At 56.3% G+C, this 55,266-nt stretch carries 59 protein-coding genes (1 of these 59 only partly in view); 31 read left to right on the top strand and 28 right to left on the bottom strand.

Features of this window, described 5'->3' with window-relative positions:
* From secB to AC0V6N_RS00270, 6 genes are all read left to right on the top strand, one after another.
* Positions 1–216, top strand: the final stretch of a protein-coding gene (gene secB / locus AC0V6N_RS00295) for a protein-export chaperone SecB (protein WP_486169597.1). It extends 321 nt beyond the left edge of the window; 216 of the gene's 537 nt are visible here — the last part of the coding sequence; the start codon falls outside the window, past its left edge; it ends in the stop codon at positions 214–216.
* A 28-nt stretch (positions 217–244) separates the two neighbouring features.
* Entirely contained in the window at positions 245–1,882 is a 1,638-nt protein-coding gene (gene murJ / locus AC0V6N_RS00290) for a murein biosynthesis integral membrane protein MurJ (RefSeq protein WP_486169596.1), read from the top strand.
* 6 nt (positions 1,883–1,888) lie between these two features.
* Positions 1,889–2,905, top strand: a complete 1,017-nt coding sequence (gene trpS, locus AC0V6N_RS00285) for a tryptophan--tRNA ligase (protein ID WP_486169595.1) — start codon at positions 1,889–1,891, stop codon at positions 2,903–2,905.
* Positions 2,906–3,136: 231 nt separating this feature from the next.
* Positions 3,137–3,820, top strand: coding sequence for a DUF4136 domain-containing protein (locus tag AC0V6N_RS00280; RefSeq protein ID WP_486169594.1), 684 nt, complete (start codon positions 3,137–3,139; stop codon positions 3,818–3,820).
* Between the two features lie 129 nt (positions 3,821–3,949).
* Positions 3,950–4,870: an energy transducer TonB gene (locus tag AC0V6N_RS00275; protein ID WP_486169593.1), complete on the top strand. Its 921-nt coding sequence runs from the start codon at positions 3,950–3,952 to the stop codon at positions 4,868–4,870.
* A gap of 58 nt (positions 4,871–4,928) precedes the next feature.
* A complete protein-coding gene (locus tag AC0V6N_RS00270) occupies positions 4,929–5,471 on the top strand; it encodes a hypothetical protein (RefSeq protein ID WP_486169592.1) in 543 nt (180 codons plus the stop codon).
* On the opposite strand, the gene dut is transcribed toward AC0V6N_RS00270, so the two are convergent.
* On the bottom strand, positions 5,468–5,920 hold the full coding sequence (gene dut, locus AC0V6N_RS00265; RefSeq protein WP_486169591.1) for a dUTP diphosphatase: 453 nt from the start codon (positions 5,918–5,920) through the stop codon (positions 5,468–5,470). The two genes, AC0V6N_RS00270 and dut, sit on opposite strands and share 4 nt — an antisense overlap.
* Positions 5,917–7,638, bottom strand: a complete 1,722-nt coding sequence (locus AC0V6N_RS00260; protein WP_486169590.1) for a bifunctional phosphopantothenoylcysteine decarboxylase/phosphopantothenate synthase — start codon at positions 7,636–7,638, stop codon at positions 5,917–5,919. Before AC0V6N_RS00260 ends, dut begins: the two co-directional genes overlap by 4 nt.
* Positions 7,639–7,862: 224 nt before the next feature.
* On the opposite strand from AC0V6N_RS00260, the gene AC0V6N_RS00255 reads away from it, so the two are divergent.
* On the top strand, positions 7,863–8,246 hold the full coding sequence (locus AC0V6N_RS00255) for a hypothetical protein (protein WP_486169589.1): 384 nt from the start codon (positions 7,863–7,865) through the stop codon (positions 8,244–8,246).
* On the opposite strand, the gene ubiB is transcribed toward AC0V6N_RS00255, so the two are convergent.
* Positions 8,243–9,802, bottom strand: coding sequence for a 2-polyprenylphenol 6-hydroxylase (gene ubiB / locus AC0V6N_RS00250; protein ID WP_486169588.1), 1,560 nt, complete (start codon positions 9,800–9,802; stop codon positions 8,243–8,245). The genes AC0V6N_RS00255 and ubiB overlap by 4 nt on opposite strands.
* A gap of 4 nt (positions 9,803–9,806) precedes the next feature.
* A complete protein-coding gene (locus AC0V6N_RS00245; RefSeq protein ID WP_486169587.1) occupies positions 9,807–10,562 on the bottom strand; it encodes a class I SAM-dependent methyltransferase in 756 nt (251 codons plus the stop codon).
* 56 nt (positions 10,563–10,618) lie between these two features.
* On the opposite strand from AC0V6N_RS00245, the gene mutM reads away from it, so the two are divergent.
* The 6 genes from mutM to yaaA all read left to right on the top strand — a co-directional run bounded on the left by mutM (position 10,619) and on the right by yaaA (position 15,999).
* Positions 10,619–11,434 carry a bifunctional DNA-formamidopyrimidine glycosylase/DNA-(apurinic or apyrimidinic site) lyase gene (gene mutM, locus AC0V6N_RS00240; RefSeq protein WP_486169586.1) on the top strand — a complete coding sequence of 272 codons (816 nt, stop codon included), beginning with the start codon at positions 10,619–10,621 and terminating at the stop codon, positions 11,432–11,434.
* A 161-nt stretch (positions 11,435–11,595) separates the two neighbouring features.
* Positions 11,596–11,856, top strand: a complete 261-nt coding sequence (gene rpsT / locus AC0V6N_RS00235) for a 30S ribosomal protein S20 (RefSeq protein ID WP_486169585.1) — start codon at positions 11,596–11,598, stop codon at positions 11,854–11,856.
* A gap of 462 nt (positions 11,857–12,318) precedes the next feature.
* Positions 12,319–13,779 (top strand): chromosomal replication initiator protein DnaA, encoded by a 1,461-nt coding sequence (dnaA, locus tag AC0V6N_RS00230; protein ID WP_486169584.1) that lies wholly within the window; start codon positions 12,319–12,321, stop codon positions 13,777–13,779.
* Positions 13,780–13,921: 142 nt separating this feature from the next.
* Positions 13,922–14,698, top strand: coding sequence for a HesA/MoeB/ThiF family protein (locus AC0V6N_RS00225; RefSeq protein WP_486169583.1), 777 nt, complete (start codon positions 13,922–13,924; stop codon positions 14,696–14,698).
* Between the two features lie 4 nt (positions 14,699–14,702).
* Positions 14,703–15,101: a YidH family protein gene (locus AC0V6N_RS00220; protein WP_486169582.1), complete on the top strand. Its 399-nt coding sequence runs from the start codon at positions 14,703–14,705 to the stop codon at positions 15,099–15,101.
* A gap of 109 nt (positions 15,102–15,210) precedes the next feature.
* Positions 15,211–15,999 (top strand): peroxide stress protein YaaA, encoded by a 789-nt coding sequence (gene yaaA, locus AC0V6N_RS00215; RefSeq protein ID WP_486169581.1) that lies wholly within the window; start codon positions 15,211–15,213, stop codon positions 15,997–15,999.
* Between the two features lie 18 nt (positions 16,000–16,017).
* On the opposite strand, the gene AC0V6N_RS00210 is transcribed toward yaaA, so the two are convergent.
* Complete coding sequence (locus AC0V6N_RS00210) at positions 16,018–16,719, bottom strand: NAD-dependent deacylase (protein ID WP_486172396.1); 702 nt, start codon at positions 16,717–16,719, stop codon at positions 16,018–16,020.
* A gap of 34 nt (positions 16,720–16,753) precedes the next feature.
* Between AC0V6N_RS00210 and dapB the strand changes: the two genes are divergently transcribed.
* Genes dapB through nth form a run of 3 tightly spaced genes read left to right on the top strand, consistent with a single transcriptional unit; the run spans position 16,754 to position 19,350 of the window.
* The gene (gene dapB, locus AC0V6N_RS00205; RefSeq protein ID WP_486169580.1) at positions 16,754–17,494 is read left to right on the top strand and encodes a 4-hydroxy-tetrahydrodipicolinate reductase; all 741 of its coding nucleotides are present in this window, start codon (positions 16,754–16,756) and stop codon (positions 17,492–17,494) included.
* A gap of 36 nt (positions 17,495–17,530) precedes the next feature.
* Positions 17,531–18,703: a M48 family metallopeptidase gene (locus tag AC0V6N_RS00200; RefSeq protein WP_486169579.1), complete on the top strand. Its 1,173-nt coding sequence runs from the start codon at positions 17,531–17,533 to the stop codon at positions 18,701–18,703.
* Entirely contained in the window at positions 18,700–19,350 is a 651-nt protein-coding gene (nth, locus tag AC0V6N_RS00195; RefSeq protein ID WP_486169578.1) for an endonuclease III, read from the top strand. The genes AC0V6N_RS00200 and nth overlap by 4 nt, the downstream gene beginning before the upstream one ends.
* Here the strand turns inward: nth and AC0V6N_RS00190 are convergent, their stop codons facing one another.
* The 4 genes from AC0V6N_RS00190 to AC0V6N_RS00175 are packed head-to-tail and all read right to left on the bottom strand — an operon-like array spanning position 19,351 to position 22,918.
* Positions 19,351–19,791 carry a nuclear transport factor 2 family protein gene (locus AC0V6N_RS00190; protein WP_486169577.1) on the bottom strand — a complete coding sequence of 147 codons (441 nt, stop codon included), beginning with the start codon at positions 19,789–19,791 and terminating at the stop codon, positions 19,351–19,353.
* The gene (locus tag AC0V6N_RS00185) at positions 19,781–21,061 is read right to left on the bottom strand and encodes a dicarboxylate/amino acid:cation symporter (protein WP_486169576.1); all 1,281 of its coding nucleotides are present in this window, start codon (positions 21,059–21,061) and stop codon (positions 19,781–19,783) included. The genes AC0V6N_RS00190 and AC0V6N_RS00185 overlap by 11 nt, the downstream gene beginning before the upstream one ends.
* Positions 21,062–21,068: 7 nt before the next feature.
* Positions 21,069–22,223 (bottom strand): succinyl-diaminopimelate desuccinylase, encoded by a 1,155-nt coding sequence (gene dapE, locus AC0V6N_RS00180; protein ID WP_486169575.1) that lies wholly within the window; start codon positions 22,221–22,223, stop codon positions 21,069–21,071.
* Positions 22,224–22,258: 35 nt separating this feature from the next.
* Positions 22,259–22,918, bottom strand: a complete 660-nt coding sequence (locus tag AC0V6N_RS00175; RefSeq protein ID WP_486169574.1) for a glutathione S-transferase family protein — start codon at positions 22,916–22,918, stop codon at positions 22,259–22,261.
* Positions 22,919–23,038: 120 nt separating this feature from the next.
* On the opposite strand from AC0V6N_RS00175, the gene AC0V6N_RS00170 reads away from it, so the two are divergent.
* Positions 23,039–23,458: a VOC family protein gene (locus tag AC0V6N_RS00170; RefSeq protein ID WP_486169573.1), complete on the top strand. Its 420-nt coding sequence runs from the start codon at positions 23,039–23,041 to the stop codon at positions 23,456–23,458.
* A gap of 24 nt (positions 23,459–23,482) precedes the next feature.
* Here AC0V6N_RS00170 and AC0V6N_RS00165 read toward each other — a convergent pair whose 3' ends face one another.
* The 7 genes from AC0V6N_RS00165 to AC0V6N_RS00135 form a co-directional block, all read right to left on the bottom strand.
* Positions 23,483–25,693 carry a M3 family metallopeptidase gene (locus AC0V6N_RS00165; RefSeq protein ID WP_486169572.1) on the bottom strand — a complete coding sequence of 737 codons (2,211 nt, stop codon included), beginning with the start codon at positions 25,691–25,693 and terminating at the stop codon, positions 23,483–23,485.
* A 130-nt stretch (positions 25,694–25,823) separates the two neighbouring features.
* Complete coding sequence (yihA, locus tag AC0V6N_RS00160; protein ID WP_486169571.1) at positions 25,824–26,504, bottom strand: ribosome biogenesis GTP-binding protein YihA/YsxC; 681 nt, start codon at positions 26,502–26,504, stop codon at positions 25,824–25,826.
* The gene (gene yidC / locus AC0V6N_RS00155) at positions 26,501–28,261 is read right to left on the bottom strand and encodes a membrane protein insertase YidC (RefSeq protein ID WP_486169570.1); all 1,761 of its coding nucleotides are present in this window, start codon (positions 28,259–28,261) and stop codon (positions 26,501–26,503) included. Before yidC ends, yihA begins: the two co-directional genes overlap by 4 nt.
* A 67-nt stretch (positions 28,262–28,328) precedes the next feature.
* Positions 28,329–28,538, bottom strand: coding sequence for a membrane protein insertion efficiency factor YidD (yidD, locus tag AC0V6N_RS00150; protein WP_486169569.1), 210 nt, complete (start codon positions 28,536–28,538; stop codon positions 28,329–28,331).
* Positions 28,535–28,924 carry a ribonuclease P protein component gene (gene rnpA, locus AC0V6N_RS00145; RefSeq protein WP_486169568.1) on the bottom strand — a complete coding sequence of 130 codons (390 nt, stop codon included), beginning with the start codon at positions 28,922–28,924 and terminating at the stop codon, positions 28,535–28,537. The genes yidD and rnpA overlap by 4 nt, the downstream gene beginning before the upstream one ends.
* Positions 28,925–29,049: 125 nt before the next feature.
* Entirely contained in the window at positions 29,050–29,184 is a 135-nt protein-coding gene (gene rpmH / locus AC0V6N_RS00140; RefSeq protein WP_203108478.1) for a 50S ribosomal protein L34, read from the bottom strand.
* A gap of 122 nt (positions 29,185–29,306) precedes the next feature.
* On the bottom strand, positions 29,307–30,359 hold the full coding sequence (locus AC0V6N_RS00135; RefSeq protein ID WP_486169567.1) for a hypothetical protein: 1,053 nt from the start codon (positions 30,357–30,359) through the stop codon (positions 29,307–29,309).
* Between the two features lie 158 nt (positions 30,360–30,517).
* On the opposite strand from AC0V6N_RS00135, the gene AC0V6N_RS00130 reads away from it, so the two are divergent.
* Together AC0V6N_RS00130 and AC0V6N_RS00125 are read left to right on the top strand one after the other, a co-directional pair.
* Entirely contained in the window at positions 30,518–32,014 is a 1,497-nt protein-coding gene (locus AC0V6N_RS00130) for a YifB family Mg chelatase-like AAA ATPase (protein WP_486169566.1), read from the top strand.
* A 27-nt stretch (positions 32,015–32,041) separates the two neighbouring features.
* Positions 32,042–32,764, top strand: coding sequence for a cyclic nucleotide-binding domain-containing protein (locus AC0V6N_RS00125; RefSeq protein ID WP_486169565.1), 723 nt, complete (start codon positions 32,042–32,044; stop codon positions 32,762–32,764).
* Here AC0V6N_RS00125 and recQ read toward each other — a convergent pair.
* Positions 32,761–34,539 (bottom strand): DNA helicase RecQ, encoded by a 1,779-nt coding sequence (gene recQ, locus AC0V6N_RS00120; RefSeq protein WP_486172395.1) that lies wholly within the window; start codon positions 34,537–34,539, stop codon positions 32,761–32,763. The two genes, AC0V6N_RS00125 and recQ, sit on opposite strands and share 4 nt — an antisense overlap.
* A gap of 94 nt (positions 34,540–34,633) precedes the next feature.
* On the bottom strand, positions 34,634–35,188 hold the full coding sequence (locus AC0V6N_RS00115) for a winged helix-turn-helix transcriptional regulator (protein ID WP_486169564.1): 555 nt from the start codon (positions 35,186–35,188) through the stop codon (positions 34,634–34,636).
* A gap of 210 nt (positions 35,189–35,398) precedes the next feature.
* On the opposite strand from AC0V6N_RS00115, the gene AC0V6N_RS00110 reads away from it, so the two are divergent.
* Positions 35,399–35,752 (top strand): CC_3452 family protein, encoded by a 354-nt coding sequence (locus AC0V6N_RS00110; RefSeq protein ID WP_486169563.1) that lies wholly within the window; start codon positions 35,399–35,401, stop codon positions 35,750–35,752.
* 111 nt (positions 35,753–35,863) lie between these two features.
* On the opposite strand, the gene AC0V6N_RS00105 is transcribed toward AC0V6N_RS00110, so the two are convergent.
* From AC0V6N_RS00105 to galE, 3 genes are all read right to left on the bottom strand, one after another.
* Entirely contained in the window at positions 35,864–36,469 is a 606-nt protein-coding gene (locus AC0V6N_RS00105; RefSeq protein ID WP_486169562.1) for an HAD family hydrolase, read from the bottom strand.
* A 110-nt stretch (positions 36,470–36,579) separates the two neighbouring features.
* Positions 36,580–36,705 (bottom strand): type B 50S ribosomal protein L36, encoded by a 126-nt coding sequence (gene ykgO, locus AC0V6N_RS00100; protein WP_007165381.1) that lies wholly within the window; start codon positions 36,703–36,705, stop codon positions 36,580–36,582.
* 103 nt (positions 36,706–36,808) lie between these two features.
* Complete coding sequence (gene galE / locus AC0V6N_RS00095; RefSeq protein ID WP_486169561.1) at positions 36,809–37,822, bottom strand: UDP-glucose 4-epimerase GalE; 1,014 nt, start codon at positions 37,820–37,822, stop codon at positions 36,809–36,811.
* Between the two features lie 117 nt (positions 37,823–37,939).
* On the opposite strand from galE, the gene AC0V6N_RS00090 reads away from it, so the two are divergent.
* From AC0V6N_RS00090 to AC0V6N_RS00080, 3 genes are all read left to right on the top strand, one after another.
* A complete protein-coding gene (locus AC0V6N_RS00090) occupies positions 37,940–38,572 on the top strand; it encodes a hypothetical protein (RefSeq protein ID WP_486169560.1) in 633 nt (210 codons plus the stop codon).
* A 26-nt stretch (positions 38,573–38,598) separates the two neighbouring features.
* Positions 38,599–39,738: a M14 family metallopeptidase gene (locus AC0V6N_RS00085; protein ID WP_486169559.1), complete on the top strand. Its 1,140-nt coding sequence runs from the start codon at positions 38,599–38,601 to the stop codon at positions 39,736–39,738.
* A gap of 76 nt (positions 39,739–39,814) precedes the next feature.
* Positions 39,815–40,525 carry a DUF4197 domain-containing protein gene (locus AC0V6N_RS00080; protein WP_486169558.1) on the top strand — a complete coding sequence of 237 codons (711 nt, stop codon included), beginning with the start codon at positions 39,815–39,817 and terminating at the stop codon, positions 40,523–40,525.
* On the opposite strand, the gene AC0V6N_RS00075 is transcribed toward AC0V6N_RS00080, so the two are convergent.
* Genes AC0V6N_RS00075 through AC0V6N_RS00065 form a run of 3 tightly spaced genes read right to left on the bottom strand, consistent with a single transcriptional unit; the run spans position 40,522 to position 42,177 of the window.
* On the bottom strand, positions 40,522–40,962 hold the full coding sequence (locus AC0V6N_RS00075) for a cytidine deaminase (RefSeq protein WP_486169557.1): 441 nt from the start codon (positions 40,960–40,962) through the stop codon (positions 40,522–40,524). The two genes, AC0V6N_RS00080 and AC0V6N_RS00075, sit on opposite strands and share 4 nt — an antisense overlap.
* On the bottom strand, positions 40,941–41,660 hold the full coding sequence (locus tag AC0V6N_RS00070) for a glycoside hydrolase family 25 protein (RefSeq protein ID WP_486169556.1): 720 nt from the start codon (positions 41,658–41,660) through the stop codon (positions 40,941–40,943). Before AC0V6N_RS00070 ends, AC0V6N_RS00075 begins: the two co-directional genes overlap by 22 nt.
* 10 nt (positions 41,661–41,670) lie before the next feature.
* Positions 41,671–42,177, bottom strand: a complete 507-nt coding sequence (locus AC0V6N_RS00065) for a UPF0262 family protein (protein ID WP_486169555.1) — start codon at positions 42,175–42,177, stop codon at positions 41,671–41,673.
* 149 nt (positions 42,178–42,326) lie between these two features.
* Between AC0V6N_RS00065 and AC0V6N_RS00060 the strand changes: the two genes are divergently transcribed.
* On the top strand, positions 42,327–43,847 hold the full coding sequence (locus AC0V6N_RS00060) for a replicative DNA helicase (RefSeq protein ID WP_486169554.1): 1,521 nt from the start codon (positions 42,327–42,329) through the stop codon (positions 43,845–43,847).
* Positions 43,848–43,850: 3 nt separating this feature from the next.
* Here AC0V6N_RS00060 and AC0V6N_RS00055 read toward each other — a convergent pair whose 3' ends face one another.
* Positions 43,851–45,041, bottom strand: coding sequence for a phospholipase D-like domain-containing protein (locus AC0V6N_RS00055; RefSeq protein WP_486169553.1), 1,191 nt, complete (start codon positions 45,039–45,041; stop codon positions 43,851–43,853).
* A gap of 112 nt (positions 45,042–45,153) precedes the next feature.
* On the opposite strand from AC0V6N_RS00055, the gene rpoZ reads away from it, so the two are divergent.
* From rpoZ to AC0V6N_RS00040, 3 genes are all read left to right on the top strand, one after another.
* Complete coding sequence (gene rpoZ, locus AC0V6N_RS00050; protein ID WP_486169552.1) at positions 45,154–45,498, top strand: DNA-directed RNA polymerase subunit omega; 345 nt, start codon at positions 45,154–45,156, stop codon at positions 45,496–45,498.
* Between the two features lie 129 nt (positions 45,499–45,627).
* Positions 45,628–46,359: a ParA family protein gene (locus AC0V6N_RS00045; RefSeq protein ID WP_486169551.1), complete on the top strand. Its 732-nt coding sequence runs from the start codon at positions 45,628–45,630 to the stop codon at positions 46,357–46,359.
* A gap of 88 nt (positions 46,360–46,447) precedes the next feature.
* Positions 46,448–47,734 (top strand): DUF3667 domain-containing protein, encoded by a 1,287-nt coding sequence (locus tag AC0V6N_RS00040; RefSeq protein ID WP_486169550.1) that lies wholly within the window; start codon positions 46,448–46,450, stop codon positions 47,732–47,734.
* 64 nt (positions 47,735–47,798) lie between these two features.
* On the opposite strand, the gene ftsH is transcribed toward AC0V6N_RS00040, so the two are convergent.
* Together ftsH and AC0V6N_RS00030 are read right to left on the bottom strand one after the other, a co-directional pair.
* The gene (gene ftsH / locus AC0V6N_RS00035) at positions 47,799–49,760 is read right to left on the bottom strand and encodes an ATP-dependent zinc metalloprotease FtsH (RefSeq protein WP_486169549.1); all 1,962 of its coding nucleotides are present in this window, start codon (positions 49,758–49,760) and stop codon (positions 47,799–47,801) included.
* Positions 49,761–49,891: 131 nt separating this feature from the next.
* Entirely contained in the window at positions 49,892–50,425 is a 534-nt protein-coding gene (locus AC0V6N_RS00030; RefSeq protein ID WP_486169548.1) for a TetR/AcrR family transcriptional regulator, read from the bottom strand.
* A 230-nt stretch (positions 50,426–50,655) separates the two neighbouring features.
* On the opposite strand from AC0V6N_RS00030, the gene AC0V6N_RS00025 reads away from it, so the two are divergent.
* Genes AC0V6N_RS00025 through AC0V6N_RS00010 form a run of 4 tightly spaced genes read left to right on the top strand, consistent with a single transcriptional unit; the run spans position 50,656 to position 55,028 of the window.
* Complete coding sequence (locus AC0V6N_RS00025) at positions 50,656–51,792, top strand: ABC transporter permease (RefSeq protein WP_486169547.1); 1,137 nt, start codon at positions 50,656–50,658, stop codon at positions 51,790–51,792.
* Positions 51,793–51,809: 17 nt separating this feature from the next.
* The gene (locus AC0V6N_RS00020) at positions 51,810–52,541 is read left to right on the top strand and encodes an ABC transporter ATP-binding protein (protein WP_486169546.1); all 732 of its coding nucleotides are present in this window, start codon (positions 51,810–51,812) and stop codon (positions 52,539–52,541) included.
* Positions 52,542–52,576: 35 nt separating this feature from the next.
* The gene (locus AC0V6N_RS00015) at positions 52,577–53,596 is read left to right on the top strand and encodes an efflux RND transporter periplasmic adaptor subunit (RefSeq protein WP_486169545.1); all 1,020 of its coding nucleotides are present in this window, start codon (positions 52,577–52,579) and stop codon (positions 53,594–53,596) included.
* A 4-nt stretch (positions 53,597–53,600) separates the two neighbouring features.
* A complete protein-coding gene (locus AC0V6N_RS00010; RefSeq protein WP_486169544.1) occupies positions 53,601–55,028 on the top strand; it encodes an efflux transporter outer membrane subunit in 1,428 nt (475 codons plus the stop codon).
* On the opposite strand, the gene AC0V6N_RS00005 is transcribed toward AC0V6N_RS00010, so the two are convergent.
* A partial coding sequence (locus AC0V6N_RS00005) for a HupE/UreJ family protein (protein ID WP_486169543.1) occupies positions 55,025–55,266 on the bottom strand: 242 nt, incomplete at its 5' end. The genes AC0V6N_RS00010 and AC0V6N_RS00005 overlap by 4 nt on opposite strands.

The raw sequence follows: 55,266 nt of genomic DNA, 5'->3' as shown, positions 1-55,266 counted from the left end.
GAGCAGGCGCACGCATTCCTGTTTGCCGAAGCTCCGCGTATTCTGTTCCCGTTTGCCCGCCGCGTGATCGCGGATGCGGTTCGCGATGCAGGCTTCCCACCGCTAATGGTCGATCCAATCGATTTTAACGGCCTTTATGCGCAGCAGCTTGCGAATAAGCGCGCACAAGAAGGCGCTGCTGGTGGCGACGTTGCTCCGCCTGCAGGCGACGCCTAAGCGCGGTTTGTGATGCGGGCCTGACGCAATGAGCCTGCTCAAAAACGTTGGCACTATCGGCTCACTAACGATGCTGAGCCGGATCGCCGGAATGGCGCGCGAGATGATTTTCGCGCGCGTCCTCGGCGCAAATGCTGTGACCGATGCCTGGTTTCAGGCCTTCATCATTCCCAACGTGTTCCGCAGGCTATTCGCTGAGGGTGCGTTTTCAGCAGCCTTTGTGCCGATGTTCTCCAAGCGATTGCACGGCGAAGGCGGAATAGAAGAAGCGCGAAGCTTCAGCGCCGATGTTCTAAGTGTTTTCCTGCCGGTCTTGATCGCGCTTGTGGCGGTGTTCGAGCTCGCGATGCCGGGCGTGATCTGGCTGCTTTCCGAAAAGCCGGTTGATGCTGAGACCTATCCGCTCGCGGTGGATTTCGCACGGATCATGTTTCCTTACATCATCCTTGTTAGCCTCGTGACTTTGTTCACGGGGATGCTGAACTCCGTGTCGCGGTTTGCTCCGGGAGCAAGCTTTCCGATCATCCTCAATCTGGTGCTGATCACAGCGCTGCTGACAGGCGAATGGTTTGCGAACACCACTGGCGCGAGCGTCACGCAGATCGCTTACGGCATTGCATGGGCGGTGACGGGCGCAGGAGTCATGCAGTTGGCGTGGCTCTATTACTGGGTACGTGTCGAAGGCTTCCGGCCCAAACTGCTCTGGCCGCGCATCACGCCGGAGGTGAAGCGCCTTTCGATCATCGCACTTCCGGCTGCGATTGGTGGCGGGGCCTATCAGATCAACACGCTGCTGCAGCTGTTCTTCCTCAATCAGCTAGAGGATGGTTCGGTGAGCTATATGAATTATGCCGACCGGCTGAACCAATTGCCGTTGGGCATTATAGGAATTGCGCTCGCCACGGCGATCCTTCCCAATCTCTCCAAATTTATCGGCGGAGAGGATGAGACGCGCGCATCCAGCCTGCAATCCGACGCGATTGAGCTTTCAATGTTGCTCACGATTCCTGCGGCTGTGGCTCTTGCAATTTGCGCTGAGCCGTTTGTGATCATGATCTTCCAAGGCGGGCGCTTCGATCTCGCTGACGCGGCGGTGACGGGTCAGGTGCTCGCGGCACTTGTCATTGGCCTGCCCGCATACGTGCTTGTCAAAGTGCTGGTGCCCAATTTCTACGCCCGAGCAGACACGCGCACACCGGTGATCGCGGCGTTTATCTCGCTGGGCGTGTTCGTCACGGCCTGTGTGCTCAATATCGGCATGTCTTCGAGTGGATCACTCGATCTCTGGCTGTTTGAACTGCCACTTCCAACATTCGAGCTGGTCGGGCTGGGATACGGCGTGCCCGGCATCGCCTATGCGAGCGTTATCGGCGCATGGATCAATGTCGTGTTCTTGCTGATCGTGCTGGCAGTGAGGGGTTACTACCGAATGCCCTTCGTGCTGCTGCTGCGGATCGCGCGCCAAGTGCTCGCCGCAGCCGCAATGGGCGCAGCCTTGTTCTACGCGCGCGACCTGCTAACCGACTGGTTTTCCGCTGGCCTCTTCGCCCGTCTCGGCGCCCTGCTCGTGCTAGTCGGCGCTGCTGCCATCGTCTATTTCGGCCTTGCCTTCGCGCTTCGAGCAATCGACAAAAGCCGCATCCAAGCCCTCACAAAGAAAGTATAAGCTACCATGCGTGTCGTCTCTGGCATCCAGCCTACCGGAAACCTGCATCTCGGGAATTATCTCGGCGCGATCCGCAATTGGGTGGCGATGCAGGATGCGATGGAGGATGGGTCTGAGTGCCTGTTCTTCCTTGCTGACCTTCATGCCATTTCGCTGCCGCATGATCCGGCTGCTTTGCATGCCGGCACGTTGGAGATGACAGCGGCCTTGGTTGCCTGCGGGATTGATCCCGAACGCTCCATCCTGTTCAACCAAGCGCAAATCCCCGCCCATGCAGAGCTGCAATGGTTGCTGTCAGGCACCGCGCGGATGGGCTGGCTCAACCGTATGACGCAGTGGAAGGATAAGGCGGGCAAGAACCGCGAAGGCCAATCGGTCGCACTGTTCACCTATCCCGCTCTGCAAGCCGCTGACGTGCTCCTTTATCAAGCCACCCACGTTCCTGTGGGCGAGGATCAGAAACAGCATCTCGAGCTGGCGCGCGACATTGCGCAAAAGTTCAACAATGATTTCGCAACAGAAGACGCGCCCATTTTCACGCTGCCCGAACCTATCGTTCCGCCGCAAGCTGCACGGATCATGTCCCTGCGCGATGGCTCAGCCAAAATGAGCAAATCTGACGCATCTGAGATGAGCCGGATCAATCTGGTCGATGATGCCGATACGATCATGAAGAAGGTCAAAAAGGCGAAGACCGATCCAGAGCCTTTGCCATCCGAAAAAGCGGGTCTGGAAGATCGCCCCGAAGCATTGAACCTCGTCACGATCTACTCGGCTCTCACCGGTAAAGCCATTGAAAGCGTGCTCAGCGAACATGGTGGGCAGGGCTTTGGCGCGTTCAAACCAGTTTTGGGAGAAGCGCTGGTCGAAACCCTCGCCCCCATCAACGCCCGCTTTATCGAGCTGAAACAAGACCGCGAGGCATTGGATGCCATCCTCGCACGCGGCGCGGCTCAGGCCCGTGAACGCGGCCTCCCGACGCTAGACGCAGCGTACAAAGCGCTGGGTCTGGTGCGCAGTTGAGCCAATCAACCAATCCGCGTTCAAACACGGTTCAGCCCAGAGGGCGCATGACAGACTTGCAGCGATAGGTCGCATGTATGGGTCACCGGTATGGCAATGCGCCTGAACCGGCTAATGTTGCCAAAGGTGGATATTTGGCGCGCTGCTAGGGGTAGATACGACCGATGGCTGATGGACTGTGTGAGCGTGCAAATTTTGCATGCAAACTGGCGATTTTGAGAAGGATATGCCATGACCCCCTCTAAGATGACCAAACGATCACCATCATTAGGCCGCTTTGCCCGGCTTGGTCTTGTAACCGCAATCGCTGCTGGCCTGACCGCTTGCGCGCCCAGCTTTAAGGCCGACGTGTCGCGCTTTCAGGCGCAACTGCCTGCTCCGCAAGGACAAAGTTTCGCTGTGGTCGCAGATGACCCCGCACTTGCAGGTGGTCTAGAATTCGCGCTTTACGCCGATCTGGTCGCCGCCGAGATGGCCGAATTGGGCTATGTCGAGGCTGATACGCCCGAATTGGCAAACCTCTTGGTGCGGTTTGATTACGGTGTGGACAATGGGCGTGAACGTGTGCGCAGCACCGGCATTGCCCGTGACCCATTCTTCAGCCCCTTTGGTCGATTTGGCGGATTTGGCTATCGCCGCGCCTATGCGTTTGGGTTCTACGATCCTTTCCTCGCCGGCCCAGAAGTGCGCAGCTACACCGTCTATGTCAGCGATATTGATCTGAAGATCGACAACACCGCCACCGGTGAGCGCCTATTCGAAGGCCAAGCGCAGGCCGCATCACGGTCCAACCGTTTGCAAAAACTGGTGCCGAACCTTGTCGATGCAATCTTTACCGACTTCCCGGGCAGCAATGGGGAAACCCTGCGCATCACGATCCGCGAAGACGGCAAAAGCGTGCGCGCCGTCGACTAGACCGCGCGCGCCATACACCACTTTACCCTTGGATGGGACGGAAGGGGCGGCGCAAGGGATCAGCGCCGCCCTTTTTGGTTTCACGAGACTTGAATTGCGCTCGCAAGGATCGCATTGGACATCAGCAAGATGATGAAATTTCCCTCAATCTTTAAAACTAGCATTGCGACTTTCTTGGGCACCCTATCGCTGCTGCCCGCCGGCGCGTCTGCGCAAGGCGTCGCTGGCGAAAGTGTTTATGTAGATCTGGGCCGCTGGACGATTTTGGAGCGGGGATCGCCGCGCAATTGCGTGCTGCGCAGCGCACCACAGAACGGCGCAAGCATTGCCTACTTCCAATCCGGCCGAGCGCCTGCTGTTCTCAATGTTCAGGCCGCGCGCGCATCGGTTTTTGTCGGCGATATCGTGATCGCTTTTGATGAAGCAGAATTTCCCGCGCGACTGGTTGGGCAAGCGACGTATGCGCCGCTCAGCAATTCGTCCGCCATAGAAACCGCATTCCGCCAGGCTCGCGTGATGAGCGTTCGGCACGGCGATATCACGGTCGCGCAAGCCTCTTTGCAAACCAGCTCGGCGGGCTTTCGCTTGCTCAAACAATGCGCCGAACAAGGCCGCATCGGTATGGCAAACGCACCTGCCCCGCGTGCCGCCGCTCCCCCTCCACGAAATACGGCTCCATCGGCGCCTGCACCAAATCCATCCATTGCAACGCGCAGCACGAGCGAGCGCGCCAGTGCGCCTTCACCCCAGCCCTCACTCGCACGCAATCCGCAGCCTACCAACCGAGCGCGCTGGGTACGCCAGAACGACTATAACCGTTTCAATCCGGGGACATGGAACGGAGGCGTGCTTGAGTTCACGCTGGTGGTGGATGCACGCGGGCGGCCCGGTGACTGCATCGTCAATGCCTCAAGCGGCTCGCGCGATTTCGACGCTCTCACCTGCCGCAACTTGCAACGCCGCGCCCGGTTTGACCCGGCAAGGGACGCCCGCGGCGTGGCCTCGGCGGGGCGCTACACTGGCTCGATTGCCTATGAGGCGGCGGAGTAACTGACGCTTTTCGCCCGATTTCAGGCATATTCATCTAGTGTGATTTATCGCTGCAAAGATGCGGTTCTTCATGTTGCCTCTGAGCCTGTTAGCGCTTGCCATGCCAAGTGTGGCGGAAGCCTGCCGAGGACCGGCACCTTTGTCGGAGCTTATCGACCATTGGCATTCGGAGGAGCGATTTTCATCGCTTTTGGTGGTCGAAGTAAGCGAGACGACAGGTCGGGCGCTTCCAAATCAACTGTTCTCTGGAGAAGCAAAAAGGGGGCGCGTGGTCGCAACCTTGATGGGTCAGGCTGAGTATTCAGAGTTCAACTTCGATACTAATCTCATAACGGTGGGCTGTGGTTGGCGAAACAATATCCAAACCAGACAAGGCGAGTTGCTCGCAGTTTATATTTATGAATTGCCAAACGAGCCTAGGCCGCAGCATATGGTCATACCGCTGACGAGGGCGATTGAGCTCGATCCTAGAGCAGAAAAGAGAGCCTCGCAGCTTGGCATAGAAGGGAACACCTCAGTCATAGATGAGATGGTCCGTGGTCACCGTCGTATTCAGCCGCGCTATGAGGCAGTGCCAACGCCAGATTTGTCAAATCGCTAAAGCTTAGCGTGCCCGCCGGTTGAGCCGAAACCGGCTGCGCCTCGCTCGGTTGCGTCCAGTTCTTCGACCTCTTGCCAAGCGGCTTGCACTACGGGAGCAAGCACCAGCTGCGCCACTCTATCACCGCGCGCAATCACGAAATCCTCTGCGCCGTGATTGATCAGGATCACTTTCAATTCCCCGCGGTAATCGCTGTCGATTGTGCCGGGGGTGTTGGGCACAGTGATGCCGTGTTTGAGCGCGAGGCCTGAGCGCGGGCGGACCTGAATTTCGTATCCGTGCGGGATGGCAAGCGCGAGACCGGTTGCCACAGGATAGCGAGCACCCGGCGCCAGCGTCACGTCTTCGGCGCTCACCACATCCATGCCCGCTGCGCCATCGGTGGCATAGGCAGGCAGGTTCAAGCCCTCGCCATGGGGCAGGCGTTTGACCTCAACAGGAATGCTCACTTCTCGATCTCCGCAAGTGCGGTCGCAACCCGCTCCATCAACGCCATTGCAACGGCAGCCTTGGGCATTTCATCGAGGCTTTCGACTCCATCCGCGCTGACAATATGCACGCGGTTGTCATCGCCGCCCATCACATCGCCGGACACATCATTGGCGACGATCCAGTCGCACGCTTTGCGCTTGCGTTTCTTCTTGGCGTTATCGAGCACATCGTCGGTTTCCGCAGCGAACCCGACCACCAGATCAGGGCGCTTGGCCCCGCCTGCAACATTGGTGAGGATGTCGGGGTTCTCGGTCAGCATCAAGGCTGGCGGCGCAGAGCCGCGTTTCTTGATCTTCTCTTCGCGATATTCCTTGGGCCGCCAATCCGCGACCGCTGCGACCATGACGGCGGCATCAGCTGGCAGAGCGCGTTTGACCGCGCTCGACATTTCTTCCGCGCTTTCGACATCGATGCGCTTCACGCCCGCCGGTGTTTTCAGCGCCACTGGGCCAGCGACCAACGTTACCTCTGCCCCCATCGCGGCGGCAGCAGCGGCAATAGCAAAGCCTTGTTTCCCGCTCGAACGATTGGCGATGTACCGCACCGGATCGATCGATTCCCAAGTGGGACCTGCGGTGATGAGGACATGTCTGCCTTCGAGCGATTGCTCTACGTCACCAGCATCAATCCCGGTGATCTCAGCCTCATCCGCTTCGATAACATCGACCTTGGCAGGCGCAGCCGCTTTGGCAGCCGCTTTCTTAGCAGCGGGCGCTTCAGCTTCCTCGCCATCATCATCGTTCGCCTGCTTGTGAAGGTCAGCCTCTTCGTCTTGCGGAGCCTGCCGCCGCTCATCCACTTCGTGATTGATCGCATCGGGATCAATCGGAGGCGCGGCTTTACCTGCACCTTTTGATGCCAAGGGGGATCCTTCGAGGTCAGGATTGAACTCGATATCCTCTTCTTCGATCAGCTCAGCGGCTTCGGCATCTTCTGGCAGCTCACCTTCGAGCTCTGCATCAATTTCCTCAGCGCTGCGTTTCTCGGTCGAACGCGGAATGATCTTGGAAAGAAGGCCACCAAGGCCGCCAATCGCGCTCCCGTCATCAGCGCCGTCATCTTCGGGTTCGAGCGCTTCGACTGCCGCGTCATTGGCTGGAGCAGGAGCGGGCGCTGGTTCTTCAACTTCGATCCCGAAGTGTCCAGCAATCGCAGCCCAGATCGCGCTCGGTTCTGGCAGGCGGCCATAGCCAAATTCACCGCAGGCCATCGCGCCCTCATCGGGGTGCAGGACCGTGACACCGGCTTCGTTCAACGTCTCAACATTGCGCTGAGTGCTGGCGTGCTCCCACATTTTTACATTCATTGCGGGCACCGCCATGACCGGCTTGTTGGTCGCAAGGATCAGAGTGGTCGCGAGATCATCGGCGATCCCCGCTGCCATTTTCGCCATCAGATCAGCCGTTGCCGGGCACACAACCACAAGGTCGGCCTCACGCGACAATTCGATATGGCCCATCTCGACCTCATTCTTGAGATCGAATAGCGAGGTGTACACTTGGTTTTCGCTGAGCGCAGCCAGTGACATCGGGGTCACAAATTGCTGCCCGCCTTTAGTCACGACGCAGGTGACATCACCGCCTCCTTTTCGGATCAGGCGCACCAACTCGCATGATTTGTAGGCGGCAATTCCCCCACCCACGACCAAAAGCACCTTTGGTCCGCTTGCGCTCATTCCCACTACACTCCGACTTTGCGCTTCAAGATATGCGACCTTATCGAAAGCCGTCCTAGCGACCTGCTTCGGTTGCGCCAAGCCCAGCGTTTCAGCTGTAAGTGGATGGTTTCAAAACGCTAAGGCACCGCGCTAGCTTCAGCTAATCCCCAACCATCGCAGTTTTGCCCTTGAGCGAGGCGCCTTTCCCTCTCAATAAAGCCGGCTGAGAGAGGGGATCGACAATGATTATTGCATTGCGCGCAGTGCTCGTTTTGGGCGGGCTATTGCTGGTCTACATGGGGTTCGGATTCTTGACCGACCCGGTCAGCGCCGCCGCCGATTTTGGCATCGCGGTCGAAGGGGCGCATGGCCTCACATCAATCCGCGCAGACCTGACATCGTTTTTTGCCGTCAGCGGCGGCTGTTTTATCTGGGGTGCTTTGGCGCGGCGCGGCGATCCGCTGGTGATCGGCGCTGCCCTGATGCTGGTGGTGCTGGTGGTGAGATTAGTGGCCCTTGCCCAATATGGCAGTTTTGAAGGCTATATCCCGCCAATGGTCGTGGAACTGGTGCTTGGACTAGCGGGCCTGATTGGCGCGCGGATCTTGCCTGAGAAAAGCGCCTAGATAAGACCTGCCGCACCTGCTCCCAGCACGGCGCCTGCACCGATAAGACCTGCGACTATATAGCCAAGCCAGCCGCCACCGCCGCCTTCACGCTTGTCAGTGAGCAGTTTTACCTCGGGCAAAGGTGGCTGTTCTGGCGCGCCGCCTTTGGGTGGAAAACGGTCCTCGATACGGCGAACCAGATCGGGAATGCGCAGTAAGGTCTGCGTGTCTTCCTTGATCCGCTCCGCCACAGCCGCCTCTGGTCCCAATTCATCCCGGATCCAGCTGCGCACATAGGGGGCGGCGGTGTCCCACATATTGATTTCAGGATTTAGCTGCGTCGCGATCCCCTCAACCATCACCATCGTCTTTTGCAACAGCAGCAGATGCGGTTGGGTCTGCATGTCAAAATCGCGGGTAATGGCAAACAACCCGTCTAGCATCTGCCCAACGCTGAGCTCTTTCACAGGCTTGCCACGCATCGGTTCACCCACAGCGCGCAGAGCGGTCGCAAACTCACCGACTGAATGATAGCTTGGAACATATTGCGCTTCGAAGTGAATTTCAGCCACGCGTTTGTAATTGCCTGTGGTCAGGCCGTAGAGAATTTCAGCCAACCATTGCCGAGCGCGCCGATCAATCCGGCCCATAATACCAAAGTCGATCGCGACGATCGTGCCGTCATCTTCTACGAACAGGTTCCCCTGATGCATATCGGCATGGAAGAACCCGGCGCTGATTGCCTGCGTCAGGAAACTGATCACGAGCCGATCTGAAATCGCATCCAGATCGTGGCCGCGTGCAATCAATTCATCGCGGCGGGAGATTTTGACGCCTTCGACCCACTCAATCGTCATCACCCGGCCATTGGTGCGATCCCAATCAATTTCGGGAATGCGATAGCCATCGACCCCCGACATTTCCTCGGCAAGTTCGCTGGCAGAGGCAGCTTCGCGCCTCAGGTCGAGTTCGGAATTGGACCATCGTTTGAAATTCGCGATGGTCATGCGGGGGCGCAATCGCGTGGCCTCCCCGCCCATCGCCTCTACGTGAGCTGCAGCCCATTCATAGGTCTGGATATCACGCGCAAATTTCTCGCGGATACCAGGGCGCAGCACTTTGACAGCAACTGTGCGCCCATCAGTGGTGATGGCTTTGTGAACCTGAGCGATGGAAGCAGCGCCGACGGGCTCTGGATCAACCTCAGAAAAGAGCGCGTCTAAAGGCTGGTCGAAACTTGCCTCAATCGACGCCTTGATCTTGTCAAAACTGACCGGCGGCAGATTGTCTTGCAGTTCCAGCAGATTGTTCGCCGCTTCCTCGCCCACCAGATCGGGGCGGGTGGCGAGCGACTGCCCAAGCTTGATTGCCGCCGGACCAATCGCACGGAAGGCGCCCGCATAATCGCGTTTGCCACCCTTGCTCGTAAATGTCGCCAACCGGGCAACTTGAGCAAGACGGCGAACCGGCGGCGGCGCATTGGGATCTTCCTCAATGCCGACCAGAGCGCGTCGACGCGCCAATGTAACGCCCCACCGGGCAAGGCGGAAAAGGTGAGTAACTGGGGTCGTCACTGACTTATATCTTCCACCCGGAATGGATGTTTACCGCGCCGCCAAGGATCGTTTCGACCTTGGTGTTCACAAAGCCAGCGGCTCGGATCATGCTTTCAAACTCAGCGGGTTTTGGAAAGCGGCGGATCGATTCGACGAGATAGCGATAACTGTCCGCATCACCTGCAATCACCTGACCCATGCGCGGCATGATCTGGTTTGAATACAGTTCATAGACTTCGCGAAAGCCCGCCCATTCGGTGGTCGAAAACTCCATGCAATAGAACCGGCCTCCAGGACGCAGCACGCGGTGGGCTTCGGCCAATGCCTTATCTTTGAAGGTCACATTGCGAATGCCAAAGACGATTGTGTAGGCGTCAAAGGAATTGCTGGCGAAGTCGACATCCTCTGCGTTTTGGCAGGTAAAGACGAGGCTACCGGTGTCTTCATCCTCAGCGCGCTCCATCGCGCGTTCAGCACCGACATCGAGCATTTCCTGATTGATATCGGCGACGGTCACATCAGCGCCTCGATCCGCCATGCGAAATGCGATGTCGCCAGTGCCGCCCGCCATGTCGAGGATCTTCTCGCCGGGCTGCGGCTTCACACGCTTGACGAATTTGTCCTTCCACCCGCGATGCATGCCCATCGACAGGGCGTCATTCATAATGTCGTACTTCTTAGCGACATTGGAAAAGACCTCTCCCACACGGGCGGTCTTCTCTTCAGGTGTCACATCTTCATAGCCAAAGGAGACTGTGTTTTCGCTGCTATTGCTCATGGGAAAGCGCCCTAGAGGGAATTGCCCCGCGCGCCTAGAGTGTTAGAGCGCAAGACATGCCAGAATTGCCAGAAGTTGAGACAACGGTCCGAGGACTTGCTCGGTTCCTCGATGGAAAACGGATTGAGCGGGTGACCCTCAATCGCCCCAATCTGCGCCGCCCTTTCCCGCCCGAATTGGTGCAGGTGATGACGGGGGCGAAAGTCACGGGACTATCGCGCAGGGCGAAGTATGGGCTGATCCATCTCGACCGCGAACAGAGCATGATTTTTCACCTTGGTATGAGCGGGCGCTGGCGGATCGATCCTGAAGAGCCGGACAAGCACGATCATCTGGTGATGGAAACTGCCGAACATAGCTTTGCTCTGTGTGATCCACGCCGATTTGGATCTGTTGATTTGGAGCTGACTGAAACACTCGACCAATGGCCTCAATTTGCCTCGCTCGGTCCAGAGCCCTTGGGGCCGGGGCTATCGGCTGCTCACCTTAAGGCCACGCTCAAAGGCAAGACGCAATCGATAAAGCTGTGCCTGCTCGACCAACGGATCGTCGCAGGACTTGGCAATATATATGTATGCGAGGCTTTGTGGCGCGCCGGCATTCACCCCAAAAAGGCAGGGGGTAAAGTGACGCGGCCACAGCTGGAACGGTTGGTCCCGGCGATTGTCGATGTGCTGGAGACCTCGATCGAAGACGGAGGCTCTAGCCTACGTGACTATGCAGCGCCCGACGGGGAACTGGGATATTTTGCGACGCGCTTTGATGTCTATGGCCGCACGGGCGAGGCATGCCGCCGCGATGATGGCGGCGTCATTCGCCGCATTGCACAAGGTGGTCGCAGCACATGGTACTGTGCCAGGTGTCAGAAGTAGTATGGTTAGGCAGGTCATCGTCACTCTAAACAATCATTGACGATTCGCCCCTACCGACCTATGTGGCGCGCTTTCCGGTGGTGAATCACCGATTTTCGAACAGACCAAGTTTATCCGGTCGCTAACCTGCGGCCAGCACAGAACGCGAGACAGACAGACCTATGGCCAACACGCCACAAGCCCGCAAACGTATCCGCCGCAATGATCGCCGCGCCGAAATCAATGGCGCGCGCATGAGCCGCATCCGCAGCCACGTCAAAAAGGTCGAGGCAGCATGTGAAGCAGGCGATAAGGATGGCGCTGCTGCTGCCCTTAAGGCCGCTCAGCCAGAACTGGCACGCGGTGTCGCACGCGGCGTGATGCACAAAAATACAGTCGCTCGGAAGATGTCGCGCCTCACCAAACGAGTCGCAGCGCTCTGATTCGGGCGATCTCGCGGCGAATCGCGAGGTCATTTCTTGCCAATCGGTAAGGAATTAACCCTAAGCAACTTGGATAAGGGCTTGGCCGTATGGCCGGGCCCTTTTCTTTTGCCGCTCGCTGCACTGCGGTAACAAATTGTAAACCTCAGGAAACTCCACGATTCGCGCGCCGAAAAAGACGAGTTTTCATTAAAAACAATGACTTAAACGCACGCCTGCGGGGTTGCGCCGAGTCAACACAAATATTTAAGATTTATTGCAATTCCTCGCTTGCGCTGAGAGCCAAACACTCGTTTAGTCCTCTCACAGCCGGGGCGGGACAGCCCGGATGTCTAACAGTCGAATCGATAGTGGTCGCCCACAGAGAAGTGATTCTGGGGCATGGACGGCCTTCGCCTATCGAAATCAGAACACGGCCCTTCGGAATGATGATTCCGGGGACAGGGGAGTAGTGGGGAAGCAATGGTGCACAAAGGCAATAAGGCGCGGACAACGCGCCGCGGTGCGGACGAAGATTTGATGGAAGACGCAGAAGCAGTAAATCTTGCCGCCGATTGGGCTGACATCAGCCAAGGCTTGAGGAAAGATCTCGGACATCAATTGCACAGCCAATGGATCAAACCGATCCAGGTTGGCGGCATTAACAAGGAAACGGGCACGCTTGACCTTTTCCTTCCGACCGAGTTTTCCGCCAATTGGGTGAAGGACCGCTTTCATGAGCGTCTTCAGCTTGCTTGGAAGATTGTGCGCGGTGACGTGCGCAATGTGAACATTCAGGTTCACCCTGGCCGTCGGCAACTTCCCGAACTGCGCCTTGATGATGGCCGTCGCCCAGCCAATGACGGTGCGAGCGCGATTGCCGTTGCCGCTGGCACGATCGGCGATGCCGGCTTCACTTCGAGTGTCGGTCTGGACCCATCGCTCACATTCGCAGCCTTTGTTACAGGCGAAGCCAATGTGTTGGCCTGCAATGCAGCGCAGCGCATGGCGGCGACCGAGCAACCGCAATTCTCACCGCTATATCTGAAGGCTGCCACCGGTCAGGGCAAAACCCACCTGTTGCACGCAATCGGTCATGGCTTCCTGCAAGCCCATCCGCGTGCACGCATTTTCTACTGTTCAGCTGAACGCTTCATGGTCGAATTCGTCCAAGCGCTTAAAGCTAACCAGATGATCGAGTTCAAGGCGCGCCTGCGCTCCTTCGATCTCCTGCTGGTGGACGACATCCAGTTCATCATCGGTAAGGCATCCGCTCAGGAAGAACTGCTTTACACGATTGATGCGCTGCTGGCTGAAGGTAAGCGTTTGGTGTTTGCCGCCGACCGCGCCCCGCAGGCATTGGACGGCGTTGAACCGCGCCTGCTCTCACGCCTGTCGATGGGTTTGGTGGCTGACATTCAGGCCGCTGATATTGAACTGCGCAAGAATATCCTCGAATCGAAACTGTCGCGCTTTGCGCCGCTTTCGGTGCCAGAAGATGTGATCGACTTCCTCGCTCGCACGATCACGCGCAATGTGCGTGAGTTGGTGGGCGGCCTCAACAAACTGATCGCTTATGCGCAGTTGACTGGACAGGAAGTGTCGTTGCAACTCGCTGAGGAACAGCTGACCGATATTCTGTCAGCCAATCGTCGCCGGATCACGATTGATGAGATTCAGCGCACGGTTTGTCAGTTCTACCGGATTGACCGCAGCGAAATGTCATCCAAGCGCCGCGCTCGCGCGGTCGTGCGTCCGCGTCAGGTCGCGATGTATCTGTCAAAAGTGCTCACGCCGCGCTCTTATCCAGAGATTGGACGCAAATTTGGCGGACGCGACCATTCCACGGTTATCCACGCCGTGCGCCTGATCGAAGATCTGCGCACCCGTGACGCGGATATGGACGGCGATGTTCGCAGTCTTTTGCGCCAGCTTGAGAGCTAATTCGCACTCAAATTAGACAGGCTGTGCTCTGCTTTGCCCACGGGCGGCGTGCACAGCCTTTCCAACCGTTACCCACGCACAATCGACAGGGCTATGCACAGCCCTGTCGACAGGTCGTGCGCAGGGTGTAAACAGCTTTTCCATGAGCTCATCAACAGCCCTATCCCCTGCCCGGTTAGACCGCTTTGCACGCCATATTGTGCTACCCGAAATCGGCGGCGCAGGTCAGGTTGCGTTGGCGGGAAAGCATGTTGCCGTCATTGGGCTTGGCGGGATTGGTTCGCCTGCGCTGCAATATCTGGCGGCAAGTGGGATCGGGCGCTTCACATTGGTTGATGACGATGTGGTCGATGCAAGCAACCTCCAGCGCCAGACCATCTTCACAAACCGCGATATTGGCCACGGTAAAGCAACAAGCGCCCGGCGATGGCTCGCCAATTTCGACGATGCGCTCGACGTAGAGATTTCTGACACCCGCATCACGAGCGAGAATGTCGGTGACTTGATTGCTGGCGTCGATCTGGTGCTGGATGGCACAGACAATTTCGCCACCCGCCTCGCCGTATCGGATGCCTGCGTCGCGGAACGCACCCCGCTTTTGTCCGCCGCTGTGGGACGCTTTCAGGGTCAGGTTGGCGCATTCGCTGGCCATTTGGCGGGCACACCCTGCTATCGCTGCTTTGTCGGCGATGCCTTCGACGCCGAAGACTGCGACACTTGCGCAGAGGACGGCATGCTCGGCGCGATGGCAGGCTGGACGGGAAGCTTCGCAGCTATGCAGGCGGTGCGCGTCTTGCTCGCAGGGGTCAGCCGCTATGGTGATCCGGGCTGGGGCAAACTGCATATTCTGGACGGGATGAAGCCGGGTATGCGAACGCTAAAAATCGCAAAGGACCCGGAATGCAAAGGGTGCGGATAAGCATATGAGCGACAACAAATCATCAAATGACCTCGCTGAAGATCGCACAGATCTGGCCGAGGATCGGACCGACTGGGCAGAGGATCGTACCCTCATGGCCAACGAGCGAACTTTTGCTGGCTGGATGCGCACAGGACTTGCCGCTGTGGGTATTGGCCTTGGTTTCAACGCTCTTTTCGGGGAATTGGAGCCCGCCTATTTGGCCAGGACCATCGCAACCGTCTTCATCCTGATTGGAATATTCATCTTCTATGCTGCGCAGCGCAACGGATGCGCGGTCCAGACCAGACTGTCCGCACATAAAGCAGAGCCGCTTAAGACCATGAATATGCAGTTGATCGCATCCTTCATGGGACTGGGTAGCGCAGCCCTTGCCGTCGGCATCTGGATTATGGACGGATAGAGCGGCAACATGCATCTGCAGGGAACCCAAGCCCGATCCATTGATAGTGAATATTAGGCTCTCGCATTGGTGGCTGACGCAGGCCCACAACTGACCGGAATAGCAATTTATGATCACCCTCCTATCCCCTGCCAAAAAGCTGAACTTTGATGCGCCTGAGGCCACGCTTGACGTGACGCGGCCACGGCTGGACACAGACACGCGCGAAATTGCTCAAGTGGCCAAGCAGCAATCAGCAGGTGATCTGAAACGTCTGATGCATATCTCTGACAATCTGGCTGAGTTGAATGCAGAGCGTTTCAAGACGTTTGATCTTGAAGGTCGCAGCAATTCGGCAAAGCCAGCGGGGCTAACCTTTGATGGCGATGTCTACTGGGGGCTTGAGGCTAAGAGCTTGGGCGAGGACACGCTTGCCTATGCACAGGATCATTTGCGCATTCTGTCCGGCCTTTATGGCGTGCTTCGCCCCATGGACGCAATCCAGCCTTACCGTTTGGAAATGGGCACGAAGATGGCGAACCCGCGCGGCAAATCGCTCTATGATTTTTGGGGTAGCCGGATCGGTGAGAAACTGAGCGAAGACCTCTCAGGCCATGCAGACCAGACAATCGTGAATTTGGCCTCCAATGAGTATTTCAAAGCGGTCGACACGGCAGTACTTCCCGGCAAAGTCATCGAGGCAAGCTTCCTCAATGTGAAAGACGGCGAAGCGCGGCGGCTGATGTATCATGTGAAATTCGCGCGCGGATTGATGGCGCGCTGGATCATGGAAAACCGCATCGAGAACGCCGACGATCTACGCGGATTTAATGCCGATGGGTACACGCTGGATCAGAGCGCTTCGAATGAGACCGAACTTGTATTCACCCGGCCTCAGCCTCCGGTCAAGAAGAAGTAATCCCGCCTTCCAAGAGGCTTACTTCGACAAAATCTCATCCACCCATTCCGGCACCAGCTTGCCCGCTTTGCCGTGGCGCGATTCTGAGAAGAAGTGGCTGCCTTCGCTGGGGTCGAGGTTTAGCTCCAGCGTTGCAGCCCCCTGCCCTCGCGCCTCTTGGACAAAGCCTGCTGCGGGATAGACCGCGCCGCTTGTCCCGATGCTAACGAACAGATCGCAAACCTCCAGCGCTGCATAAATCCGCTCCATCTGATACGGCATCTCACCAAACCACACGACATCAGGTCGCAAGCTTGGCGCTTGGCAGACCGGGCATGAGGGGCGCTCTAACATCGGCTTATCCCAAGGGGAACGCACGCCGCACGAATTGCACAGCGCGGATTTAAGCTCACCATGCATATGCAGTACAGCGGAAGAACCACCGCGTTCGTGCAAATCGTCGACATTTTGCGTGACCAGCAACAGCTCGCCAGCAAATTCCCGCTCCAATCGCGCCAATGCTTGATGCGCTGCATTGGGCTGAACAGACGCCAAAGCCGCACGCCGCATATCGTAGAAACCCAAGACCAGTTCGGGGTCGCGCGCAAAGCCTTCTGGCGTGGCGACATCCTCTACCTTGTGCTGCTCCCACAGGCCGCCTGCGGATCGAAAAGTGTCGATCCCGCTTTCTGCTGAAATGCCTGCGCCTGTTAGGATGACGATGCGTTCAATCTCTGCCATGGATGCATCAAACACAGCATTAAGCAGGGTATCAATGGCTAAACTCGGCATTATCGGCAGCAAGGGCCGGATGGGGCAAGCGATCGCGGCGGCGATTGAGGAGAGCGGAGACGCGCTCGCTGGAGGTATCGATCAAGGAGACAATGCGGGAAATCTTGCGGCGGCTTGCGATGCGCTGATCGATTTCTCCTCTCCTAATGCGCTCGCCTCGAATCTTAAGGCGGCAGAGGAAGCTGGCGTCCCTATCTTGGTCGGCACAACCGGCCTTGAAGCTGACCATCATACCCTGATCGACCAAACTGCGCGCAACGTGCCCGTGCTGCAAACCGGAAACACTTCGCTGGGCGTCACGCTGCTGAGCGCTCTGGTCCGGCAGGCCGCGGCAAAGCTGGGCCCAGATTGGGATATCGAGGTGCTGGAAATGCACCACCGCATGAAAGTCGACGCGCCGTCGGGCACAGCGAAATTGCTAGGCGAAGCGGCAGCTGAGGGTCGCGGGATAGACCTCGCCGCACACCGCGATGCGGTTCGCGATGGGCACACTGGCGCGCGCAAACAGGGCGACATAGGCTTTGCAACCTTGCGCGGCGGCACAGTTGCAGGCGATCATTCGGTGATATTCGCTGGCTCTGAGGAGCGCCTTACCTTGTCGCATTCGGCGGAAAATCGCATGATTTTTGCGCGCGGCGCTGTTCGTGGAGCGGCATGGTTGATTGGTCGAGAGGCAGGGCGCTACGCAATGGAAGATGTGCTTGAGCTTACCGATAAACAATAAGATACTGACAACACGAAGTCCGGGTGAGGGAAGACAATGGCAATGGATCCAGCAGCGGCGACGCGTGCTTACATCAACGAACTTGGTCCAGAGGCGCTGGAGCTTTCGCGCGCCTACACGCTTGGCAATCACTGGCTTATCCTCGCAGGTCTTGCCGTATCCGCCCTTATCACGTGGCTGATTATCAAGAGCGGAGTGCTCGACAAAGTCTTCGGATTGCTGAGTGACCGCTGGCAGAACACCCGCGTGTTTTTGGTGGCGTTGGTCTTCAGCCTTGTCAGCGCACTGCTCACCCTACCCTATGCAATCTATGAGGATTGGTGGCGGGAAAGCGCCTATGATCGAACCAGCCAGCCGCTTTCCGACTTTCTTATCCAGGGCAGCATCGGCATTGTCATAAGCACGCTGTTTGGCGCTGTTTTTATGGTTGGGTTGTACTTCCTGCTCCGCCGAGCAGGACGGCTGTGGTGGCTCTGGTCGAGCGGGCTTGTCGCTGGTTTTGCAGCCTTTAGCCTGTTGCTCTCTCCGGCGGTGATAGAGCCACTCTTCAACGAATACACTCCGATCCCTGAAGGCGAAGTGCGCGATGCGGTCCACGCTCTAGGGGCCGAAGCCGGCATTCCAGCGGACCGGATCTACATGTTCGATGGATCGCGCCAGTCGAACAATTTCACGGCCAATGTCTCTGGTATTGGCGGCTCCGCACGCATCGCCATTTCAGATGTGGCAATGTATCAGGCATCGCTGGACGAAGTGAAAGCGGTCACGGGGCATGAGATCGGTCACTATGTGCTCCAGCATGTATGGCGCATGATTGGTGTGATCAGTGTCATGGCGCTTGTGGTGTTTTTCCTAACAGACAAAACCTATGCCTGGTTCGCGCGCAAATTTGGCAGTGACGCTCCGCTCGCTGACGTACGCGGGATCGCTGTGTTCACTTTCACCATCGGCCTCTATTTCACCCTTGCCCAGCCGCTGCTCAATGGGATCGTGCGCGTGGGAGAACGGGAGGCGGATCAATATTCGCTTGAGACCGTGAACCTGCCCGATGCTCTGGCGGGCGCTTTGATTAAGACCGCAGAATATCGCTATCCGCTCGCAGGGCCGATTGAAGAGACGATTTTCTACACCCACCCCACGGTCGAAAACCGTGTTCGCAATGCGATGGAGTGGAAAGCGGCGAATCCTCAGGCTGAGCCACAAGAATGACGAAAGACCAGATTTTCGAATTCTTCCGCCGTTTGGCTGAGGGCAATCCTGAACCTGAGACTGAGCTGGAATATGGCAATGCCTATCAGTTGGTCGTGGCCGTTGCCCTGTCCGCGCAGGCAACCGACGTGGGCGTGAACAAGGCCACGCGGGCGCTGTTCGCGAAGGTGACAACGCCGCAGCAAATGCTCGATCTGGGACTTGAGGGGCTGATCGATCACATCAAGACGATTGGCCTGTTCAATTCCAAGGCGAAGAACGTGATCGCACTCTCGCGGCTTCTGATCGACGAATATGGCGGAGAGGTTCCCGCCACGCGCGAGGACTTGGTGCGCCTACCCGGTGTGGGCCGCAAGACTGCGAATGTCGTGCTCAATTGCTGGTTCAAACAAGAGACCTTCGCAGTCGACACGCATATCCTTCGCGTCGGCAATCGCACAGGGCTCGCGAAGGGCAAAACACCCGAAGCGGTCGAGGCAAAACTGGAAAAGCGTGTGCCCCAGCCTTTCCGCCTGCACGCGCATCACTGGCTGATCCTGCATGGCCGCTATGTGTGCAAAGCGCGGACGCCCGAATGCTGGCAGTGCAGCCAAGTGGATCTGTGCAGCTTCAGGAAGAAGGTGCTGGAGAAGCCGAAGGGGCGGTAGTCACCGCGTCGCTGGGTAGTACCAAACGCGTCGGACAAGATTATCCTCAATCTCATAAACCGCCAAAGCAGACTGCTCTTGTGGTTCCCCGCTGGTGTTTTTCCATCTCGCAATCTCACGCACCGAGACGAACCTTCCGTCGATGACCACTTCACCGAGCTCGCTCGTTGTTGCTGATGGTGATGCAATGTAATCTTGCATTTGTGCAGCAAGATCGACCTTGCCATTGGCGAAAATAGTGACCGTCTCACCATCGATGCTCAGCCACTGCACGTCGACATGCATCAGCGCCATCATCGCTTCCAAGTCACGCTCGTTATAGGCATCTACATATGCTGAGACGACCTGAGCATGAGGCGTTGGCGAAGTTCTTTCGTCATGCGCTAATGCGGGAAGCGGCAACAGCAGTAAGATGCCAGCGAGAAGCGATCTAAACATCATCTGCCGAGATCATCTCTGCCTTGTCGATCTCACCCGTCAGGCTAGCAACCGTGGTCGCGACCGCCGCGTCACCTGAGACATTGGTGGTCGTACGCATCATGTCCATGATCCGGTCGATCCCGGCAACAAGAGCAATGGTTTCCAGCGGTACACCGACAGCGCCGAAGACGAGAGCCATCATAATCAGGCCTGCGCCAGGGATGCCCGCCGCGCCGATAGCTCCAACGGTGCCGAGAAGCGCGATTAGGAAGTAATCGCCCCAGCTCAAGTCCACGCCAAAAATCTGAGCACCGAACAAGGTTGCGAGGCCGAGATACATCGCGGTGCCGTTCATATTCACTGTCGCGCCCAGCGAAATCACGAAGCTTGCAACCGGCTTACTAATGCCCAGATTGCGCTCGGCGCAGCGCAGAGTAACAGGCAACGTCGCGTTCGAGCTCGCGGTCGAGTAGCTAACTGCAATAGCGTCTATTATACCACGGAAGAAGTCGATGACAGGTAGCTTTGCGATCAGCTTGATCATCGCGGAATACACCACACCGATAATGAGCAAGCAGCCGATATAGTTGAGCGCGACAAGTTTACCCAACGCCGCCAGTGCATCAAGCCCGAGTGTGCCCGCCACCCACGCCATGAGTGCAAAGACGCCAAAAGGCGTCAGCTCCATCACGATCATTGTTACCTTTTGCATGACAACACTGCCGCTTTCGAAGACAGAAAGAACAGGTTTCCCCTCTTCCTTCGCCATGAGAATACCAATGCCGATTAACAGGGAGAACACGATCAGGGGCAGCACATTAACGTCAGCCATGACCTGCACAGGACTGCTTGGGATCGCATTGAGCAGTGTTTCGCGCCAATCCATCGGATCAGGATCTGGCAAATCTCCCATCTGGATGGTCGACGTGTCGACACCAGAACCGGGCTGAATAAACGTGCCAAGCGCTAGGCCAAGCCAGACCGCGATCTGACCGCTCACTACAAACAGCAAGAGCGCCCGCCATCCAATGCTTCCGAGCTTTCTTAAGTCCCCGATTGCAGCAACACCCGCAACGAGGCTGAAGAAAATCAACGGCACGACCAGCATCTTGATAAAGGCAATAAAGACGTCGCCTATGATCTTGATATCTTCTGGTTCAAACGTGGCATTACCCAAGAAAGGCCCAAAAGTGATGCCGCCGGATTGTCCCCAAGGGTAACCAATAGCGATGCCCAGAATGAGCGCGCCGATAACCCGCTGCCAAAGCGGAATTGCAAACCATGCCTTCATGGGAAAACTACGCCTCTTCTTTTGTCGTAAGTGCGAGCGCACCCAGCGCTGCGCGGGTATAGATCCGGGTTAGCGTATCTAAGTCGGGGATGGCCACCGCCTCATCACGCTTGTGCATGGTGGCGTTACACAGGCCGAACTCGATCACCGGGCACACTGCGCGCAGGAACCGGGCATCGGACGTGCCGCCTGTGGTCGACTGCTCTGGCTTGACGCCTGTCTCCGCTTCAATCGCCTCTGCTAACATGTTCGAAAACGCGCCCGGCTCCGTCAGAAACGGCTCGCCAGAGATGATCGGCAATGCGCTCCCGCCATGGTTTTCTGCAATCGAGGCCACACGCTCTGACAGGCTCGCGCCCGAATGCAGGTCATTAAAGCGGATTGAGATACGCGCCTTGGCCTGTTGTGGGATGACATTGTGGGCCTTGTTGCCCACTTCCATATCGGTGATTTCGAGGTTTGATGGCTGGAACCAGTCAGTGCCAGTATCGAGCACCAGCGAATCTAACTCAGCCAGCATCGCCACCAGTTTCGGGATCGGATTGTCGGCGAGATGCGGATAGGCAACGTGGCCTTGGTTGCCTTCAACCGTCAACCAGATATTGACCGAGCCGCGTCGCCCGATTTTCATCATATCTCCCAATAGGTTAACGCTCGTTGGTTCTCCTACAAGGCATAGATCGGGTTTGATCCCCTGCGTATGCATATAGTCAATAAGCGCGCGCGTACCGTGCAGCGCTGGACCCTCTTCATCGCCAGTAATGATGAAGCTGATCGTGCCCGCCTCTTGCGGAACATCCTCAACCGCTGCCAACATGCAGGCGATCGCGCTTTTCATATCAACCGCGCCGCGCCCGTACAGCAGCTCGCCATGCTCGGTCGGTTCAAATGGATCAAACGCCCAGCCATCGCCCGGCGGAACCACATCAAGGTGCCCTGCAAAGGCGAGATGCTTGGATCCTTCTGGCCCGCGCCGAATTGCGAACAAATTCTCGACCGGCGCTTCGTCAGTGCCTTCTTCGCCCTCGCCGCGCTGGAACCGGTGGATGTCAAAGCCTAATGGCTTCAGCATCGCCTCCATTTCATCGAAGACCGGGCCGGTGGCGGGGGTTACGCTGGGCTGCGCAATCAAGCGCTTAGCGTAGTCAAAGGCGTTGCTCATTCGAGGCAACCTAGCAGACAAAGCCTCAGGGGCAATCAGCCAACCGTGTCATATTGTTCGATCACCCATTGCTCCTCTTCAGAAGCGGCGATCCATTCGGCCATCCAAGCATGCTCCCATACCGCCTGCATATAGCTTTGCGCAAAGCCGGGCACGCCTATGCCATAGGTGGTGAAGCGTGAGACGATGGGCGCATAAAAGATATCCGCTGCGCCAAAAGTGCCAAACAGAAACGGGCCAGCCGAACCATGGCGCGCACGCGCTTCTGCCCATAGGCCAAGGATACGCACGATATCTGCACGGGTCTGGTCGGAGACATTTTGCAATGGCACGCGCCTGCGCACATTCATCGGCATTTCCTGACGCAGGGCGGAGTAAGACGAGTGCATTTCCGCCACCATCGCGCGAGCCATCCCGCGAGCAGCCTCATCCTTGGGCCAAAAGCGATCACGGCCAACTTTGTCAGCGAGGTACTCCATAATGGCGAGACTGTCCCAGATGACATTGTCGCCGTCCCACAGGATCGGCACTTTGCCAGATGAAGGCTGGAACTCATCCTCAGCCTTGCGCGCCTCCCATTGCTCTCCCATCATCGGCACAGTGATTTCTTCAAAACTTAGCCCCGATTGCTTGGCCGCAAGCCAGCCGCGAAGCGACCAGCTGGAGTAATTCTTGTTACCGATGATAAGCTTCATGCGCGTATTCCACCTTTAGCGCTGACGGGATTGTTGCCAGTGTCGTAGTTATTCAGTGTTTCGCTGTCGAGACTGAACGGGTTACGATTGAGTATCAAAGCGTATCAAAAGTGATTCTGTATGAGCCTGCCGCCCTTCCACCTGGCCTTTCCAGTCGATGACCTAGCCGCAGCGCGCGCATTTTACGGCGGGTTGCTTGGGTGCCGAGAGGGGCGGAGCTCGAAGGACTGGATCGACTTTGATTTTCACGGCCACCAGATCGTAGCCCATCTTGCGCCCGCACAATCGGTTGACCGGGCAAGCAGCCATGTCGATGGACACGGCGTCCCTGTCCCACATTTTGGTTTGGTTCTTGAAATGGACGCGTGGGAGGCGCTGGCTGATAAGCTGCGCGCTGCCGGCACCGATTTTGTGATCGACCCCAATGTGCGTTTTCGCGGAGAACCGGGTGAACAGGCAACGATGTTTTTGCGTGACCCGTCCGGCAATGCGCTGGAGTTCAAAGCATTTGCGGAAAAGGGGCAGCTGTTCGCCAAATAGGCGAAAGCCGCCCCCTCAATTCCCTTACTCGCCTGTAAGCCCGCGCGCTTCCAGCATGGGCTGAACATCAGGCTGGCGCCCAGCGAAGGTCTGGAACATGTCGAAATAGTCCATCGTTCCGCCACGGCTTAGCACGGTGTCGCGGTAATGCTGACCATTGGCGCGGGTAAGACCACCATTTTCGATGAACCATTTACGGCTGTCGCGGTCGAGCATCTCAGTCCACAAATAGCTGTAATAGCCCGCCGAGTAGCCTGCGGGGCTGCTGAAAATGTGGTTGAAATAGGTGCTGCGATAGCGCGGCGGAACCAGATCAATTTCCAGCCCCAGATCGGTCAGCGACTTGCGCTCAAAAGCATCGACCGCTTCGGGGTTGCCTACGAGCGCGCGCGCCTCGTCCGGTGTCAGCGCGTGCCATTTCATGTCCAGCAGAGCCGCCTCAACGACTTCGCCAAAGTCATAACCTTGGTTGAATTTTGCCGCCGCCTCGATCTTTTCGATCATCTCAGCAGGGATCGTTTCTCCGGTCTCATAATGCTTGGCATAGTTGGAAAGGACCGATGGCCAAGTCGCCCACATTTCGTGAACCTGGCTTGGATATTCAACAAAATCGCGCGCGGTTGCTGTCCCGGAAATGCTCTCATACTTCTGGTCAGCAAACATACCGTGCACGGCATGACCAAATTCGTGGAAAGCAGTGTTGACCCAATCGAAGCTGACAAGCTGCACTTCGCCCTCAGGCGCTTTAGGTACATTGAGTACGTTGTAGATCACTGGTTTGTTGCCCGTGAGATAGCTTTGGTCAACAAAGTTGCTCATCCATGCGCCGCCGCGTTTGGAAGGGCGCTGGAACGGGTCGAAATAGAACAAGCCGAGTTCTGAACCGTCCTCTTCAAACACGGTGTAGACCCACACGTCTGGATGATAGACAGGCAGATCAGTACGGCGTTCAAAGGTGATGCCATACAGCTCTGTCGCCATGTGGAAGATGCCGTCTTCGAGCACTTTGTCGAGCTGGAAATATTCCATCACCGCGTCTTCATCCAGATCGTATTGTTCTGCCTTGATCTTATTGGCGTAACGATACCAATCCCATGGCTGGACACTGAAATCACCACCATCAGCACGGATCGCCTCGTTCAGCATTTCCGCTTCACGGCGTTGGGTCGCGGCAAGTGCCGGGACCATTTGCTCCATGAAATCGAGCGCAGTCTTGGGTTCTTTCGCCATGCGATCATACATGGTGTAGCTCGCCCAATCAGGCTTACCGAAAAGAGCCGCTTTTTCAGCACGCAAAAGCGCAATGCGCGCGATCAGGTCGCGTGTATCGACACCGCGCTTACCATCAGCGCGATCATGGCTCAGCTTGAACAAGGCTTCACGCGTCGCACGGTTTTCGAGCACCGGCAAAAGCGGCTGCTGTGTCGTGTTTTGCAGCGCAATCGCAAATTTTCCGGGGTGCCCCTTTTCTGCGGCAAAGTCAGCCGCAGCCTGAATGTCTGCATCCGACATACCTGCGAGCTCTTCGCGCGTGTCGACGATCAGCGGCTGATCCGCCATCGCATCGCGCGCCAACTGGCCAAATTCTGTAGTGAGGGTCGACAATTGAGTGTTGATCGCCTTGACCTGCTCACGCTCGGTCTCGCTCAATAGAGCGCCTGCCTGAACCATGCCTTCGTAGGTGTTCTCAAGCAGTTTGGTGTCTTCGATATCGAGGTTCAGCGAGGCGCGCATATCGTATACCGCTTTCACCCGTTCAAACAGAGCCGGGTTCAAGGTGATGCTATCGCCATGTGCTGAGAGACGCGGGCTGATTTCGGTGTTGATCGCATCCAGACCATCAGTCGTATTGGTACCTGTGAGCTGGAAGAAGATACGCGCAACCCGGCCAAGCACTGCGCCAGAGGTTTCAAGCGCTACGATCGTGTTGTCAAAAGTTGGCGCTGCCGGATTGTCGATGATCGCCTGCACTTCAGCGGCCTGAATCGTCATGCCTTGCTCAAATGCGGGCAGATAATCGCTCTCGCTGATCTTAGTGAAGTCAGGCGCGTGGAACGGCAAATCGCTGTCTTTCGCAAAGTATCCGGTCGCCTCTGGGATGGCGGGAGAATACTCAGCGGTGTCTGCGTCAGAGATCGTGTTCACATCGCCTCCTTGCGAATAGGGTGAGCAGCTGGCGAGCAATGCCGCAGCAGATACAGTGGTAAAGAACGGGAGGAGTTTTTGAGTGGTCATTTCAAGTGGTCGCTTTCTGTCTTCTCAAAGCGCGAGGAGTGTCATCGCAAAATGGAATGCGACGACATATTGCTGACGGGGTTTGAACAGGGGATTGCCGGGATTGCAAGCCTTCTCCGACAGACGCATTCTACCAGGGAGCGTTCTCACCCAATGCATCGGCCACCACCGCGGCTCGCAAAGCCTCAATCCCCATACCTTTTTCACTGCTGGTGAGGTGCAATTCGGGGAAGGCGGCGGGGTGCTTGCGCGCTTCTTCAGCCACTTTATTGGCTACGCTTTCTAGCGCTGATGCTTTGATCTTGTCCGTTTTGGTAAGAACGATGCGATAGCCAACGGCGGCTTCATCGAGCATCGTCATCATTTCCCGGTCAACGTCTTTGAGACCATGACGGCTATCGACCAGCACCAGATTGCGTGCGAGAACCTGGCGACCGCGAAGGTAGCTCTTGACCAGCTTTTTCCAGCGCTCAACAACCTTTACAGGCGCCTTGGCAAAGCCATAGCCAGGCATATCGACCAATCGGAATTGCAACGGATCGCCCACTTCGAAAAAGTTCAGCTCTTGCGTACGGCCCGGCGTCACCGAAGCGCGTGCAATCGCTCGACGGCCCGTAAGCGCGTTCAAGAGCGAGCTCTTGCCCACATTGCTGCGCCCGCAAAAGGCGATCTCTGGCACGGTCGGTTCTGGTAGAAACTTCAGTTGCGGAGCGGACAGCAGAAAATCGACCCGGCCAGAGAATAGGCGGGAGGCGACTTTTTCGCGGCGCAATTGCTCGCGCTCATCTTCAGGAGTTACGCCAGCGTTCAAGCTTTGCTCTTTTCCGCTTCTTCGCGCGCTTTCTCTCTGGCTTTGTCAGCCTTTTCCTTTTCCGCCGCTGCTTTCAGCTGCGGGTGCTTGGAATAGAGATAGCTCTGCTGCGCGAGCGTAAGCAGGTTTGAAGTTACCCAGTACAGCAGCAGGCCAGCTGCAAACGGTGCCATCACAAACATCAAGATCCACGGCATCAGATTGAAAACCTGCTGCTGCACAGGATCCATCGCGCTTGGGTTCAGCTTAAACGTCAGCCACATCGTCACGCCCAGCAGAATTGCCAGGATACCAATGCCCAGAAAGCTCGGCGGATCAAATGGCAACAGACCAAACAGGTTCAGGATTTTCGCCGGGTCGGGCGAGGCAAGGTCCGCAATATAGAGGAACGGTTCGTGCCGCATCTCAATCGCGAGGATCAGAACCTTATACAGCGCGAAGAAGATCGGGATCTGGATGATCAAAGGCAAACAGCCTGCAAGCGGATTGACCTTCTCCTCTTTATACAGCTCCATGATCTTTTGCTGTTGTTGTTGCTTATCGTCTTTGTAGCGTTCCTGGATCGCCTTCATCTTCGGCTGGACCGCCTTCATGGCCGCCATTGAAGCAAACTGCTTTTGAGCAATCGGGAACATGAAACCGCGAATAATCACGGTCAAAAGGATGATTGCGACACCGAAGTTTCCAACGAGGCCGTTTAGCGTGCGAAGGAGCCACAAGAGCGGCTTCTCAAACCACTCAAACCACCCCCAACTGATCGCCTTGCCGAAATAGGTGACACCTGCCTCTTCGTACTGGTCGAGGATGACGCTTTCCTTGGCCCCTGCATAAAGCTGCGTGGTTTCAGTCAGTGTTCCGCCCGCAGGCACAGTTGCGGTTTCATAGATGAGGTCTGCGCGAAACAGACTGTCGCCGAGCGAACGCCAGCCCACACTATCAGTCTCACCACCGCTTGGGATAAGCGCGCTGGCCCAGTAGTTATCGGTAAACCCCAACCATGAAGCGACACCCGCAGGCGCATCGCGCCCGAGCTCAGCCAACTCGGCATAGGAATTGGGATCATAAAGCGATCCGCCAAAAACGCCCGTAGGTCCAGCGTGAGCGATGAACTGATCTGGTGTCGCATTCTCGCTGGTTCGCTTGATCAGGGCAAATGGTTGAATGATCACCGCAGTCTCAGACGCATTCTCAACCGTTTGCTCAGCTGCGATCATGTAGTTTTCATCAATCGACAATTTGATGCGATAGGAGATGCCAGCTTCATCAGTTCGCGACAGCGTGACAGGGCTTGCTGGGGTCAGCTTTTCGCCATCCGCTTCCCACACAGCGCTGCTGGGCACGCGCTCCCCGCCAATAACAAAGCCAAACTCGGCAAAGTGCTGGTCATCGGTGTCTTCTGGAGCGAACAACCGGACAGGCTGCGAACCGTCATCCAGTGTCTCGTCATAATCCTTAAGGACGATATCATCGATGCGCGCGCCAACCAAATTAATCGAACCAGCGACGCGGGGCGCATCAATCTCGATGCGTGTTTCGCTCGCAAGCTCAGTGTTCAAGTCAACAGGACCCGTTGATGGAGTGCCGCCACCAATATCACTCGACGGGCTCGCCTGGCCTTCTGTGGAAGCTGCCGCGACCGTTTCTTCCGGCGCAGGTGTGTTCCGATCAGGGTAGAAGTAATTGAGGCCGATTTCCCAGCTCACAAAAAGCAAGCCGGAAAGCAAAACGGCGAGCAGGAGATTACGCTGATTGTCCAAGATAGTGCCCTAAACTAGTCGATCCGAAGTGTATTATGTGGGTGCTACAGCAGCCATTTCCAGTCCTTTACGGAACTGGGTCATGGCCACAGCCTCCCCATGGATGGCAGCGCCCTATACGCTTTAGCGCGAGCCATCCACCCTTGAACGCGCCATATTTAGTGAGCGCCTCAATTGCGTACTGGCTGCAAGAGGGGGAATAGCGGCACGTTGGCGGGATGATCCGAGACGGGCCAAGCTGCCAACCGCGCGCGATCCAGATTAATATGTACTTCATTTGCGGGTGCCGTGCATGCGATTCCCGCGCTTGGGTCGGCGTCCTCTGGCAAGGTCGCTCTTTCCTTCGCGCGCCCTCACGAGCGCTTTTTCCAATTCCTCACCCATAAGTGCGAAATCGCGCTCAACACCGCCAGCACGTCCAATGAGCACATGATCGTGGTCTGACAAGCCAAGTTCAGGTAAAGCCGCCCGCAAAAGCTCACGAAAACGGCGCTTCATGCGATTGCGAACCACCGCATTGCCGATTTTTTTGGTGACGGTAATGCCATAGCGCATGCCCTCCCCATCATTGGCGCGCGTCAGCAGTACAAAACCGGGCCGCGCATTGCGGAGCCCTTTGTTTGCCGCGAGAAAATCAGCGCGCTTGGTTAGGGTGTGAATCATTATACGCCAGATACGCGAAACGGGCCCCCAAGGGGAGCCCGCAAGGCCAAACGGCCATCGGCAACGATGCGACATTCAAGTCGCATAGATCAGGAGATCGCAGCGCAGATGCGCTGCGACAACCATTAAGCGCAAAGGCTCTTACGGCCGCGCTTACGACGTGCGCGAAGCACCTTACGACCGCCCGGAGTCGCTTTGCGCGCAAAGAAACCGTGCCGACGGGCACGTACGAGATTGCTGGGCTGAAAAGTCCGCTTCATAATATCCTCAAATCGCTTGGTGGACGCTGCCACCTGATTGTCAGGGGCGTCGCCTTTCGCTTCGACCACCACAAAGAGCAGTCAGAACAGGCGCGCGCAACTATGGGAAAGTCAGCTGTGAGTCAAGGCGCATAGCGGCGCGAAAGATCAAGCTGCACCAAGGAAATCCCACTCAAATCGCGGTAGTCGAGCGCTGGATCTGCAATCAACACCAGAGGTAGATCAATCTCTACTTGTTCAAGAGCGATCACCGGGGTTTGCGATTCGACCAAAGCATTCACCGCTGCATCAGCTTCGTATGTGACCGAAACGCTATCAGCAAACGTCATACGCGAAGCCGGACTGCGCCACTCTTGCAACCACGGTCGCATATCAGAAGCGTCGAGCCACAAAGCGCTGTGATGAGGGACTGAGTTGGTCATCGCATAAAAGTCGCGCGCCTGAGCCTCGGTCATGCCCATCTCAATGTAGTAGTCGAGATACAGGCGGTGGGCAGGATGATTGGCGTCAAAATCGTCAGCTTCGCGGCCATGATTGTCGAGCCAAGAATGCACGGCGAATTGGGCACCCTCTTCCAAAGTCCGTGTGGCGCCTGCGAGAAAAAGCTCAACCGCGCCCGAACGGACGGAGCCGCCATTTGGAACATGGGTGGCAATCCCGGCATCACGGATACGGCGACCTACGGCGAGGTTTGCAATGTCGTTGCTGGTGCCTGGAGCCTCGATCATTTCCAGCCGTTCAATCGCAGGGAAGTCGCGCAGCATTGCGTCAAAGTAGGCAGGCGATGACGTGTCAGTCGACCCGACCATGGCAGCTTGTGTCGCACTTCTCACGACGAACGGGCCATATTGCGCAATCACCGCCGCCTGATCGCGCGATGCTACTGGCTGCGCAAAACGCGCTGCTGCACGCGGTGTTGCTTGAGGCGCTGCCACTTGGACACCGTTCACATAATATGTGCTGTAGGTCGAAACTCGCTCTTGAGTAGTGGTTGCACTCACTGCGTCCTCTGCGACGCGCACCCATTGGCCGCTAGCAGGATCCCATTCTTCAACCCAGCTTTCAGTCGCGACAGTACGATAGCTGCCTGAGGTCTGCCCCATATCCTGAGCGTAAGCGACGGTTCCAAGCGAAAGCATTTGAAGACCGGCGAAGAGTGTGGCGATGCGTTTCATGCCACTTTAGATACGCAGCCACCCCTTCAAGAACTGACAAGGTTTATACTTGCGAAGTTATTGCGTAGCCGTGCTTAAGTACTCGACAAGGCTATGTTAACCATGCAGTAAAGCGACCCACGGATTTCTGCCATTCTTGGCGCTAGGAGAATTTCGACTTGGTAGCGCTTATCAGGACTGTTGCTTATTTGGGCCTTGAGGCGCGGCAGGTCGAAGTTCAATGTCAGGTGGCCTCAGGTCTGCCCCGATTTGCGATCGTTGGCCTGCCAGACAAAGCGGTGAGCGAGAGCCGGGAACGTGTGCAAGCAGCGCTCTCTGCGATGGGTCTAGCGCTGCCGCCAAAGCGCATAACCATTAACTTATCGCCTGCAGACTTACCCAAAGACGGCTCGCACTATGACCTTCCTATCGCACTAGCGCTACTGGCGGCGATGGGCGTGACGGACGCTGAACAATTGGGCGACTGGATCGCGGTGGGGGAGCTATCGCTCGATGGCCGTGTGGTTGCCTCACCCGGCGTGCTGATCGCCGCCCTTCACGCGAGCAGTCAGGATGCGGGACTGATCTGTCCTGCCACCCAGGGCTCTGAAGCCAAATGGGCAAGCGGCGTACCGGTGCTGGCCCCGAAAGATCTATCCTCTCTCCTCGCCCATCTTAAGGGCACGCAAACATTGGATCCGCCTGTCAGAGGCGAAGTGACCGAAAAACCGGCCGTTTCTGACTTGAAGCAAGTGAAGGGTCAGGAGAACGCAAAACGCGCATTGGAAATCGCCGCAGCAGGCGGGCACAATTTGTTGATGGTGGGGCCGCCGGGGTCGGGCAAAAGCCTACTAGCAAGCTGCCTGCCCGGCATTCTGCCTGAACTCACGCCTGCAGAAGCGCTCGAAGTGTCCATGGTGCAATCGGTTGCGGGGTTGCTCGATGCAGGTCAGATCAGCCGCGCAAGACCGTTTCGTGCGCCGCATCATTCTGCGAGCATGGCTGCACTGACAGGTGGCGGTCTTAAAGTGAAGCCGGGCGAAATCAGCCTCGCGCATTTGGGCGTGCTGTTCCTTGACGAGCTTCCAGAATTTCAACGCCCCGTTCTCGACTCGCTCAGGCAACCTCTGGAAACCGGCCAAGTGGATGTTGCGCGCGCCAATGCGCATGTGACCTTCCCCGCACAGGTTCAGCTGATCGCCGCCATGAACCCGTGCCGATGCGGATATGCAGGTGATCCCCATCAAGGATGCTCGCGCCATCCGCGCTGTTTGGGTGAGTATCAGGGCAGATTATCTGGCCCGCTGCTCGACAGGATAGATTGCCATGTCGAAGTCGGTGCGGTGAGCGCAATGGATATGGCACTTCCGCCGCCTGCAGAAGGAAGCGCAGAGGTCGCCGCCCGCGTTGCCGCCGCTCGGCAAGCCGCAGTTGAGCGCGGGGTCCGATCCAATGCCGAGCTAGAGGGCGAGTTGTTAGAGACGCATGCTAATCCAGACGATGAGGGTCGAGCCTTGTTGATGCGCGCAGCCGAAAAACTGCGCTTGTCCGCACGAAGCTACACCAGAATGCTCCGCGTCGCGCGAACCATCGCCGATCTGGCAAGCGTTCACCGGGTAAGCCGCATGCATATTGCAGAAGCGCTAAGTTATCGTCAGTCGGTGGGATTGCGCTAATCGCGCTTGCCGGTAAACCGTGCGCCCATGACTGAATTCGACGCATCTTGGTTGATCTATATTGCCGCGGCCATGCTGTTGGTCGCCTATGCAATTCGTGATGAGCTAAGGCTACGCTTGATGATCGTCGCCTCAACCTTCGTCTATATCGCGTATTATTATGCCGTCGACGGAGGCCCCCTTTGGGAAGCTATCGTCACCAGCGCATTGATGGTCATGATCAATATCTGGGTGCTAGGCCAGATCGCGCTAGAGCGAACGACCTTGCGTATGAGCGAGGATGAAAAACGCCTGTTCGATGCTTTTGACACGCTTACGCCGGGACAGTTTCGCCGCATTGCCGCGTTGGCGAAGTGGCGCGTGGGCGATGATCCGGAGGGCGTGGTCCTAACGCGCGAAGATGAACCTTCAGATGCGCTATTCTACGTCTTTGAAGGGACCATTTCGGTTGAAAAGCGAGACCGTCAATTCCGCTTACCCGAGGGAAACTTCGTTGGCGAAGTGGCTTTCGTGCTCAATCGCCGTACGACTGCAACGACAGTGGCGCCAATGGGTGTGCGCTATGTTGAGTGGGATTCAAGCGCGCTGCGTAATCTGGGCATCAAACATGAGGCATTGCGCATATCACTAAATGCGCTTTTGACCCGCGATCTCGCCAACAAACTGGTCACCAGCTACCGGCCTGATGACGCGCTGCCCGCGACGAAGCAGAGCGTAGAACTACTCGAAAACGCGCAAGAGGACGCTTAGGCGGACGCCTCGAACTCGCGTAGCACGTCCAAAAAGTGCTCTCCCCAGGTATCGAGCTTTTTCCCGCCAACGCCCTGTATCTCTCCAATTTGCGCGAGTGTCCCTGGGCGCTCGCTTGCCATGGCGCGCAGAACACTGTCGTGAAAGATGATGTAGGCGGGGACCGAGTGCTCACTAGCGAGCGCCTTTCGCTTGGCCCGCAAAGCATCGAACAGCGGATCGCCAACCGGATTGGGCACTGCGCCTGCCCTCTCCTTGCGCGATTTTTTCTTGGGCGGGTCCGCAATCAGAACCGCTTGCTCCCCTTTCAAGACATCACGAGCACCAGGGCCCAATGCTAGACCGCCATGCTCGGTCGAAAGTAGCATTTCATAGGCAGTGCAGTGCCGCATGACGGGTCGCAATAGAGCTGCTTCGTCTTCTTTCAGAATGCCAAAGACCGACAATTGGTCATGCCTGCGCTCATGAACCCTTTCGTCATCACGGCCCTGCAACACCTTTTCGATGTGACCAATACCATAGCTTTGGCCCGTGCGATAAACGGCAGAAAGCAGCTTTTGAGCGACTTCAGTCACGTCGATCACTTTTGGTGGCTCAAGGCAATTGTCGCAATTTTCGCAGGTCTGCGCAGGCTCTTCGCCAAAGTGTTTGAGCAAGATCGCGCGCCGACACCCGGCGCATTCAACCAAAGATGCAAGCGCGTTCAGCCGCGCCCGCTCACTGGGCAATCGCGCTTCCTCGACCTCGCTTAGCCATTGGCGTGCTTTGGAGAAATCAGCCGCGCTCCAGAACAATTGCGCTTCTGCCGGATCACCGTCGCGCCCCGCACGCCCCGTTTCCTGATAATAGGCCTCTATTGATTTGGGCAGGCCGGCATGAACTACAAAGCGCACATCGGGTTTGTCGATCCCCATGCCAAAAGCGATAGTGGCGACAATCACCATGTCCTCTGAAGCGACGAATGCTGCCTGCGTGGCAGCGCGTTCCTCTGGCGATAGCCCCGCATGGTAAGCACCAGTTGGTCGGCCCGTCGCTTCTAGTTTTGCGGCCAAGTCTTCAGTCGCCTTGCGGCTGGTCGCGTAGACGATGCCAGCTCCGGGGGTGCGCTTGATAAACTCCGCGATCTGCTTGGCGACGTTGTTGCGCGCAGAAATAGTGTAGCGAATGTTGGGACGGTCGAAGCCGGCTTTGATAAGGCCGTCATCCGGAATCCCGAGCTGCTTTAGAATGTCAGCGCGGGTAAGTTCATCAGCGGTGGCTGTTAGAGCAAGCCGCGGAACATGCTCGAAATGATCGAGCATCGGGCGAAGACCGCGATAGTCCGGCCGGAAATCATGCCCCCATTCAGACACGCAATGCGCTTCATCAATCGCAAAAAGCGAGATGTCAGCAGCTGCCAATAGAGATTGGAAATTCTCAGTCGTCGCGCGTTCGGGAGCGACATAGAGCAAATCAAGCTCTCCATCACATAGCATGCGCGCTGTCTCTGCCTTGTCCGCATCAGCAGACGTCATGGAGGCAGCCCTGATACCGACTGCTTTGGCTGCGCGGATTTGATCATGCATCAGTGCAATAAGGGGTGAGATGACGATGGCGGTGCCTGATCTGACCAAGGCTGGCAGCTGATAACACAGGGATTTGCCCGCACCCGTCGGCATCAACGCGAGAGTGTTCTCACCGCGCATGATGCGAGTGATCACTGCCTCTTGCTGGCCGCGAAACCCAGCGAAACCAAAGGTGGAGCGCAACGCATCGGCTAATGCGTCACTGTGCATCTGGGCATGCGCATCGGATTGAGCGGCGGGGCCCATGAGTGTCTCTTTGAACTGGGAGCAGCGGGCCTGCTAATGACGCGCTACGACGACTGCTCTATCCCGCTGCCGCCTTCTTAGCTGCTTCAATATCGACCACGTCGCCCCGATCAAGAGGCTCATCGCAACAGGCCACAGTCCCGTCAGCGCGTTTGCCGATATCTGCGCGGCGGATCATGTTGAGATCCATATGCGTGAGGATACGCCCATCATGCGCAAGGATCGATACCGGACCAATCGGCAGACGGTCATTATCGTCGACAAGAACGGGGTCTTCCGCGACATATTCGGCGCCGTATTTTTGGCCCCATTGCCGCAATGCGATCATTGCAGGCAGCAAATCGAAGCCCTTTTCGGTCAAACGGTATTCGATTTTGCGGCGATCATCTTCGCAAGGTTCACGCTTCAAAATGCCGTGATCGACCAACTTAGCCAACCGATTGGACAAGATATTGCGGGCGATTCCCAATTCACTGAGGAATTCCTCGAAGTGTTTGAGCCCGTTGAAGCTCGCCCGAAGGATCATGAACGACCAACGTTCGCCCATAACTTCAAGTGCTTGTGGCAAGCCGCAATCAATCAGCTCGCGCAGTGGTTCTCTCATCTCGCCCATATCAGTCCTTTCCCCGCTACCTATCTAACTTGGAACTCGGGAATTTCAAAATCGTGACAGAAACCGAGGTGAAAAAAATTTCAGTTTCTAGTTGCAACCTGAAACCTAATCACATAGGTAGTGATTCGCAACTGGTTTTGATTCGAAACTAATTGTTGCCCGAAAATGACAAACTCGAACGTCCACCCCGTTTTGAAAAGGACTTAAGTGATGACCCTCTCTCTTCCCCGCACTCGCCCCGTCTTTGGCCGCCTTGCGATCCTCGCCTCTGCATTGGTCTATACCGGCCTGAGTTTCGGCGTCGCCACTTCGGCTGCTCCACTCTCAGCGCAAAGCGGCCCTTATTATGTGGCTACCCTCGCTAGCGCGACTGAGGAAAACCGCGCTGTCGCTGGCGGCGTGGCATGGAATTGCCGCGGCACAACGTGCGTCGCCAACAAAGGCTCATCGCGCCCATCACGCATCTGTCGTGGCCTTTCACGCGAGATGGGTGAAATCGCCGAGTTTAAAGTCGAAGGCGAAGCGATCGCTGAAGACAAGCTCGCGCGTTGCAACGGCAACTGATCTGATTTGGGGGGCATCTCCCCCAAGCTCCTGTCCGATACTCTCCACTACGGACAGACCCTAGAAGCCCTCGGGCGCAGCACTCTCCCCAGACGCTGCCTCCCGGGGGCTTTAGCTTAGGTGGCCTGAGGCCTTGAGCTGCGCTTCGAGTGCGTCCGCATCGGTAAAGAGATGGGCATCCCATCCGCGCGCATTGGCTGCATCAACGTTCGCGGGATTGTCATCTGTGAAGAATAGTTCAGCGCCAGATCGGCCACTGCGCTCCTCAACAATTTCGTAAATGCGCGCCTCTGGCTTTGCCACCTTTTCGGTGCCGGAGACGATTATGTCGTCGAAAAGGTCGAAAACTGGTTTTGTCGGCCGAAACCCTTCCCAAAACTCATGGCCGAAATTGGTGAGGCAAAATAGCGGCACGCCAGCGCTATGCAATTGGCGCAGCAGGTCATGTGTGCCAGCAACAGGCCCAGGCACCGTTTCATTAAAGCGCGTTTCATAGGCGCGGATATGTGTTTCGTACTTAGGAAACTCAGCAATTCGAGCGGGTACCATCTCGGCCAAGGGCACACCGCGATCATGCTGAAAATGCCATTCTTCGGTCACAACATGGGTTAGAAACCAGTCCAGCTCTTCAGGATCATCAATCAGCTTTTCGAACAAGCTGCTCAGCTGCCATTGGTAAAGCACCCGCCCTACATCGAACACGACAGCCTTCGTCACTAAAGCAAACTCCCAAAGCTCTCAGTCCAGAAACGGCTGCGGCCCGCGCTCCTTTTGGAGGCGGGCCGCTTGCGTTCACGGTCGCAAATGCGACCTGCCAATTGGCTCAATCAGCCTTGACGGGCTTTGAAGCGGCGATTGGTCTTGTTGATTACATAAGTGCGGCCGCGGCGGCGGATAACGCGGCAATCGCGGTGGCGGTTTTTGAGCGACTTAAGGCTGTTACGGATTTTCATCGGTATGTCCTGAGAATAAAATAGGCACCGGAGAAAGTCCCCGATGCCGGAATATCAGCCGCGCGCCTAAGCGGGTGGAGACGATTCGTCAACCGCCAACCGCTTAATTCTGCGCGCGCAGCTCGGTTAATTTGCGCTCCCACGCGAGGGCATGGCCGATGATTGTATCAAGGTCTGCATATTTAGGTTCCCACGGCACCGTCTCGCGAATGCGTGTCGGATCAGAGATAAGAGAGCCGGGATCGCCAGCACGTCTTCCCTCCAACTTGCGCTCAATTTGGATGTTGGTGACACGGTCAACGGCATCAAGCACCTCCAAGACCGTGAACCCCCGCCCATATCCGCAGTTCATGGTCAGCGACCGGTCTGGCTGCTCGATCAAAGCCTCCAGAGCCAGAACATGCGCTGCTGCCAAATCGCTAACATGGATGTAGTCGCGCACCCCAGTGCCATCAGGCGTGTCATAGTTGGTCCCAAACACGCTCACATGGTCACGCTTCCCAAGGGCAGCTTCCAGCGCAACCTTGATAAGATGCGTTGCACCAGCCGTCGATTGCCCAGTCCGCGCGAGCGGATCAGCGCCAGCCACATTGAAGTAGCGCAGCACACAATAATTCATCGCATGCGCGAATGACGTGTCCGCAAGCATCTGCTCCGTCATCAATTTCGACCAACCATAAGGGTTGATCGGCACCTTCGGTGTGTCTTCTGTAACCGGAGAAACCTCAGGCATTCCATAAGTGGCCGCAGTCGAGGAAAAAATGAAGTGAGGCACATCAGCCTTGGTAGCCGCTTCGATTAAGGCCCTGCTCTTCACCGTATTATTGCTATAGTATTTAAGCGGATTTTCCACGCTTTCTGGAACGACGATTGAGCCTGCAAAGTGCAGGATCGCACCTATGCTCTGCTCAGCAAAGATGCGCGCCAATAGCTCGCCATCTTCAATGTCGCCTTCGTAAAACGGCACATCATCAGGTACCGCAAAACGAAGACCAGTTGTGAGGTTGTCGATGACGGCCACAGGCCACCCCGCATCGCGCAAGGCAAGAACAGCGTGGCTCCCGATATACCCAGCACCGCCCGTGACCAGAACGCTTGGCTTTGATGTGATAGTCATGAGCGCGCCTTTACCAGATTTTGGTCACAGAGAAATGAAGACATTGGTGGCAAATGGAGGTTTTGGACCTTTCGCGACAAAGCTGTAGGGTGAGCTTGTACAAGAAAGGATCGCGTTATGCCCCTCACCCCTCGTAGTATTCGTATGATGGCACTGCCAGTTGCTCTGTTGGCAATCACGGCTTGCACAGGCAGCTATACCGGTCCGATTGAAGTGACACGCTTTGTCTCTGAACAACCGGCTCCTCTTGGCCAGGGCACGATCACAATCGAATTTCCAGAAGAGATGGAAAACCAAACCGCGCGCAACGCTTTTGCCGCTGCGGTCGCCGATGAGCTATCGCGACTTGGCTACACCGTCGTCCTAGATGGATCTCAACCAGCGGCTCAACTTGCCACCATTCGAACTAGCCGCAATCCGTTGGCTGCAGCCAGTTCTCGCGGCCCCGTAAGCGTTGGCGTGGGCGGGGGAACTGGCGGATATCGAAGCGGCGTTGGCCTTGGCGTTGGCATTAATCTGGGCGGAGGTCAGCGCGGACCTAACGTGCTCACCGAGCTGTCTGTGCGCATCAGCGGCGAGGATGGCTCAAGCATCTGGGAAGGTCGCGCGCAGCAGCCAACATCGGTTAAATCACCCTACTCAGAGGTAGATGCGAGCGCTCGCGCTCTAGCAGGGGCCTTGTTCAAAGACTTTCCCGGTGGCAATGGCGAGACAGTAACTGTCGATGTGGACGATCTTCAGCCCGGCTGAACCGTTTCAAACGCCTAAGGAATGCAATGACCCAAATCGCAATCGACGCTGCTTTTGATAGCGGCAATATCGAAGTCTTGTCTGTCGAAGCGAACACCGCCCGTCTTGCGATCACAAAAGACCATATGAGCGAGTTTGCGCAATGGTTTCATTTTCGCGTGACCGGAGCTGTCGGTGAAAAAATCGAGCTCAAGATCACAGGGTTGAACGATAGTGCCTATCCCGGCGGCTGGCCGGGCTATGACGCCTGTGTTTCGGAAGATCGCGAATACTGGGCGCGCGCTGCCAGTAGTTTTGACAAGGATGAAGATGGTGGGACTCTCACCATCCGCTACACACCGGCATCGAACATCGCATGGTTCGCATACTTTGCGCCCTATTCGATGGAGCGGCATCACGATTTGGTTTCAGAGGCGGCCGCGAGCGAAGGTGTGGATCTGACCCGGCTGACCACCACGCTGGACGGTCAACCGCTTGACCTGCTTCAAATGGGCGAAGGTGATACGCAGGTATGGCTTTATGCTCGTCAGCACCCCGGCGAAACGCAGGCCGAATGGTGGATGGAAGGGGCCTTGGAGTGCTTGACTGACCCAGCCGATCCAGTGGCGCGCGGCCTTCGCAAACACTGTCGATTACACATCGTTCCCAACTGCAATCCCGATGGATCACGCCGCGGCCATTTGCGCACCAACGCAGTGGGCACGAACCTTAACCGCGAATGGGCGGAGCCAAGTGCTGAAAAATCACCTGAAGTGCTCGCCATTCGTACCAAGATGGATGAGACAGGCGTGGATTTTGCCATGGACGTCCATGGTGATGAGGCAATCCCGGCTGTGTTCCTCGCAGGATTTGAAGGCATCCCAAGTTGGACTGATGAGCTGGGCGATCAGTATTTTCGCTATCAAAGCATCCTCGACCGCCGGACACCTGATTTCCAAACCAAGCTTGGCTACCCCAAGGCGCCTGCTGGGAAAGCCAATCTTTCTATCAGCACCAATCAAGTAGCCGAGCGCTATGGCGCCTGCGCGATGACATTGGAGATGCCTTACAAAGATCTCGCAGACTTTCCTGAACCCGAGCAAGGCTGGTCACCAGAACGCTGCAAAATGCTCGCACGCGATTGTCTGGCTGCATTGCTTGAATGGTTGGAAACGAAAGACACCTAAGCTTACATCAATTTACCCTCCGCATGCAGCGTAAACGTCTGAAATGTGCTACGCTTCACGCCAAGGGAGAATTGATATGGATGGATCAGGACTTTTCGTCGGGCGCAGGGCTGTTCTTGCAGGTTTTGGCGCGACATTAGGTGTAGCACTAATGCCCAGTGCTGCGGGCGCTCAGGGGCTGGGCCGAGTGCTTGGTCTTGGATCTATTCTTGGCAAAGCCAGCGACAATGCGCTCGACAAACTGGCCCAGCCAGGCGCATTTTATGACGATGAAGATATCCGTATCGGCCTTCCGGTCATCGGCAACACTGGACGCCGCCGGGGTCTGCTCGGATCGCTCTTGGATGCGGGCAGCCAACTTGGCATACTTGACGGAGTGACCCGCTCGATCAATGACGCCGCTGGGGTCGCGGCTGGTGAAGCCAAGCCAATCTTTCGTGACGCGATCGACAACCTTTCGTTCAACGATGCGCCAGGAATTATCCGTGAAAAGGACGGAGGGACGCAGTACTTGCGCAGCTCTTCAAATGATCGACTGCACTCGCGGCTCGAACCATTGGTCGACAGCGCGTTGGACAAAGCGGGCGTCTATTCGACGTTTGAAGGCTTGGCCGATCAACACAGCTTCATCCGCGCGGCTGGCCTAAATCGCGAAAGCATCAATCGCTCTGTCACAGATCAGGGACTGGACGGGATCTTTGCCTACATCGGCAGCGAAGAACGTACATTCCGCGATGACCCAGTGGGTAACCTTGGCGGTGCTTTGGGAGACTTGCTAGGAAACTAGTCCAAGTGAGCAGGGCCAAAAGCGTGGGGTAGCAACGCTGATAGAGCGACATGGCGTACTTCGTCATTGCCTACGCAAAGGATTTCAGGATCGGTTCCACCTAACTGCGCGATTTCATTGAGCACCTGACGGCATCGCCCGCATGGCGTTATAGGAGCGCCATCGCCTTTGTCTTGTGGTCCAACCACTGCGACCGCTTGCAATCCACCACGACGCCCCTCACCCATAGCGCGTGCCACGGCTACAGTTTCAGCGCAAAGTGCTAAGCCGTAACTCGCATTTTCGACATTACTGCCTGTGATGATCGCGCCATCATCGAATAACAGCGCAGCCCCGACCTGATAGTCGGAATAGGGAGCGTAGGCGCTTTGAGCGGCGCGTCTGGCAGCGTCAATCAAGGCTTCGTTATTAGATTTCATCGCTGCACCACCACCCATTCAAGCGTCCCCTCGGAAGCCTCTGTCACAATCTGTGAATTCGCACTCCATAGCAGCCATGGACGACCCGCATAGTCTGGCCGCGCCCGGTCGCGGACAAGCCACAAATCGCGCGCCGTGCTTCGCGCTGTACCATGTCTTGTTTCGAAATCAGCGCTCAGCTTGAGTATCACCGGCTTACCCGCATGCAACTCAACCTGATTGATCAGGGTGAGAAGCTCGCTCTCAACCGCAGCATCGCTGACCTGTGGTTCGCAATCCCGCGCTGTATAAGCCAGGCTAATAGCGGGAGAAAGAAGATCTCCCTCGCGCGGCACCATTTGCGTGAAATAGGCACTTTGCGGGTCGGCAGGAAGACACGGGTTGAAGGCGAGGACAACGCCGACCTTCAAGTTCGCGGCTTTTGCGCGAGTGAGGCGATCTCGAAAATCGTTGTCCAACGCGCGCGGATTGGCATCGAGCGGCAGGTACACAAACTGCGCTCCAACCGCTTTGAGGGTCACAAAGTTCAAATTTCCATGCTCTGACGCAGAGACCACCGCACCCTGCTCAGGATAGAGCGCGGGATCGGGTCGCCAACTGCGCATATCCCACCAGAGCCAACCAGCAAATCCCAACCCAACCAGCGCCAGCAACGCCACAGCGCGAAAGAGCCAACGCCCCGAACCAGAGCCCTTTTTGCGAGACTTGCGTGCCATAATGCGCGTGTCAGCCTTTGATATGGAGGACGCAGATGAGGGTGAAGAGCCGCCGCGCGGTAGCAAAGTCTGTTTCAACTTTGCCTTCCAAGCGTTCAACCAACAGTTCAGCGGCAGAATTGTGAATGCCCCGGCGCGCCATATCAATGGTTTCAATCTCGGCCGGCGTGGCCTTACGGATGGCTTGATAATAGCTATCACAGATCGCAAAATACTCTCGTATCGGACGACGGAAACGGGCAAGGCCGATCAGCAGTGACTCAAGCGCGGCTTCTTTGTCATCAGCGATATCCATCGCTAGCCGACCATCGCGCACCGCCAGCTGCAACCGATACGGACCCTTGGCACCGCGCTCAGCACTGCGGACCGGCTTAAACGTGTTTTCTTCGATAAGATCATAGATGGCCACGCGGCGTTCCTGCTCCACATCGGCATTGCGCCAAAGGATCGTCTCTTCATCAAGAGCGATATGCGCGATGCGATGAGTATTCGCAGAATCAGATGGAAGGCCGGACATGATTGTAGGAGCCTTCGCAGATCGGAAGGCCACACTTCAAGCACTTCCATCGGCAATCCCCGCTATCCACAGCGACAAAGTTTTTGGCAGACCCATATTTCACCGCGTAGGCCTTGCATGAACATGCGCCATGCGCCCATTGAGGCGCCATGGCTGAACCAACACCGCTTTCACTCGTCGACAACGAAGAAGATACCGCGCGCAAGCTCCCTTCGAATTTAGAAGCGGAGGCCGCGTTTCTAGGCGCTGTTTTGATCGACAATCGCGTGATCGAGGAATTGCAGACCCCGATTCAGCCGCATCACTTCTTCGAACCACTGCATGAGCGGATATACACCCGCATTCTTGCTTTGATTGAGCGCAATGCAACGGCGTCTCCAGTGACCTTGCGCCCGCATTTTGAGGCGGACGAGGCGCTAAAAGAGCTGGGTGGGCCGAAATATCTGGCGCAGTTAACCGCCAATGGCGCTGGCCTGCTCGCTCCCCGCGAATTGGCGCAGCAAATCTATGACCTGGCCCTTCTGCGCGAATTGGTGAGCGTTGGGCGGGGTCTTGTCGAAGGGGCCCTCGACACCTCGGAAGAAACCAATCCGATGGACCGCATTAGTCAAGCTGAAGCGGATTTGTTCAAGGTGGCCGAAGGCGCTGCCACTGGCAATGAGGCGTCAAGTTTCCGCGATGCCGCCCTGACCGCGATCAAGATGGTCGAGGCGGCGATGAATTCAGGCGGCGGGCTTTCAGGCAAGACAACAGGACTTGCGACGCTCGACCAGAAGACTTCGGGATTGCACGAATCGGACCTCATCATCCTCGCAGGACGTCCCGGCATGGGCAAAACGGCGCTTGCTACCAACATAGCGTTCAATTGTGCTGAGGAGCATCTGCGGTGGCTTAGCGATGGGGGTGAACACAATTATGGCGCGCCTGCAGCATTTTTTAGCCTTGAGATGAGCGCTGATCAGCTCGCGACGCGTATTCTCGCTGAGCAATCAGAAGTATCCTCGGAAGCTCTGCGTAGCGGTAAATTGAACCGGGATGATTTCCAAAGGTTGAGCTTTGCTAGCCAGCGCTTGGCCGAATTGCCGCTCTACATTGATGACACCCCGGCCCTAACTATCGGTGGCCTCAGAACCCGTGCGCGCCGATTGAAGCGTCGTCACGATATTGGTCTGATCGTGGTCGATTACCTTCAGCTTCTGCAAGGCTCTGGCCGAGCCAATGACAACCGCGTCAATGAAATCTCGGAAATCAGCCGTGGTCTCAAGACACTGGCGAAAGAGCTAAGCGTTCCTGTGATCGCGCTATCGCAGCTCAGCCGTGCCGTTGAGCAGCGCGAAGACAAGCGACCGATGCTATCAGACCTGCGCGAATCTGGTTCGATTGAGCAGGACGCAGACATGGTCTGGTTCGTTTACCGCGAAGACTATTATTTGGCCTCGCTTGAGCCTGAAGGCAGGCGCGGAGATAGCGACTTCAGTTCAGCCGAAGCGGAGGCCGCCTACGCGGAATGGTCGATGAAATTTGAGGAAGTCCGAGGCAGGGCCTCTGTCAATGTGGCAAAGCAGCGCCATGGTTCGACCGGCAATGTGCCGCTGCATTTCCAAAGCGAGTTCACCAAGTTTACCTCACCCAATATGCGTGACTATTCGAGCTGGGGCGAAGGCGATTAGGCCCTATTTGGGGCGGGTGAGCGAACGTGAGACTCGGTAATCGGCGAGACTTAACCAATGGAACAGGCGCCAGCGTAAGCGAGTGAAAAAACTCGTATTGCGCGCGTACCATGCCCGATCAATGGGCGCGCTTGCGCTTTCGAGATGACCAACAAGTCTGCGCATTCGCTCGGCCAAAGCATCGTCTTTGACCCGCACCATCAATTCAACATTGATCCGAATGGAACGGCGATCAAGATTAGCGCTACCAAAGTAGCTAATTCCATCGACGACTAGCAATTTCATGTGCAGCTTGGATGGCTGAAACTCGGCGACGGATGCCCCCGATTTGATCAGACGCTTATAATACAAGCGCGCTGCATCGATCGTCCCATCCAGATCAGATTTACCAGCGGCAATCATGCGAACCTGCCCACTGCGCGATAATCTATCCATTGCCCTTCGAAAACTGGCCGGAGGACCGAAATAGGCGGTCACCATGTCAAGCCGGCGGGCTTTGGTGATGTCTTTCTTAAAATAGTAAGACCAGTGCGATCGACGGATCAGAGGACCGCCTAGCAACAGTTGCACATCACCCGAGCCCGGATCCCAATTGCGGATCAATTGGCGAATGCGCCGTAATTGTGAGCCAGAGCCTTGGGTCCACTTAACCAGGAGCGCAAACCAATCTGCGAAACGCTGTGCAATCTCGCCCTCGATCGCCACACCAAGATCGCACCAACCGTTTTGATCCGGTGGGTTGTAATACTGCTCGGAAATATTTGAGCCGCCGGTCATCACCCGCGCATTGTCTGCAATCGCAAACTTCTGATGGTTGCGGACGAGATAGCGCACATTCCAATTTGACGAAAAAATCGCAAAATGAGCGCCCGCTGCGACAAGAGGTTCGAAAAATTCTTCGGGAGCATCGCTGCCAAAGTCGTCTATAATCAGCGAAACCCTCACCTTGCGCTTGGCGGCATCGACCAATGCATCCAGCACTTTCATCCCCGCACGATCATCCTGAAACTCGTAGTAAAATATCTCAAGGCTTGTCTGCGCGCATTCGATATGATCGATGAGAGCGGCAAGCCTGTCTGAGCCGGCTGGATAAAATGTGAACGCATGCCCAGCAGCATCGATTTGAAAGCTTTCGCTATCCTGATAATCGCTACTCGGTGTTTGTTTGGGATCTGGCGCAGTTTCTTTTGGCACACAAACCAAATGCACAAGTGCGACAAGGGTTGCAATTTCTTGACTCTTGGTTGCCCTGATCCTAGTTGCAGCGCTCAGTTTTCCAACATTGTTATTTTAAGAGGCCCAGTAGATGGCACGCGTTACCGTTGAAGATTGCGTCGATAAGATTCCTAACCGCTTCGACCTGGTGCTTCTAGCAGCTCAGCGCGCCCGCGAAATCTCAGGCGGCAGCGAACTGACGCTTGAGCGCGATCGCGATAAGAACCCAGTTGTGGCGCTGCGTGAAATCGCCGAGCAAACGATCAAGCCCAAGGAACTGAAAGAATCCCTTGTGACTGGATTGCAGAAAATTCTGCCTGATGACGAAGATGATGCCGACGAAATCGGTTCGCTGAGCCAGTCAGCAGAAGCTCTGCGCATCACCGCAAGCGCTCCGACCCGGTCAACCTCAATTGGTGCCGATTACGAGGGTTAAGGGCCACTGCGCTGCAAACCTCGGATACATTTGTGTCCCGAATTGAAAAGGTCGCCAAATTGGCGGCCTTTTTCGTCTCTGCGGTGTGTTACACTCCGGAGCATTCCCTGAGGAGAGAGTTTCAAGGCGATGGCGTCGATTGCGATTTACAGCGTCAAAGGCGGGGTTGGGAAAACAACCTTCGCGGTCAATCTCGCCTGGTGCTCAGCCAGCATTTCGCGCCGTGAAACGCTGCTATGGGACCTAGATGCCTCAAATGGATCGGGTTTCTTGCTTGGCGTTGACCCGAAGAAAAAACGCACAGCGGAAAGCGTTTTTGATCAATATCGAGAACCGCGCAAGCTTATCCAAAAAACAGGCTATGAGAATCTCCATTTGCTTCCCGCAGATGAGAGCATTCGCACGTTAGACCGGCAGTTTAGCCGGATCGGGAAGAAGAAGCGGCTTTCGAAAATCACTGACCAATTGAGCAAGGATTATGACCGGATCATTTTCGATTGCCCACCAGTTCTGAATGAAGTGAGCGCGCAAGTGATGCGGGCGGCTGATCTGGTGATTGTGCCTCTGCCGCCCTCACCGCTCTCAGCGCGTGCGCTTGATTTGGTCGTTGAGGAGGTTCGCGGCTCAGGTAAGAAACATCCGCCAATTCTGCCGGTCCTCTCGATGATTGACATGCGCCGCTCGCTCCACCGCGAAGCGCGTGAGGCAAACCCCAAATGGCCTGTGGTGCCCTTGGCCAGTGATATTGAAAAATGCGCGGTGGAACGAAATCCTGTTGGTTCATTCGCTCCGCGCTCCGTTGCCTCGCGCGCATTTGCGCAGCTTTGGACGGCGATTGAGCGCAAGATCGCCAAGGGTTAGCCTTCGCATGGACAGCTCAAGTCGCTTGGCAAGTCAGGCTGTATTCTTATAACTCTTACCAACGACATTGGGTGAGGGGCAGCTTTCAATGAACGATATTGTCGAAGGCATTGGAACAGCTGTCGAAGGTGGCCTTGTCGCGAAAGCGATCGATCCCAGGCGTGGCCCCACTTCCGCAAACGCACCCACAGGAACAGATAATGCATGCGCCAATTGCGGTGCGAACGCTCCGGCTAAGTATTGCCCGGAATGCGGACAGAAGACGCACATCCATCGCACTCTATCAGCGATCGGTCATGATCTGATACACGGCGTTTTGCACCTCGATGGAAAGCTGTGGCGGACACTTCCGCTCTTGATTTTCAAACCCGGCCATCTGACCCGCCGTTACATCGATGGTGAGCGCGCGAGTTTTGTCAGTCCGATGGCGATGTTCCTGTTCACCGTATTTGCGATGTTCGCCGTATTTCAGTTGGTGGGTCTGACAACACCAACTGACGTTGCTGCAAACACACGATCGCTGGTCACAGACTTAGTCGAAAGCGAAACACAGTTGGTCGTCGACAAAATTGGTGAGATCGATGACAGTCTCGGGCAATCTGATCTTGATGATGCGCAAAGGGTTGCCCTTGAAGCGGAACGACTGACCCTGGAAAGGGATTTAGAGCTGTTACGTGGGCGTGGTCAGAATCTGACAGAGATGTTGACGTCAAGTCAAAGCGAATTTCTCGATACTCTCGAGACGCAGGGTGAAGAGCGAATTGCTGAAGCGAAGGAGCGACTAGAAACCCTACCCCAAGGCTCTTCGGAGCGGATGGAACTCGCCGCTGAAATCGCATCGGCAGAAAAAGGCCTATCAGAACTTAGACAATTCGAAGACGAGGCGCAGACCGCATCGCAATTCATCGATACAAGCTCCGGCACACTCACCGTGGAGAAGACGGGTGTGCCCGCCGTCGATGCATTCTTTGAAAAGTGGCAAAGTAACCCGAGCCTAATGCTCTACAAGCTTCAGGCCAACGGCTACAAATTTAGTTGGCTGTTGATCCCTCTATCAGTTCCATTCGTCTGGATTGCCTTTCTATGGCGGCGCAAATTTCATGCGTATGACCACGCGATTTTCGTGACCTATTCTCTAAGCTTTATGTCTCTGCTTTTCATAACGATGTCGCTGATCGGGGTGAGCCCATTGGGAGCGGGATGGGCCTTTATGATGTTCTCGATCATTGCGCCGCTTCATGTCTACAAGCATCTCAAATATTCATATGACCTTTCGCGCTTCTCAACGCTGTGGCGCTTCGTGTTTTTGACGATCTGCATTTTCATCATTCTGGTGATGTTTTTACAGGCCTTGCTCCTGATCGGCGCTTTCTAACCGCAGAAAAAAGTCGCCCAGATAGATTCTGGGCGACTCTTCAAAAGAAAAATTTGAATAGGGATCAAGCGCCTTGGGGAGCTTCGCCCCCTTTACCGCCGAACCTTTTGCCAGCTTTAGGGATCGCCGAACCATGGGCCGGCGTGACTGGCGTCGGTCCACGCGGTTCGTCAGGACGATCAATTTTTCCGTCCTTCATGAGCTGGTCAATCTCAACGCCGGTTAGCGTTTCATATTCCAACAGCGCCTGAGCGAGCAGATGCAGCTTATCCTCTTGTGCGGTCAAAATATCAGTTGCGCGTTTCAAGCCGCCCTCGACCAAATCCTTGATCTCTGCATCAATCAGCTTGTTGGTTTCCGCGCCACCCATCGTGCGTGCGGTTTGCCCCATGCCGAGATAGCCTTCTTGGCTTTGCTCGTACTGAAGGGGACCGAGCTTCTCGGACATGCCCCACTTGGTGACCATATTTCGGGCCAAATCGGTGGCGTACTGAATATCGCCCGACGCCCCGCTGGAGACCTTGTCGTGACCAAAGATGATATCTTCAGCGACACGGCCACCCATTGCCACTGCTAGATTGGCGTGCATTTTGTCACGGTGGTAGGAATAGCTATCCCGCTCAGGCAAGCGCATTACCATACCGAGCGCACGACCGCGGGGTATGATGGTTGCCTTGTGGATTGGATCGGAAGCCGTTTCATTCAACGAAACAAGCGCGTGGCCAGCTTCGTGATAGGCGGTCATCTTCTTTTCGTCCTCGGTCATGACCATGGAGCGGCGTTCCGCACCCATCATGACTTTATCCTTGGCGTCTTCAAATTCTTGCATGGCAACGAGACGCTTGTTGCGGCGCGCTGCCAGCAAGGCCGCTTCGTTCACAAGGTTTGCGAGATCAGCACCAGAGAAGCCCGGGGTGCCGCGAGCAATGGTGCGCGGGTTCACATCAGGTGCAAGTGGCACTTTCTTCATGTGAACGCCGAGGATTTTCTCGCGGCCATCAATATCAGGAATCGGAACCACGACCTGACGGTCAAACCGGCCCGGACGCAGCAACGCTGGGTCCAAAACATCAGGTCGGTTAGTGGCGGCAACAATGATGATGCCTTCGTTCGCCTCGAAACCATCCATCTCAACCAGCAGTTGGTTTAGCGTCTGTTCGCGCTCATCATTCGAGTTACCAAGACCATGACCACGTGAGCGGCCGACAGCGTCAATCTCATCGATAAAGACAATACAAGGCGCGTTCTTTTTCGCTTGTTCGAACATATCGCGCACACGGCTGGCGCCTACGCCAACAAACATCTCGACGAAGTCAGAACCTGAAATAGTGAAGAATGGTACGCCAGCCTCGCCCGCGATGGCCCTGGCAAGCAGCGTTTTACCGGTACCAGGTGAGCCTACCAGCAATGCACCTTTGGGAATTTGACCACCCAACTTCGAAAATCGTTGCGGGTCTTTAAGGAACTCAACGACCTCTTCCAATTCTTCGCGAGCTTCGTCGATGCCGGCGACATCTTCAAATGTCACCCGGCCGGAACGTTCGGTGAGCATCTTTGCTTTGGACTTGCCGAAACCCATCGCGCCGCCGCCGCCGCCTTTTTGAACCTGGCGAAGGGCATAGAAAGCGATGCCGAGTATTAGGATGAAAGGCAGCGATTGAATGAGGATGAAGAGAAGCAAGCTCTGTTCTTCGCGCTGCCGCCCCGTAAACTTGACGTCGTTATCTTCGAGCAATTGTGTGATCTGCGTGTCATTTGGCACCGGAATGGTCGTGAACGTCTCTTTGTCGTTCATCGTGCCGGTAATGACATCATCGCCTAGCTGCACGCTCTCAACAGAGCCAGCTGCAACTGCATCACGGAATTCCGAATAGTCGATCTGGTTTGCAGGCGTCTGACCCGATCCGCTGAACAGCGAAACCACCAGAAGAAGCGCGAGGAAAACCCCACCCCAAATCATCAATTGCTTGACCCAAGGGTTCTGACCCTCAGGTGGTTGATCGTTCGGCTCGTTCTGATCGCTCATGCGTCGGATTCCTTTCCTAAGCAGATAATGTAGGAATGCAGAGGTGAATGGCAAGATAATGCGCCGATTTGGATTGAGTGTGAATTTTCGAACTGTGTGATGCGAAAAATCGATTGAAGCCTATAGAACACCTATTTCGTGCCGTAAGCTGCAAGGAAGACGTCGACTGCACCTGAAATCCGGCGAGCATTTTCTTCGTCACTAGGGAATGCGCCAAAGCGCCTTTCGAGGTCGCCCATTCCCTTTGCCATTGATACGAATTGCTCAGCCGCCAGTTCAGGATCTGGAATGGTAAGTTCACCTGCTTCGCTCACATGCGCAAGCCACATGCCAAACCCGTGTTTCATCCGCCACGGACCGGCTTCAAGGAACGCTTTGCCAATCGCCGGCTCATGCTCGGTTTCGGCGGCAATTCGGCGTTCAAACTGAACCATTTCGGGGCGTGAGAGAAATGCGAACATCGCTTGCGCAATAACCAAGAGCCGATCGCGAATTGAGCCAGAAAGCACCTCTTCTAGGCTGAAATAGCCACGCATCTTTTCGCATTCCTGATCAACAGCGGCGGTGAACAAGCCGCGCTTATCTCCAAAGTGATTGTAGATTGTGACCTTGGACACGCCGGCATCGGCAGCAACTTGTTCGATAGAGGTTGCAGCGAATCCCACATCAAAGAATCGCTTCGAGGCCGCATCAATGATCGCAGCGCGCTTAGCCACATCCGAGGGGCGGCCCGGCTTTCTATTTTCCGAGCTATTTTTCAAAGCTTTGGAACTTTCTTGGAAAAGCGCAGTTGACAAAATGAACGGTCGCGTTCAGTTAAACGGTGTCGTTCAGTAATGTACTAACTTGCACTCTCTCGCAACCCCTTCTTCCGACAAAGGTTCCTAAACAGCCCATGCTTTGGATCGCTATCAGGATGCTAACTGGCGATGCGCAGAAGTTTTATGGCTTGCTCTTCGGCATCGCCTTTTCAACGCTGCTTATTACTCAACAGCTGACGATCTTCGTCAACTTGATCGAGCGCGGCGCTAGCGGCGTTTACAATGTGGCTGAGGCTGAAATCTGGGTCATGGACCCAGTAAGCCGCACAACCGATGTGAAGTATGAAATGCCTTCGACAGCTCTGGATGAAGTACGTTCAGTTCGCGGAGTCGAATGGGCAGTACCGCATTTGCGTTCCGCTGCCTCTGTCCGAACCAGCACGGGCGACCTTGAACAAGTGGCGATCATAGGCGTCGATGATGCAACACTTATCGGCTTGCCCAAAAATATGATCGAGGGCTCCAAGCAAAGCCTGTCGCGCCCCGACTCAGTGATTATCGACGATTTGGGCGTCGTGAATATGTTCGAAGATGGCACCGATCCTATTGGTCAACGGCTTGAGCTCAACGATCAGCGCGCGGTGATCAGAGGGGTCGCAGATTCGATCCCTTCCTTCACGAGCCAAGTCACACTTTACACCAAATACAGCAACGCTTTGAACTACGTGCCCGGCACAAGAAATCGGCTCAGCTTTGTACTCGCAGGCGTAAGTGATGGAACAGACCCAAGCGCGGTCGCAGCCCGCATCGAAGAACAAACAGGTCTTCGCGCCCGCACTCGGCAGGAACACGCCGATGCCGGTGTTCAGTTCATTATCGAAAACACGGGTATCCCGACAAATTTTGGCATCACCGTTTTTCTAGGATTCGTTGTTGGTGTCGCGATTGTGGGGCTGACTTTCAGCCTCTTCATTCGCGACAATATCAAGCAATTTGGGGCGCTCAAAGCGATCGGAGTTACCAATCGCAAGATTATCCGCATGGTCGCAGCGCAAGCCTTGTTGGTGGGCGCTATTGGCTATGCATTGGGTGTTCTTGGTACTGCGGGTTTCATGTATGGATTTAGCGGAGTGCCTGAATTCAAGGGCTTTTACATTCCGCTCGCTATCCCGCTGATTAGCCTGGGCGCGGTTTTTGTCATCTTGGCTCTAACCGGCTGGGTCGCGATCCGCAGTGTTCTAAACACTGAACCCGCATCGGTATTCCGGTGAGCGCGATGGAAACCCCTATGGACACCAAAGCCATCGGCGGATGCTCAGCTGAAGCGGCCATTTGCGCGCGCGGGATCATCCGCGACTTTAAGGCCGGGCAATCGACTATTCGCGTTTTACACGGGATCGACACTGACATTCGCTCTGGCGAAATGACCTACGTCGTGGGCGAAAGCGGATCAGGCAAAACAACCCTGATTTCGATCATGTGCGGCATCCTTTGGCCAACCGAGGGCGAGGTCAAGGTCTTCGGAACCGACATCTATGCTCTGTCGGACAATGATCTGGTGGATTTCAGGCTTCAGAATATCGGATTTATCTTTCAGCAGTACAATTTGATCCCTTCGATCGATGCCGCTGCCAACGCCGCCGTTCCCCTCATAGCCCAAGGTATGGCGCTAGAGCCGGCACGCGAAAAGGCGATTGAGCTGCTTGAAAAGCTCAATATTGGCGATCAGGCCGAAAAGCTCCCAAACCAGCTCTCTGGTGGCCAACAACAACGCGTCGCGATTGCCCGTGCGCTCGTCCATGAACCACGCCTTGTGGTGTGCGATGAGCCTACCGCCGCGCTTGATGCCAGCTCCGGCCGTCGTGTAATGGATTTGCTGCGCGACGTTGCGGTCGCACCAGACCGCGCGTGCATTATTGTTACTCATGACAACCGCATTTTCGATCTCGCTGATCGCATCCTCGTGCTCGAGGATGGAAACGTCACCCATGACGGCACAGAAATGCCAGACGACCACTAAGCCCTAGCAACCCCAAGAACCTTCCCGAGGACACCATGGCCCTGTTGCCTTCCAAATTAAGTTTTTCGCGCCAGATCCTTCCGATCATCGCCCTGGTTGGTCTGGTCATCGCCGTTCTCTTCATCTTTAGAGAATTGCCCGACCGCGAAATCAGCGAGCCGGAAAACGACCCACCAAAAGCCACCGGTCAATTGGCTGATGCGTCACGCGTTGCTGGCGCTGGGATTGTCGAGCCGGCCAGTGAGGTGATTGATATAGGCTCCGCACTGTCAGGGCTGGTCAGCGATCTGCGGGTTTCTCCCGGTGACCGCGTCGAGAAAGGGCAAGTCCTCTTCACCGTCGATGACCGCGCTGCACGTGCGCGCTTGTCTGAAGCAAACGCGGCTATTCGTGAGGCCCGCGCAGCCATTGGTGAGGCGCAAACTGCGCGCACCACCGCCCGTCAGCAGCTTGCTTTATACGAGGACCTGTCCGACCCCGCTGCCGTCAGTCGCTCTGAAGTCATTCGCGCGGAAGGTGACGCATCGGCTGCGGCCAGCAGACTTGAGCTGGCCCGTGCTCGTCTTGGCGCAGCGCAAGCACAGGCCGCGAGCGCACGAACCGAGCTGGGCCGGCTAACCGTACGCGCACCAATTGCTGGCGAAATACTCGCGGTGAACATTCGCCCTGGTGAATTCGTTGCCACTCAAGGGGGCGGCAATGCTTTGCCCTTTATCCAGATGGGTGAGACCAATCCGCTGCATGTGCGAGTTGATATTGATGAAAACGAAGCGGTGCGTGTCGATTTGGGCGCGCCTGCCAAGGTCTCCCCACGCGGCGCTGCGAATATCCAAGTTCAAGCTACTTTTGTGCGAGCGGAGCCTCAGGTTGTTCCAAAACGCTCTCTTACAAACAGCGCAGCAGAACGGGTCGATGTTCGCGTACTCCAGCTGATCTATGCGTTGCCACAAACGGAACAAAGCGAAGCATTCCGGGTCGGCCAACAGATTGACGCGTTTATCCCTGCACAAGACAGCGCGACCTCATCAGAAACAGAGCAAGGTGCGGGGGAGTAAGTCCATGAACCGCACATTATCTGGAGTAGCAGCAATCGGGTTGGCAGCAGCGCTCAACGCATGCGTGGCCGGGCCACCGCCTGAAATCGCCACACCTGCTCCCGAGCTGCCAACGGAATATTTGTTTGCTGCTAACAGCACCACCAACGCTGATCTTAGCGAACTTCTACCAAATCAAGACGGCGCATATCGTGATCTTTCAATTGCAGCGCTAAATCAATCGCCCAGCTTGCTAGAAGCCGTAGCCCGGATTGAGGCAGCCCGCGCCGGTGCACGTAGAGCGGGAGCGGAGCGCCTTCCGAATGTGGTGGCAGACGCTTCAATTGTTGGAACCCGCACCAACCCTGAGCAATTCGGCGGCGACACGCCATTCAGCCAATTCATCGATACGGAACAGGCCTCTTATGGAGCGAACCTAACTGCGAGCTGGGATGCCGACATTTTTGGGCGTCTGCGCGCACAGGAACGCGCTGCACTCGCCCGGATCGAAAGCGCGTCCGCATCGGCGGCTGCGGTTCGAATTGCATTATTGGCAGAGATCGCAGGAACTGTAGTCGATTGGCGAACGCTCGAGGCACGCGGCGCTGCGATTGAAAGTGATGTCAACGCCGCTGAAGAGCTTGCCCGCCTGGCTTTGACCAGAGAAGAAGCTGGGATTGCCCCGGGCTTCGATAGAGTGCGCGCTCAGGCTGCCGCCAGCGCTTCACGATCTCGGTTAGCCGCGCTCGAAAATGAAAAAGTGCGAATTGTCGGCAGACTAGTCTCTCTCACTGGCCAAAATGGCAGCAAAGTGATGCAGGCGCTCAGTCAAGAAGGCACCTCGCTTGCCATGGGCCGGGCACCCGCAAACTTACCATCGGAATTGTTGGCCAACCGACCAGACGTGCTGGCATCGGCTGCTGAACTTGCAGCTACAGACGCTGAGCTCGCCGCCGCAGCTCGCGCGCGGTTCCCAAGGCTTACTCTTTCCGCCGTAGTCGGGTTGCTCGCTTTCAATCCAGGCGATCTATTTGAAGAGAACTCTATTGTCGGATCGCTGGCGGCGGGAGTTGCGGCCCCGCTCGTCGACTTCGGCAGGATTGAAGCTGAAATCGATGGAGCCGCTGCCAATAAGCGCATCGCATTCCAGGCCTATCGCGGCGCCGTTTTTCAAGCGCTCGGCGATGCAGAGGCTGCCTATGGCTTGATCGCCGCCGCTGACCAAGAGGCAGAATTGGCGCTGGCGGAACGCGACCAATTGCAGCGTGCTGCAAACCTTGCCAACGATCGTTTTCGCGCAGGGCTTGCGAGTTTTCTCGAAGTGCTTGAAGCGCGCCGAGCTGCCGATGCCAGCGGTGAACGCGCTGCAGCGGCGGTCGGACGAGCTCAACGTGCACGAATTCTTCTGTGGCAAGCCGTTGGCGGTGATGCAGGTGCTGCTGCGGCAGGCTAACCTACAATGCGCTCAATCAGCCAAAAGCTGCCTGTCACACCGATCACATAGGTCGCAGCTTTGATCGCTTGGTGCTGCACATAGTCGGGCACGCGTGACAGAGCTGATAGCACGAGCAAAGTGAGCGACACCACGAGAAGCTGCCCTGCCTCAACTCCAACATTGAACGCGAACAAAGCGGTCGCCAATTGGGTTTGCGGCAGACCGATATCGGCTAGTGCGCCCGCGAAACCAAAGC

The organism is Erythrobacter sp. S57(2025), from assembly GCF_057365055.1.
Note: the sequence above shows the minus strand (reverse complement) of the source record. Positions and strands in the feature narration are given on the sequence as shown.

Excerpts from the sequence above, each read along its gene's own strand:
- murJ (WP_486169596.1), top strand. The coding sequence starts at position 245 with ATGAGCCTGCTCAAAAACGTTGGCACTATCGGCTCACTAACGATGCTG.
- trpS (WP_486169595.1), top strand. The coding sequence starts at position 1,889 with ATGCGTGTCGTCTCTGGCATCCAGCCTACCGGAAACCTGCATCTCGGG.
- AC0V6N_RS00280 (WP_486169594.1), top strand. The coding sequence starts at position 3,137 with ATGACCCCCTCTAAGATGACCAAACGATCACCATCATTAGGCCGCTTT.
- AC0V6N_RS00275 (WP_486169593.1), top strand. The coding sequence starts at position 3,950 with ATGATGAAATTTCCCTCAATCTTTAAAACTAGCATTGCGACTTTCTTG.
- AC0V6N_RS00270 (WP_486169592.1), top strand. The coding sequence starts at position 4,929 with ATGCGGTTCTTCATGTTGCCTCTGAGCCTGTTAGCGCTTGCCATGCCA.
- AC0V6N_RS00260 (WP_486169590.1), bottom strand. The coding sequence starts at position 7,638 with ATGAGCGCAAGCGGACCAAAGGTGCTTTTGGTCGTGGGTGGGGGAATT.
- AC0V6N_RS00255 (WP_486169589.1), top strand. The coding sequence starts at position 7,863 with ATGATTATTGCATTGCGCGCAGTGCTCGTTTTGGGCGGGCTATTGCTG.
- AC0V6N_RS00245 (WP_486169587.1), bottom strand. The coding sequence starts at position 10,562 with ATGAGCAATAGCAGCGAAAACACAGTCTCCTTTGGCTATGAAGATGTG.
- mutM (WP_486169586.1), top strand. The coding sequence starts at position 10,619 with ATGCCAGAATTGCCAGAAGTTGAGACAACGGTCCGAGGACTTGCTCGG.
- rpsT (WP_486169585.1), top strand. The coding sequence starts at position 11,596 with ATGGCCAACACGCCACAAGCCCGCAAACGTATCCGCCGCAATGATCGC.
- dnaA (WP_486169584.1), top strand. The coding sequence starts at position 12,319 with ATGGTGCACAAAGGCAATAAGGCGCGGACAACGCGCCGCGGTGCGGAC.
- AC0V6N_RS00225 (WP_486169583.1), top strand. The coding sequence starts at position 13,922 with ATGAGCTCATCAACAGCCCTATCCCCTGCCCGGTTAGACCGCTTTGCA.
- AC0V6N_RS00220 (WP_486169582.1), top strand. The coding sequence starts at position 14,703 with ATGAGCGACAACAAATCATCAAATGACCTCGCTGAAGATCGCACAGAT.
- yaaA (WP_486169581.1), top strand. The coding sequence starts at position 15,211 with ATGATCACCCTCCTATCCCCTGCCAAAAAGCTGAACTTTGATGCGCCT.
- AC0V6N_RS00210 (WP_486172396.1), bottom strand. The coding sequence starts at position 16,719 with ATGGCAGAGATTGAACGCATCGTCATCCTAACAGGCGCAGGCATTTCA.
- dapB (WP_486169580.1), top strand. The coding sequence starts at position 16,754 with ATGGCTAAACTCGGCATTATCGGCAGCAAGGGCCGGATGGGGCAAGCG.
- AC0V6N_RS00200 (WP_486169579.1), top strand. The coding sequence starts at position 17,531 with ATGGCAATGGATCCAGCAGCGGCGACGCGTGCTTACATCAACGAACTT.
- nth (WP_486169578.1), top strand. The coding sequence starts at position 18,700 with ATGACGAAAGACCAGATTTTCGAATTCTTCCGCCGTTTGGCTGAGGGC.
- AC0V6N_RS00190 (WP_486169577.1), bottom strand. The coding sequence starts at position 19,791 with ATGATGTTTAGATCGCTTCTCGCTGGCATCTTACTGCTGTTGCCGCTT.
- AC0V6N_RS00185 (WP_486169576.1), bottom strand. The coding sequence starts at position 21,061 with ATGAAGGCATGGTTTGCAATTCCGCTTTGGCAGCGGGTTATCGGCGCG.
- dapE (WP_486169575.1), bottom strand. The coding sequence starts at position 22,223 with ATGAGCAACGCCTTTGACTACGCTAAGCGCTTGATTGCGCAGCCCAGC.
- AC0V6N_RS00175 (WP_486169574.1), bottom strand. The coding sequence starts at position 22,918 with ATGAAGCTTATCATCGGTAACAAGAATTACTCCAGCTGGTCGCTTCGC.
- AC0V6N_RS00170 (WP_486169573.1), top strand. The coding sequence starts at position 23,039 with ATGAGCCTGCCGCCCTTCCACCTGGCCTTTCCAGTCGATGACCTAGCC.
- AC0V6N_RS00165 (WP_486169572.1), bottom strand. The coding sequence starts at position 25,693 with ATGACCACTCAAAAACTCCTCCCGTTCTTTACCACTGTATCTGCTGCG.
- yidD (WP_486169569.1), bottom strand. The coding sequence starts at position 28,538 with ATGAAGTACATATTAATCTGGATCGCGCGCGGTTGGCAGCTTGGCCCG.
- rnpA (WP_486169568.1), bottom strand. The coding sequence starts at position 28,924 with ATGATTCACACCCTAACCAAGCGCGCTGATTTTCTCGCGGCAAACAAA.
- rpmH (WP_203108478.1), bottom strand. The coding sequence starts at position 29,184 with ATGAAGCGGACTTTTCAGCCCAGCAATCTCGTACGTGCCCGTCGGCAC.
- AC0V6N_RS00135 (WP_486169567.1), bottom strand. The coding sequence starts at position 30,359 with ATGAAACGCATCGCCACACTCTTCGCCGGTCTTCAAATGCTTTCGCTT.
- AC0V6N_RS00125 (WP_486169565.1), top strand. The coding sequence starts at position 32,042 with ATGACTGAATTCGACGCATCTTGGTTGATCTATATTGCCGCGGCCATG.
- recQ (WP_486172395.1), bottom strand. The coding sequence starts at position 34,539 with ATGCACAGTGACGCATTAGCCGATGCGTTGCGCTCCACCTTTGGTTTC.
- AC0V6N_RS00115 (WP_486169564.1), bottom strand. The coding sequence starts at position 35,188 with ATGGGCGAGATGAGAGAACCACTGCGCGAGCTGATTGATTGCGGCTTG.
- AC0V6N_RS00110 (WP_486169563.1), top strand. The coding sequence starts at position 35,399 with ATGACCCTCTCTCTTCCCCGCACTCGCCCCGTCTTTGGCCGCCTTGCG.
- ykgO (WP_007165381.1), bottom strand. The coding sequence starts at position 36,705 with ATGAAAATCCGTAACAGCCTTAAGTCGCTCAAAAACCGCCACCGCGAT.
- galE (WP_486169561.1), bottom strand. The coding sequence starts at position 37,822 with ATGACTATCACATCAAAGCCAAGCGTTCTGGTCACGGGCGGTGCTGGG.
- AC0V6N_RS00090 (WP_486169560.1), top strand. The coding sequence starts at position 37,940 with ATGCCCCTCACCCCTCGTAGTATTCGTATGATGGCACTGCCAGTTGCT.
- AC0V6N_RS00085 (WP_486169559.1), top strand. The coding sequence starts at position 38,599 with ATGACCCAAATCGCAATCGACGCTGCTTTTGATAGCGGCAATATCGAA.
- AC0V6N_RS00080 (WP_486169558.1), top strand. The coding sequence starts at position 39,815 with ATGGATGGATCAGGACTTTTCGTCGGGCGCAGGGCTGTTCTTGCAGGT.
- AC0V6N_RS00075 (WP_486169557.1), bottom strand. The coding sequence starts at position 40,962 with ATGGGTGGTGGTGCAGCGATGAAATCTAATAACGAAGCCTTGATTGAC.
- AC0V6N_RS00070 (WP_486169556.1), bottom strand. The coding sequence starts at position 41,660 with ATGGCACGCAAGTCTCGCAAAAAGGGCTCTGGTTCGGGGCGTTGGCTC.
- AC0V6N_RS00065 (WP_486169555.1), bottom strand. The coding sequence starts at position 42,177 with ATGTCCGGCCTTCCATCTGATTCTGCGAATACTCATCGCATCGCGCAT.
- AC0V6N_RS00060 (WP_486169554.1), top strand. The coding sequence starts at position 42,327 with ATGGCTGAACCAACACCGCTTTCACTCGTCGACAACGAAGAAGATACC.
- rpoZ (WP_486169552.1), top strand. The coding sequence starts at position 45,154 with ATGGCACGCGTTACCGTTGAAGATTGCGTCGATAAGATTCCTAACCGC.
- AC0V6N_RS00045 (WP_486169551.1), top strand. The coding sequence starts at position 45,628 with ATGGCGTCGATTGCGATTTACAGCGTCAAAGGCGGGGTTGGGAAAACA.
- AC0V6N_RS00040 (WP_486169550.1), top strand. The coding sequence starts at position 46,448 with ATGAACGATATTGTCGAAGGCATTGGAACAGCTGTCGAAGGTGGCCTT.
- ftsH (WP_486169549.1), bottom strand. The coding sequence starts at position 49,760 with ATGAGCGATCAGAACGAGCCGAACGATCAACCACCTGAGGGTCAGAAC.
- AC0V6N_RS00025 (WP_486169547.1), top strand. The coding sequence starts at position 50,656 with ATGCTTTGGATCGCTATCAGGATGCTAACTGGCGATGCGCAGAAGTTT.
- AC0V6N_RS00020 (WP_486169546.1), top strand. The coding sequence starts at position 51,810 with ATGGACACCAAAGCCATCGGCGGATGCTCAGCTGAAGCGGCCATTTGC.
- AC0V6N_RS00015 (WP_486169545.1), top strand. The coding sequence starts at position 52,577 with ATGGCCCTGTTGCCTTCCAAATTAAGTTTTTCGCGCCAGATCCTTCCG.
- AC0V6N_RS00010 (WP_486169544.1), top strand. The coding sequence starts at position 53,601 with ATGAACCGCACATTATCTGGAGTAGCAGCAATCGGGTTGGCAGCAGCG.